This window comes from Halobacteriovoraceae bacterium, from assembly GCA_020635115.1.
Taxonomy (GTDB): Bacteria; Bdellovibrionota; Bacteriovoracia; order Bacteriovoracales; family Bacteriovoracaceae; genus JACKAK01.
The window spans coordinates 57,672-115,342 of record JACKAK010000005.1 but is presented as its reverse complement, the minus strand read 5'-3'; the positions used below and the strand labels follow the sequence as shown (position 1 = coordinate 115,342).

The 57,671-nt window shown below is 34.1% G+C and carries 55 protein-coding genes and 2 pseudogenes (2 of these 57 cut by a window edge); 25 read left to right on the top strand and 32 right to left on the bottom strand.

Going from position 1 to position 57,671, the window contains the following annotated elements; all coding sequences use genetic code 11:
- From H6622_09190 to tnpA (H6622_09180), 3 genes are all read right to left on the bottom strand, one after another.
- Positions 1-58 carry the 5' end (the start) of a hypothetical protein gene (locus tag H6622_09190; GenBank protein ID MCB9061682.1) on the bottom strand. It extends 1,103 nt beyond the left edge of the window, so 58 of the gene's 1,161 nt are visible here — the first part of the coding sequence; it begins with the start codon at positions 56-58; its stop codon lies off the left edge, out of view.
- Positions 59-60: 2 nt separating this feature from the next.
- Positions 61-324, bottom strand: a complete 264-nt coding sequence (locus H6622_09185; protein MCB9061681.1) for a hypothetical protein — start codon at positions 322-324, stop codon at positions 61-63.
- Positions 325-396: 72 nt separating this feature from the next.
- Entirely contained in the window at positions 397-819 is a 423-nt protein-coding gene (gene tnpA, locus H6622_09180) for an IS200/IS605 family transposase (protein ID MCB9061680.1), read from the bottom strand.
- A gap of 35 nt (positions 820-854) precedes the next feature.
- Here tnpA (H6622_09180) and H6622_09175 point away from each other — a divergent pair, with 35 nt between their 5' ends.
- A complete protein-coding gene (locus H6622_09175) occupies positions 855-2,264 on the top strand; it encodes a transposase (GenBank protein ID MCB9061679.1) in 1,410 nt (469 codons plus the stop codon).
- Between the two features lie 166 nt (positions 2,265-2,430).
- Here the strand turns inward: H6622_09175 and H6622_09170 are convergent, their stop codons facing one another.
- Positions 2,431-3,663 (bottom strand): methyltransferase, encoded by a 1,233-nt coding sequence (locus H6622_09170; GenBank protein ID MCB9061678.1) that lies wholly within the window; start codon positions 3,661-3,663, stop codon positions 2,431-2,433.
- A 60-nt stretch (positions 3,664-3,723) separates the two neighbouring features.
- On the opposite strand from H6622_09170, the gene murD reads away from it, so the two are divergent.
- Positions 3,724-5,001, top strand: coding sequence for a UDP-N-acetylmuramoyl-L-alanine--D-glutamate ligase (gene murD / locus H6622_09165; GenBank protein MCB9061677.1), 1,278 nt, complete (start codon positions 3,724-3,726; stop codon positions 4,999-5,001).
- Here murD and H6622_09160 read toward each other — a convergent pair.
- Complete coding sequence (locus tag H6622_09160; protein MCB9061676.1) at positions 4,991-5,131, bottom strand: hypothetical protein; 141 nt, start codon at positions 5,129-5,131, stop codon at positions 4,991-4,993. The genes murD and H6622_09160 overlap by 11 nt on opposite strands.
- Before the next feature lie 210 nt (positions 5,132-5,341).
- Between H6622_09160 and H6622_09155 the strand changes: the two genes are divergently transcribed.
- The 4 genes from H6622_09155 (at position 5,342) to H6622_09140 (ending at position 11,241) form a co-directional block, all read left to right on the top strand.
- On the top strand, positions 5,342-7,102 hold the full coding sequence (locus H6622_09155; GenBank protein ID MCB9061675.1) for a M24 family metallopeptidase: 1,761 nt from the start codon (positions 5,342-5,344) through the stop codon (positions 7,100-7,102).
- 168 nt (positions 7,103-7,270) lie between these two features.
- Positions 7,271-9,082: a hypothetical protein gene (locus H6622_09150; GenBank protein MCB9061674.1), complete on the top strand. Its 1,812-nt coding sequence runs from the start codon at positions 7,271-7,273 to the stop codon at positions 9,080-9,082.
- Positions 9,083-9,180: 98 nt separating this feature from the next.
- Entirely contained in the window at positions 9,181-10,041 is an 861-nt protein-coding gene (locus H6622_09145; GenBank protein MCB9061673.1) for a hypothetical protein, read from the top strand.
- Positions 10,042-10,122: 81 nt separating this feature from the next.
- Positions 10,123-11,241: a phosphoserine transaminase gene (locus tag H6622_09140; protein MCB9061672.1), complete on the top strand. Its 1,119-nt coding sequence runs from the start codon at positions 10,123-10,125 to the stop codon at positions 11,239-11,241.
- A gap of 1 nt (position 11,242) precedes the next feature.
- On the opposite strand, the gene H6622_09135 is transcribed toward H6622_09140, so the two are convergent.
- The 4 genes from H6622_09135 to H6622_09120 all read right to left on the bottom strand — a co-directional run bounded on the left by H6622_09135 (position 11,243) and on the right by H6622_09120 (position 16,694).
- Positions 11,243-13,399: a hypothetical protein gene (locus H6622_09135; protein MCB9061671.1), complete on the bottom strand. Its 2,157-nt coding sequence runs from the start codon at positions 13,397-13,399 to the stop codon at positions 11,243-11,245.
- Positions 13,400-13,670: 271 nt separating this feature from the next.
- Positions 13,671-14,621 (bottom strand): hypothetical protein, encoded by a 951-nt coding sequence (locus H6622_09130; GenBank protein ID MCB9061670.1) that lies wholly within the window; start codon positions 14,619-14,621, stop codon positions 13,671-13,673.
- A gap of 341 nt (positions 14,622-14,962) precedes the next feature.
- The gene (gene tgt, locus H6622_09125) at positions 14,963-16,093 is read right to left on the bottom strand and encodes a tRNA guanosine(34) transglycosylase Tgt (GenBank protein MCB9061669.1); all 1,131 of its coding nucleotides are present in this window, start codon (positions 16,091-16,093) and stop codon (positions 14,963-14,965) included.
- Positions 16,094-16,130: 37 nt separating this feature from the next.
- The gene (locus H6622_09120; GenBank protein MCB9061668.1) at positions 16,131-16,694 is read right to left on the bottom strand and encodes an FHA domain-containing protein; all 564 of its coding nucleotides are present in this window, start codon (positions 16,692-16,694) and stop codon (positions 16,131-16,133) included.
- A 157-nt stretch (positions 16,695-16,851) separates the two neighbouring features.
- Between H6622_09120 and H6622_09115 the strand changes: the two genes are divergently transcribed.
- The 3 genes from H6622_09115 (at position 16,852) to H6622_09105 (ending at position 19,900) form a co-directional block, all read left to right on the top strand.
- The gene (locus tag H6622_09115; protein MCB9061667.1) at positions 16,852-18,114 is read left to right on the top strand and encodes a hypothetical protein; all 1,263 of its coding nucleotides are present in this window, start codon (positions 16,852-16,854) and stop codon (positions 18,112-18,114) included.
- Between the two features lie 87 nt (positions 18,115-18,201).
- Positions 18,202-19,455 carry a DEAD/DEAH box helicase gene (locus tag H6622_09110; GenBank protein ID MCB9061666.1) on the top strand — a complete coding sequence of 418 codons (1,254 nt, stop codon included), beginning with the start codon at positions 18,202-18,204 and terminating at the stop codon, positions 19,453-19,455.
- The gene (locus tag H6622_09105) at positions 19,439-19,900 is read left to right on the top strand and encodes a hypothetical protein (GenBank protein MCB9061665.1); all 462 of its coding nucleotides are present in this window, start codon (positions 19,439-19,441) and stop codon (positions 19,898-19,900) included. The genes H6622_09110 and H6622_09105 overlap by 17 nt, the downstream gene beginning before the upstream one ends.
- Here H6622_09105 and H6622_09100 read toward each other — a convergent pair.
- Positions 19,883-20,224, bottom strand: a complete 342-nt coding sequence (locus H6622_09100) for a hypothetical protein (protein MCB9061664.1) — start codon at positions 20,222-20,224, stop codon at positions 19,883-19,885. The two genes, H6622_09105 and H6622_09100, sit on opposite strands and share 18 nt — an antisense overlap.
- Positions 20,225-20,330: 106 nt before the next feature.
- On the opposite strand from H6622_09100, the gene H6622_09095 reads away from it, so the two are divergent.
- A complete protein-coding gene (locus tag H6622_09095; protein MCB9061663.1) occupies positions 20,331-20,927 on the top strand; it encodes a hypothetical protein in 597 nt (198 codons plus the stop codon).
- On the opposite strand, the gene H6622_09090 is transcribed toward H6622_09095, so the two are convergent.
- From H6622_09090 to H6622_09070, 5 genes are all read right to left on the bottom strand, one after another.
- Positions 20,919-21,200 (bottom strand): hypothetical protein, encoded by a 282-nt coding sequence (locus tag H6622_09090; GenBank protein MCB9061662.1) that lies wholly within the window; start codon positions 21,198-21,200, stop codon positions 20,919-20,921. The two genes, H6622_09095 and H6622_09090, sit on opposite strands and share 9 nt — an antisense overlap.
- A 15-nt stretch (positions 21,201-21,215) precedes the next feature.
- Positions 21,216-22,406, bottom strand: coding sequence for a hypothetical protein (locus tag H6622_09085; protein ID MCB9061661.1), 1,191 nt, complete (start codon positions 22,404-22,406; stop codon positions 21,216-21,218).
- Positions 22,407-22,474: 68 nt separating this feature from the next.
- The gene (locus tag H6622_09080) at positions 22,475-22,903 is read right to left on the bottom strand and encodes a TraR/DksA C4-type zinc finger protein (protein ID MCB9061660.1); all 429 of its coding nucleotides are present in this window, start codon (positions 22,901-22,903) and stop codon (positions 22,475-22,477) included.
- A gap of 109 nt (positions 22,904-23,012) precedes the next feature.
- Positions 23,013-23,354: a hypothetical protein gene (locus tag H6622_09075; GenBank protein MCB9061659.1), complete on the bottom strand. Its 342-nt coding sequence runs from the start codon at positions 23,352-23,354 to the stop codon at positions 23,013-23,015.
- On the bottom strand, positions 23,347-23,907 hold the full coding sequence (locus H6622_09070) for a hypothetical protein (GenBank protein ID MCB9061658.1): 561 nt from the start codon (positions 23,905-23,907) through the stop codon (positions 23,347-23,349). The genes H6622_09075 and H6622_09070 overlap by 8 nt, the downstream gene beginning before the upstream one ends.
- Before the next feature lie 83 nt (positions 23,908-23,990).
- On the opposite strand from H6622_09070, the gene H6622_09065 reads away from it, so the two are divergent.
- Positions 23,991-24,674, top strand: coding sequence for a 7-carboxy-7-deazaguanine synthase QueE (locus tag H6622_09065; protein MCB9061657.1), 684 nt, complete (start codon positions 23,991-23,993; stop codon positions 24,672-24,674).
- On the opposite strand, the gene H6622_09060 is transcribed toward H6622_09065, so the two are convergent.
- Complete coding sequence (locus tag H6622_09060) at positions 24,671-26,188, bottom strand: hypothetical protein (GenBank protein ID MCB9061656.1); 1,518 nt, start codon at positions 26,186-26,188, stop codon at positions 24,671-24,673. The genes H6622_09065 and H6622_09060 overlap by 4 nt on opposite strands.
- 14 nt (positions 26,189-26,202) lie before the next feature.
- Positions 26,203-27,477 (bottom strand): FecR domain-containing protein, encoded by a 1,275-nt coding sequence (locus tag H6622_09055; protein ID MCB9061655.1) that lies wholly within the window; start codon positions 27,475-27,477, stop codon positions 26,203-26,205.
- Positions 27,478-27,666: 189 nt separating this feature from the next.
- Between H6622_09055 and H6622_09050 the strand changes: the two genes are divergently transcribed.
- Positions 27,667-28,419, top strand: a complete 753-nt coding sequence (locus H6622_09050) for a hypothetical protein (GenBank protein ID MCB9061654.1) — start codon at positions 27,667-27,669, stop codon at positions 28,417-28,419.
- Positions 28,397-29,233, top strand: a complete 837-nt coding sequence (locus tag H6622_09045; GenBank protein ID MCB9061653.1) for a hypothetical protein — start codon at positions 28,397-28,399, stop codon at positions 29,231-29,233. The genes H6622_09050 and H6622_09045 overlap by 23 nt, the downstream gene beginning before the upstream one ends.
- A gap of 48 nt (positions 29,234-29,281) precedes the next feature.
- On the opposite strand, the pseudogene tnpA (H6622_09040) reads toward H6622_09045, so the two are convergent.
- Positions 29,282-29,631: pseudogene (tnpA, locus tag H6622_09040) on the bottom strand (IS200/IS605 family transposase).
- A 58-nt stretch (positions 29,632-29,689) separates the two neighbouring features.
- On the opposite strand from tnpA (H6622_09040), the gene H6622_09035 reads away from it, so the two are divergent.
- Positions 29,690-30,913: a transposase gene (locus H6622_09035; GenBank protein ID MCB9061652.1), complete on the top strand. Its 1,224-nt coding sequence runs from the start codon at positions 29,690-29,692 to the stop codon at positions 30,911-30,913.
- Between the two features lie 183 nt (positions 30,914-31,096).
- Here H6622_09035 and H6622_09030 read toward each other — a convergent pair whose 3' ends face one another.
- From H6622_09030 to H6622_09000, 7 genes are all read right to left on the bottom strand, one after another.
- Positions 31,097-31,495: a DUF423 domain-containing protein gene (locus tag H6622_09030; protein MCB9061651.1), complete on the bottom strand. Its 399-nt coding sequence runs from the start codon at positions 31,493-31,495 to the stop codon at positions 31,097-31,099.
- Positions 31,477-31,926 carry a PaaI family thioesterase gene (locus H6622_09025; protein ID MCB9061650.1) on the bottom strand — a complete coding sequence of 150 codons (450 nt, stop codon included), beginning with the start codon at positions 31,924-31,926 and terminating at the stop codon, positions 31,477-31,479. Before H6622_09025 ends, H6622_09030 begins: the two co-directional genes overlap by 19 nt.
- Positions 31,923-32,738 (bottom strand): DUF2786 domain-containing protein, encoded by an 816-nt coding sequence (locus H6622_09020; GenBank protein ID MCB9061649.1) that lies wholly within the window; start codon positions 32,736-32,738, stop codon positions 31,923-31,925. The genes H6622_09025 and H6622_09020 overlap by 4 nt, the downstream gene beginning before the upstream one ends.
- A gap of 350 nt (positions 32,739-33,088) precedes the next feature.
- Positions 33,089-33,850 carry a succinate dehydrogenase/fumarate reductase iron-sulfur subunit gene (locus H6622_09015; GenBank protein MCB9061648.1) on the bottom strand — a complete coding sequence of 254 codons (762 nt, stop codon included), beginning with the start codon at positions 33,848-33,850 and terminating at the stop codon, positions 33,089-33,091.
- A 33-nt stretch (positions 33,851-33,883) separates the two neighbouring features.
- Positions 33,884-35,803, bottom strand: coding sequence for a fumarate reductase/succinate dehydrogenase flavoprotein subunit (locus H6622_09010; protein MCB9061647.1), 1,920 nt, complete (start codon positions 35,801-35,803; stop codon positions 33,884-33,886).
- Positions 35,800-36,477, bottom strand: coding sequence for a succinate dehydrogenase cytochrome b subunit (locus tag H6622_09005; protein MCB9061646.1), 678 nt, complete (start codon positions 36,475-36,477; stop codon positions 35,800-35,802). The genes H6622_09010 and H6622_09005 overlap by 4 nt, the downstream gene beginning before the upstream one ends.
- A gap of 140 nt (positions 36,478-36,617) precedes the next feature.
- Complete coding sequence (locus H6622_09000) at positions 36,618-37,172, bottom strand: YceI family protein (protein ID MCB9061645.1); 555 nt, start codon at positions 37,170-37,172, stop codon at positions 36,618-36,620.
- Between the two features lie 70 nt (positions 37,173-37,242).
- Between H6622_09000 and H6622_08995 the strand changes: the two genes are divergently transcribed.
- On the top strand, positions 37,243-37,485 hold the full coding sequence (locus H6622_08995; protein ID MCB9061644.1) for a hypothetical protein: 243 nt from the start codon (positions 37,243-37,245) through the stop codon (positions 37,483-37,485).
- 260 nt (positions 37,486-37,745) lie between these two features.
- Here H6622_08995 and H6622_08990 read toward each other — a convergent pair whose 3' ends face one another.
- Together H6622_08990 and H6622_08985 are read right to left on the bottom strand one after the other, a co-directional pair.
- Complete coding sequence (locus H6622_08990) at positions 37,746-38,387, bottom strand: hypothetical protein (GenBank protein MCB9061643.1); 642 nt, start codon at positions 38,385-38,387, stop codon at positions 37,746-37,748.
- A gap of 201 nt (positions 38,388-38,588) precedes the next feature.
- Positions 38,589-39,236: pseudogene (locus H6622_08985) on the bottom strand (IS1595 family transposase).
- Positions 39,237-39,774: 538 nt separating this feature from the next.
- On the opposite strand from H6622_08985, the gene H6622_08980 reads away from it, so the two are divergent.
- Positions 39,775-40,368 (top strand): hypothetical protein, encoded by a 594-nt coding sequence (locus H6622_08980; protein ID MCB9061642.1) that lies wholly within the window; start codon positions 39,775-39,777, stop codon positions 40,366-40,368.
- 76 nt (positions 40,369-40,444) lie between these two features.
- Here the strand turns inward: H6622_08980 and H6622_08975 are convergent, their stop codons facing one another.
- Positions 40,445-40,759 (bottom strand): transposase, encoded by a 315-nt coding sequence (locus tag H6622_08975; GenBank protein ID MCB9061641.1) that lies wholly within the window; start codon positions 40,757-40,759, stop codon positions 40,445-40,447.
- A gap of 61 nt (positions 40,760-40,820) precedes the next feature.
- On the opposite strand from H6622_08975, the gene H6622_08970 reads away from it, so the two are divergent.
- Positions 40,821-41,282 carry a transposase gene (locus tag H6622_08970; protein ID MCB9061640.1) on the top strand — a complete coding sequence of 154 codons (462 nt, stop codon included), beginning with the start codon at positions 40,821-40,823 and terminating at the stop codon, positions 41,280-41,282.
- Positions 41,283-41,465: 183 nt separating this feature from the next.
- Entirely contained in the window at positions 41,466-46,598 is a 5,133-nt protein-coding gene (locus tag H6622_08965; GenBank protein ID MCB9061639.1) for a hypothetical protein, read from the top strand.
- 79 nt (positions 46,599-46,677) lie between these two features.
- Here the strand turns inward: H6622_08965 and H6622_08960 are convergent, their stop codons facing one another.
- Positions 46,678-47,601: an arginase family protein gene (locus tag H6622_08960; GenBank protein MCB9061638.1), complete on the bottom strand. Its 924-nt coding sequence runs from the start codon at positions 47,599-47,601 to the stop codon at positions 46,678-46,680.
- 112 nt (positions 47,602-47,713) lie between these two features.
- On the opposite strand from H6622_08960, the gene H6622_08955 reads away from it, so the two are divergent.
- Complete coding sequence (locus H6622_08955; protein MCB9061637.1) at positions 47,714-49,300, top strand: DUF4339 domain-containing protein; 1,587 nt, start codon at positions 47,714-47,716, stop codon at positions 49,298-49,300.
- On the opposite strand, the gene H6622_08950 is transcribed toward H6622_08955, so the two are convergent.
- Complete coding sequence (locus H6622_08950) at positions 49,284-50,279, bottom strand: hypothetical protein (protein MCB9061636.1); 996 nt, start codon at positions 50,277-50,279, stop codon at positions 49,284-49,286. The two genes, H6622_08955 and H6622_08950, sit on opposite strands and share 17 nt — an antisense overlap.
- 102 nt (positions 50,280-50,381) lie before the next feature.
- Positions 50,382-51,791, bottom strand: a complete 1,410-nt coding sequence (locus H6622_08945; protein ID MCB9061635.1) for a transposase — start codon at positions 51,789-51,791, stop codon at positions 50,382-50,384.
- Positions 51,792-51,826: 35 nt separating this feature from the next.
- On the opposite strand from H6622_08945, the gene tnpA (H6622_08940) reads away from it, so the two are divergent.
- A complete protein-coding gene (gene tnpA / locus H6622_08940; GenBank protein MCB9061634.1) occupies positions 51,827-52,249 on the top strand; it encodes an IS200/IS605 family transposase in 423 nt (140 codons plus the stop codon).
- Between the two features lie 65 nt (positions 52,250-52,314).
- Here tnpA (H6622_08940) and H6622_08935 read toward each other — a convergent pair whose 3' ends face one another.
- Positions 52,315-53,163 carry an MBL fold metallo-hydrolase gene (locus tag H6622_08935; GenBank protein MCB9061633.1) on the bottom strand — a complete coding sequence of 283 codons (849 nt, stop codon included), beginning with the start codon at positions 53,161-53,163 and terminating at the stop codon, positions 52,315-52,317.
- Positions 53,164-53,276: 113 nt separating this feature from the next.
- Between H6622_08935 and H6622_08930 the strand changes: the two genes are divergently transcribed.
- The 5 genes from H6622_08930 to H6622_08910 all read left to right on the top strand — a co-directional run.
- Positions 53,277-54,617 (top strand): hypothetical protein, encoded by a 1,341-nt coding sequence (locus tag H6622_08930; protein ID MCB9061632.1) that lies wholly within the window; start codon positions 53,277-53,279, stop codon positions 54,615-54,617.
- A gap of 169 nt (positions 54,618-54,786) precedes the next feature.
- A complete protein-coding gene (sucC, locus tag H6622_08925; protein ID MCB9061631.1) occupies positions 54,787-55,947 on the top strand; it encodes an ADP-forming succinate--CoA ligase subunit beta in 1,161 nt (386 codons plus the stop codon).
- Between the two features lie 16 nt (positions 55,948-55,963).
- The gene (sucD, locus tag H6622_08920) at positions 55,964-56,839 is read left to right on the top strand and encodes a succinate--CoA ligase subunit alpha (protein ID MCB9061630.1); all 876 of its coding nucleotides are present in this window, start codon (positions 55,964-55,966) and stop codon (positions 56,837-56,839) included.
- A gap of 27 nt (positions 56,840-56,866) precedes the next feature.
- Positions 56,867-57,295 carry a nucleoside-diphosphate kinase gene (gene ndk / locus H6622_08915; protein MCB9061629.1) on the top strand — a complete coding sequence of 143 codons (429 nt, stop codon included), beginning with the start codon at positions 56,867-56,869 and terminating at the stop codon, positions 57,293-57,295.
- A 197-nt stretch (positions 57,296-57,492) separates the two neighbouring features.
- Positions 57,493-57,671, top strand: the 5' end (the start) of a protein-coding gene (locus tag H6622_08910; GenBank protein MCB9061628.1) for an L-threonylcarbamoyladenylate synthase. The gene runs 451 nt beyond the window's last position; the window shows 179 of its 630 coding nt (coding positions 1-179); it begins with the start codon at positions 57,493-57,495; the stop codon falls past the right edge of the window.

The window sequence follows — 57,671 nt, the reverse complement described above, 5'->3', positions numbered from 1 at the left end:
TAATGTCGAGTGCATTTACACAAATTGGAAGAAATAACAAAATAATTAAAATTCTCATAATTACCACACTGGAGATGAATTAAGGTCTTGATAGTTATCCGGAAGTTTTTCCCAACCATTTGGATCATCGATATATATTTTTTTAAAATGATAACTTTTAACACCAGGAGATGGAAGTCCTGCAAGAATGGGCATCAAAGCTTGGCATTCTCTGCTATGTCTTCCTCTAGAGCGACATATAATTTTTAAACTTGGAACTAAGTGGTTATAAGTTTCTCCGGCCTCTCTTCGCCCCATTGTATAATTTATCACTGTTTTGATCATTCCATACATTTTAACATATGTTAAAAAGAATTCTCCATCCAAAGCGTCGAAGCCTTGGGTGGAGATGAATTTTTAGCCTTCCGGCGAGGATTGTCCCTGTTTTTCAATATACCTTCTGATTGTTTCTATGGTGGTGCCACCTGTGGTGAGTAAACAGTAGGCCCTTGTCCATAGGGCCGGTTTCCAGTAAAACTTTTTGAAGTGATTTTGATGCTTTTTTTTGATGAGTCTTGATGTAACAGTTTTTAGGTTGTTGACGAGCCTACTCAAATCCATGGCCGGATGGGCCTGGATTAAAAGATGGATATGATCCTCTTCTCCACCGAACTCAGAAAGAACACAAGACCACTTTTCACACACATTATGACAGATGTCTTCTAGGTCTTTTAGAATTTCTTTTGTGAAACATTTTCTTCTGTATTTCGTAACTAACACCAAGTGGTATTGAAGGTTATAAACACAGTGATAATGGGATTTTAGATTGCTTTTTGACATTGACAGCAATATGCCACATTGATAATCTCCTCGCAATGACAAAAAAAGTTGCGAGCAAATTAACGGCCGAAAAAAAAGTTCTCTCTAAGAAGAAACGGGTAGAACTGGCCAAGGCGGCCAAGAAAAAACGTAGTGCGCAGAATAAAGCAAAGCTCATAAAAACTTATCGTTTTCGTTTTTATCCGACAAGTGAACAGACATCAACTCTCTCTCGCTGGATGGGAGCATGCCGGTTTGTCTATAACTGCGGACTTGAAGAACGCAACCTTGTTTTTCAAATGAGTGGCGGAGTTAAAAAATTAAAGTATGAATATCAGCAAAACCAACTTCCGGAGTGTCGATCTATGGAAGGTTTTGAGTGGTTAGAAGAAGTTCCTTCACAATCACTTCAAATGGCACTAAGAAACCTAGATCAAGCTTTTCAAAACTTTCTGGATCCAAATCTCGATGCAGGATATCCGACAAGAAAGAGAAAAGGAAAATGCACTGAATCCATTTGTTTTCCCCAAGGAAATAGAGTTATTATAACTTGCGCAAAAAAGAAATCAAAGAAATGGTCATATATCACAGGAATTCCTAAGATTACCGTAGGTAAAGGAGCTACCCCTCTAAAAATTGCTCAACACAGAAAAATTGAAGGAGAGATAAAAAGAGCAACGATTACACGCCAAACAACTGGTGAATGGTACATCTCTCTGAGTTGCTATTTAGGAAAAAAAGCTGAAATTATTCCTATCAATTCGGCCCATAAAGGTGAGTTGGTTCCCGAAAAATCTGTTGGTATTGATTTAGGCGTGGCCAAAACAATTTGTGAAGACGCTCAGAGCGATAATGAGCATAACCTTGATTTGAAAACAATCAAAAAAGTAGAAAAACAAATAGCGACCCTCCAAAGAAGGGCAGCGAAGCAAAAGAAGTTTTCACCTCGTTGGAAATACTATCAAAAAATAGTTGGAAAAAAACATCGTAAGATAACTAGAATAAGACATGACTTTCTTCATAAGGCCTCAAATGATATTTGCAAAAAACACGCAATTGTAGTGCTTGAGGATCTTAGGGTAAAAAATATGTCAAAAAGTGCCAAAGGTACACTTGAAAAACCAGGAAAAAATGTAGCACAGAAATCTGGACTAAACCGCTCTATACTTAGACAAGGTTGGGGAATGTTTAGAGATTTTGTACGCTATAAAAGCGAGTGGCAAGGAGGATTACTTGTACTTGTTCCGGCTAAAAATACTTCTAGACGATGCAGAAAATGTGGTCATACCTCAGTGGAAAATAGACAAAAGCAAGAAGTATTTTTTTGTGTAAATTGTGGCCATACAGAAAACGCAGATAAACATGCAGCAACTGTCATAAAAGCTCTGGGGCTACAGAGCTTAGGTTTTGAGAGCGAAGCTCGAAAAATCTTAGAAGCCCCCACTAAAGACGCATCAGCGGCTTAGTGGTTGGGAGTAGTCACCCTACCTTCTAGACTTGTGAAGTTTTTACTTTTTTCAATCAATTTTAGTCAACATCTTATTGATATTTTCAAGATCAAGTGAAGATATTTTTTATTTTTGAAAAAAAGTGAAAATTAAACCTATAGATTAAGAAAATATATATATTTGATCATAAAAGATGAGAGACTATTCCAATATTTCGGGGAGATAAATCAGGGTTGAAAAACTCCTTAATTTCAACATTTCTACCATTTTCACTCAAATAAATTGCCCTATCTAGAAGAATTGCAAGTTCTAAGCAGCGACCAAATTGCCATCGAATGATATTAGCACAAAACATATCTTCAAGTTTATTTTGTATATATGTACTTTTGTAAAAAGCATCAATTTCTTCTGCTTTTAGTGGGCATTCTATTTCATTTTCAATGAGTTTACTTTTCACATATTGTGAAAAAGGAAGATAGTATTCTCTTGTTTTTGCATCTCCTATACTTACAAAATCAGAACGTTTCATTTTGTAGTATAGAAATAAATGTAGGCCGTATCGATAAAATTTAACTTGTTTTTTATTTTCAAATTGTGTTCTTGTCATGGATGCGTGAGATCGAGTTGCTAAAGTAAGTGAATATTTGCATAAATTAATTGGGTCACCATCTTTTGCAAATTTTGATATAGGAAAATCTTTTTTAGCATCCATTTTAAGATAGCAACAACCAAAATTAATTACAGTTTTTGCCTGATTTAAAACTGCAGATTTTAGTAAGTGGTTGGATAGGTTTCCGCAACTATGTAAACCTAGTACAAGGGATTGATTGTCTAAAATGTATTTAGATGATTTTGAAGGGAACTTTTCTAATCTGAAATTGACATTTTTAGCATTTGGGGGAAGTGAATATTTATCAATCCTATTTTCACCAGTATTTTGTAATGAACTGTCCATGTCTATACAAAAGGCCTCTATTTGATAGTAATGGGCCAGAAATCTCGATAAATGACCTACACCCCCTCCAACGTCAATTGCTTTCAAATACTTTTTATCTTTATTTAACAATCCAATATAGGGACAAAGTGATTGCAGTTCATGTTTTTTTTTCTTATTAACTTTAACGAAAGCAAAGCGAGGAAAATCTTCCTGTATCTGCCGCTGCTTAGGAATTCCATTTGATAGTTTCTGTAATTGAATAATCAAATCTTTTAATTTACCTTTCTTTAAAACACTCTCGTCGTGAAAAGCATCAAGTCTATATTTATCATCTGAATTGAGATTTCTAATTTCTTTTACAAATTCTTGGTCATACATTTCTAAGGACGTTGGATATTCATTAAGCACTTCATGTCGCCATAAATTCTCATTTGTTAAAAGTATGTTGCGTATGTCACTAAAATATTTGTATAAATCCATCCAAAGACTCATAAAACACTGTGTGACGCATGTCAATGAAAATAGAGAGGAAGAACATAGATGCATCAGTATAAGGGAAAAAAAATTGCTATTTATGGACTAGGTGTTTCTGGAAAATCTGCACTCCAGGCCTTGTCAAGAACACAGGCCATTGTACATGTTGTAAATGCTGGTGACTTAAGTATTTGGGAAGACGATGCAAGAAAAATCAATCCTTTAGTCAAGTGTACAAGTGAAATAGATGCTGAGGAAATTTTAGGAGAAATGGATCTGATCATTCTTGCTCCAGGTATTCCAAAACAAAAAGATTCACTTCGACAGGCCATTCAAAAAAATATACCCATTATGAATGAAATTGAATTTGCATACAGACAAATGAACACACATGGAAAATTTATAGGTATTACAGGTACGAATGGAAAAACAACAACTGTCACAATGCTGAAAGAATTAATGGAAATGGCCAAATTATCTGTCTTTTGTGGTGGGAATATCGGTACTCCTCTGTGTGATTCACTAGACAATATATATGATTACTATCTACTTGAGTTATCTAGCTTTCAACTTGAAAGTTTGCAAACAATTAAATTTGAATACTCTGCTATTTTAAATATTTACCCCAATCATGGTGAAAGATATGAAACTGTTCAAGACTACGCAAAAGCTAAGTTGAATCTTTTTAAATATCTTGAAAAAAGTAAAGTTATAATTTGCGGGCGAACTGTTGAAAAATTTATTGAAGAAGACCAAAAAAAGGAATTTCAACATTTAGATCCAAGCGTTTTGAAGCAGTTCGATCTTAAAAACTTTAAATTACCTGGAGAACATAATAGGGAAAATCTCAATTTTTGTATCCAATTAGCTCTTTTGTTGAATATTTCACCTACCTTGATACAAAAATTCATTGATAGTTTTCTAGGAGTTGAACATCGAATTGAGTTCGTACCAAATAAACTAGGCAAAAAAATATTTAACGATGCTAAAAGTACAAATTGGGATGCAACTATGAGTGCTTTAAAATCCATGCCTTCAAAATCAACACTACTCATTATTGGTGGACAAAAAAGGGGACATAATGATGAAATTACTCCCTATTTAGATGAGTTAAAAAAATTGACTTCTCGGTTAATTTTGATAGGTGAGACTGCATCAATGCATAAAGAACAGATTGATGCTTTGATTGAAAATCATAATATTCTTGAGTTTGATGAGATTTACGACCTTGTAGTTAATAGCACAGAAGAAAATATACTTTTTTCTCCAGCATTTCCATCCTTTGATATGTTCAAAAATTATTCGCAAAGGGGCAAGATATTTAAAAAAATGTTTAATGATTAATGACAGATGCACTTGTTCGATTGATTTTTTGTTCCTTTTCATCCAATAATAAATAATTGTCACCAATTGTGATTTTGAAAATGAAAAGAAGAAGTGTTAGTATGACAATTTCCTTTAGGCCAATTTTCATATCCATTACCTATTAAATTATTGAAAACTAAAAAGTTTTCATAATTACTCTATCGGAACCTAAAAATTTTACTAAAGTTTTTCAAATTGCTTTTTTGTATACAGGATCAAAATAGTCGGTAAATTACAATGTTTGAAATGAATGAGGAACTCTTGTATATGAGATGTAAAACATGATATTTTGTAAGGCACATTGTGAAAAGGAAATCTTATGTCTAAAACTATGATAAACAAGAATCAAATTGCTCAAAATATTCAATCATTACAGCTTTTTATGAAAGAAAATATTCTTCATGGAATGTATATATCTAGCTTTGATCCCTGGTTAAATGAGTATGTCCCTATGGAAAATTGCCATCGATATTACATTACTGGCTTTACTGGCTCTGTGGCCGAAGTTTTTGTACCAGTCTCTGGCAGACCAAGACTTTATGTTGATGGAAGATATCATGAACAGGCCGATATTGAAGTCAATAAAGAGCTAGTTGAAGTTGTCAAATGTGAGAGTTCGACAAGTTTAATAGAAAAACTTAAACAAGATCTATTAGTTCTCTTATCTCCTGAGAATGTTCTCGGAATTGAAGGAGATAGATGTTCCCTTGATTTAGAAACTAGTTTTAGTAATTTATTTCAAATTCGAACCTTTGATAATGGAGAACTCGCGAAGTCGACATTTCATTCGAAACTGACTTTGTCCAATAAAATTGAATCAGTTCCTCTGGAATTTTCTGGAGAAAAAGTTTGTGACAAATTGATGAGATTTTGTGAGTTGAACCAAGGTCGGTTTATTACGCAATTGGATACTATTGCTTGGCTTTCTAATTGCAGAGGTTATCAATTGCCTTATCAAAGCGTTTATATCGCAAAAGCATTGGCAACGAAGGATCAGCTCTATGTTTTTATAGACGATCTTAATTTAGTTTCTTCAATAGCCAAAGATATTTCAGGAATTACTTTTATTGAATGCAAGAATAAAAAAGATCTGGAGTTAAATCTTCGCGACATAGTTCAAAAAAAGAGTCTTACAGAACTTTTTTTTCATGCATCTTCAATATCAGGATCAGATTATCGATGTTTGAAAAGCGCATGTGGAAATTTTCTTGATCTCAAACATGAAACCAGATCAAACATAATGTTTCATGCCATTAAAAATAAAACTGAGATCAAAGTAATTCGAGAAAATTTTAAACGAGCTAATGACGTTATATTTAAATCTATTCAAGAGGCCAAAGAAAGGTTTTCAAATGGTGAGAAAATAACAGAAAAAAACTTATTTGATAGAGTTAATGAAAATTACAAATCTGCAGGGGCCCTTGATTTGAGCTTTAAAACAATTGTTGGATTCGATGCTAATGGGAGTATTGTCCACTATGGAGATCCTAAAGAGGATGTTATTGCTCAAGACGGTACAATTGTACTTCTCGATTCGGGATGTTATTTTAAAGGAGGCTATGCAACGGATACAACACGTACATTTTTATTAGGACAAAGGCCCAGTGATGAACAAAAAATTGTCTATACTTTGGTTCTAAAAGGTCTAATAAGAGCAGAAAGTGCTGTTTTTCCAAAAGGTTCTCCTGGTTGCATGATTGATGCACTAGCTAGATCAACAATGTTAAAATTTGGATTTGATTATGCACATGGAACAGGGCATGGAGTCGGTATTAATGTACATGAGGGAGGTTTTAGAGTTGGAAAAAATTCACTTGTTGCACTTTCGATAGATACTATTGGTTCATTGGAGCCCGGAATCTACATCCCTGGAAAATTTGGCGTTCGTTTAGAAAATATTGTTGAAGTAGTTCAACATCCTGAATATGACCAAATGCTTTGTTTTAGACCTTTAACATACATCGGATATGATCCATACCTTGTCGATTCGAAACTACTCGAGCGAGAAGAAATCAAGTACCTAGAAAATTACGAGCATATCTGTCTTGAATTGGGAACATCTTTTGGTTTATATAATTAAAAATTATTTATCAATATAAAATATCGTAATTTCATGCGTTAAAAAAAGCATATCTCTTAAAAAATACATTTATTGGACAACAAGGCCTATGAAAACACTAGAAAGTATTAGCTTTTTCATTTACTTTGTTTTGTCTGAAATGTTTAACAAATTCCTAAAGGAATCGTAATGAATTTCAATTTTTCCAAGCAAATTTTTATGTTATTCATAAGTTTTACTTATATCAATTCCTGGAGCTATGAATTTGGCAGTAAAATTGAGGAAGTTAGTATACTTACGGATGACTCGGTGCTTTTGAAAGGTGTACGAATCAATTGGTCTTCAGGTTCAACTATAAAAGTCAATTTACAGCACGGGTTTTCATCTACTTCTTATTATTGGGCCCCAGTTCAAAACCTAGCTTACGATGAATATTTCAACTTTCATATGTTTGAAACTATTGAAAACGTTATGGAAGAAAATTATCAATTTGATAAAGATTTAAGAAGTTATATTTCTAAAAGACTCAGCTCATTTTGGCACAAATTTAATATTACTCATGGAATTAGACAACCTGCTAAAAGTCGAAGAATTATGTTTGAAGTACTCAAGAAATCTATCCTACATGAGCTCAACAAAGAAATTAAAAAAAGAAAACTTTGGGACGCTTATGAATTTATAGCAGATATTGAAATTGAAACATTTTACACACAAGTTTTAGCGTTAGAAGAAAAGTTTAGAAAGCAGAAAAGAAAAGTAAAACGTGAACAATTTAAAAAAATGGCCGTGACCCGCGCAAATGCCATCGGAGTTGATATCTATGCCTTTAATTTTGGTGGGCATGGTAATGGTTCTGCTAAATCTGACTTTATTCAAGGTGATCCTAATAAGAACCAATGGAAACATGGCTTTGATAGACTTGCCTCTCACGATGTGATGGCGATCACTCAAAAAATGATTATGGATGGTAAACTTCAACTAGGTTCTGAAGTTAACCCTTGGCTCTTTTGGATTGGACACTCAATGGGTGGGATGATGGAATCTGCAGCTACTGCTGGAGTTTCCATGTCTGGAGATGTAAGTTATATAGATCCTCTAAAAGCTAAATTCTATGAAGAAGTTTATAAAGGAATTACAAATATCGGTAGTCCCGTCCACTTTGAAAATCAGGCCATACTTAGTTTTCTTGTTAAGTTCCTTCAAAAAGAACCTCGTCTGATCAAATTCTTTCTCAGTATTATTTCTATGGCCACTGTAAAAAATTATAACCCTATTGAGCCAGATGAAAGGTTTGATATTTTAAAAAGTATCGAAAAATATTTCGATGCAAAAAGATCAGAGGGAATTAAATCATTCGCTAAAACATCTCTTGGTAGTATTATTTTCAAAAGAATAGGTGTCGTCGATCCTGCAAGGTATCCTGCAGAGAAACTTAGAAAATTTTTGGCCAGAGGGATAACTAAAGATATCCCGATAGGTTTTTTTGAAGATGCTGTTCGGTATTTTGCAAACGTAAATCCAAAAACATTTAAAGAGTATAAGGAGCTCTTAAAAACTGACCCAGAAGCCGCTGATAAAATGCTTATGAAAAAAATTGAAAATGAAGGTTCTACTTTTAAACCAAGAAATGGGGATTTTGACTATGCTAAACTTCACACCCCAGCATCAATACCAAAAATTATCGTTTCCATGGGCCATGATGGTCTTGGCTTTGATTACGACCTAAGGGCACATGTGGATTATCAAACCGCAGACGGTAAAGAGGCCAAACGACTTCTTATTAACTTTCCTGACTTCACACATGCTGATCATGGACATGCTGATCAGGCCAGAAGTGTAATTGAATATCTAGGTATTATGATTAAACAATCAGTAAGAGGACACATCACTCAAGATGACCTCAAAGTTCTTGTTAAGTTAGGTGCAGAAGTCATTATTGATAAATTTCCAAGAAAAGATAACCGCGAACAATATTGCCAGAAAATATTACTGGCCTCCTAGTATATTACATTTTTACATTATTTAGAAAAAATTAACTGACATTAAGAAATCTATAAGGTAGATGTTGAAGGACATTCTTTTTTTTTTGGGCAAAAACCATGAAGAAACGAGTGTCAAACACAAGGTGGTTCCAACAGTTAACACCCCTAATTCTAACTGTTGTCTTTTTAGCTCCTACGAACATTTTTGGATCGTCAAGCTCGGCAGCGCTTAAAACGTTTATAAGACATATAGAACATTTTGATGACTCTGATTGTGAACGTGTTTTAGTCGAAAAAAGTACAAATAGCTTTGATGACCACTTGTCACACTATGAAGAGGGGATAAAAGATCGTCCACCATCCCATCTTTATGAACAGCATAAGCTCAAAGGCTATATGTTCATTATAAACAGTAGTAATTCTGGGAAAAAACAACAATTTGATGAAATGTTTGGACCTCTCGTTCATGGTTTCTTAGAAATTGATAAACGCGAAATCGATTCTGACCCTCTATCTGTAGCTGTTCATAAGGCCTCACAGTTTAAAGACTATGAACATCCTGTATTAATTGATGACACCATAATGGAAATTGATGGCGAAGAAGTTGGTATTAATATTCGTTGGATTGTTGAAAGTGGTAAAATAAAAGACTATGTAGGCAAAAGGGCAACATGGGGTTCCACTTTGGCCTATCGAATCGGAAATAAAGTCTACACTGCTTATGGTGAAATACATGGAACTATTGTTGATCCTTTTCCACTACTCAATACCTTTCATCCAGACATTCAAGATTTAATTCAACAAGGTGCCTTTGGTTTTGATTTATTTTTTAAGGCCGATGGCGATCATTATCCCATTGGATTTAATAAAGTTCCAAAACGTTCACCAAGATGGCATGCAGCAAAGAAAATATTACGCGGTGAAGTTGAAGTACATGACACTATTGAAGAGTGGAGTGGCCCTTGGCAAAATGACTAAACTGCCAAGACATTTCTAGGTGACGTCCTTCACAAAAATATTTATACTGCCGCCAGTTTTATTGAGAAAGGATTAAAAAATATGTTTGAAAATTTGCAAGTCCCAACTGAACTTATCCCATCTGACCCTCGCTTTGGTTGTGGGCCTTCATTGATTCCAATTGAGTATGTAACTAAGCTTGCTGAAGCAGGTCCCCATCTGCTTGGAACATCTCATAGAAAAAGTGCAGTTAAAAAAATTCAAAAAGAGGCACAGGATGGATTAAAGAAGTATTTTAGTCTCAAAGATGAAACAATTGCGCTTGTCGCAAATGGTGGTGCGACGATGCTTTTTGACATGATTGCACTTGGAGCTGTTGAAAATAAAGTTGTACATTTCACTTGTGGAGAGTTTTCTCTTAAATGGGCAAAATCATCCCAAATGGTTCCATGGATCGAAACAGAAATTATTAATGTAGAAATGGGCCAGGGGATTTCACCATACAATGTTGAAGATGCCGATGTTATTTGTTGTACTCTAAACGAAACATCCACAGGTGTTCAAATAGACAAGCTGCCCAAAGTTAACGATGATCAACTCCTCATTGTTGATGCAACCAGCGGGGCGGGACAATTAGATTTTGATTTTAATCAGGCCGATATCGTCTTTTTTTCAGCTCAAAAGGTGTTTGCTTCTGAAGGCGGAACCCATATTGTTATTCTCTCAAAGAAAGCACAGGATAAAGTTTTAAATATAAGTAAAACGGAAAGGTATATTCCGGCCTATATGAATTGGGCAACACTTATAGAAAATGGAGTTAAGAATCAAGTATATAATACTCCTTCAATATCAGCACTTTTCTTTCTAAATGAACAAGTCAAAGAAATGAATAAGTGTGGATTTAAGGGGGCCGTTGAATTGGCCAATAAAAAAGCAAATCTCCTTTATGGCTGGGCAAATGAAAAAGATTATTTAAAACCATATATCGAGGATGAAAAGTTTCGATCTAAAGCAGTTGCTTGTATTGATGTTAACGACAAAATTAATGTTGAAGATCTTCTAGAACAACTCGAAAAACAAAAAATTGTCTATGGAATAGATTCCTATCGTAAACTTGGAAGAAACCAATTTAGAATTTCATTATTTCACAATATAAAATTTGAAGATCTAAAAAAACTTACTGAACTTTTAAGTTGGGCAATTGAGAAAGAGCTAAAATAGTTTACATTACAATAATTGAAACACCACCATTATTTGGATAGGCATACATTATAACTCCAGTAACGGTTCCATCTTGAAAAACACAGGTACCGTTACTGAGATAATCTCCCTCCCCCTGGTAAACTCCAAAATTGGGAGAATAGATACACGACTCATTACTTTCACAAAGTCCATTGTCGTTGCCAATATCGTCGAACATAATTTCTGTAGCATACTTTAAAAATGTAGAGGGAGTGGAATTTAAGTTTGTAAGAGTTTGATTTCCATGAACCGCACTTGGACAAATTGAATCAGCAGTGAAAACTTCATTTCCAGCAACGAAGTCAAAAGAATGGTTGAGAAGTAGTGTATCTCCTGAAGACAATCTATTATCCCAAATACGACAAAATCCATTTGAACAATGGCTTCTATTATTAGAATTTGGGAAAGCTGATCCGTCGACACCCCAAGTCCTCCAAAAATTTTCAAAATGAATATAGTCTAAAGAACTCGAAACAGCTTCCGCTCCATTTGTGTTGGTTTGGTTTTCAGTATCTGTAACACTCACTTTCCCTACAAATGAACTAGACACGTCTCTATTTGTATATAGAGTTGCAGTTGATGATTGGCCAGAATATGAATTCGATTCATCGTTTCCGGAATCGGTACAAGTTGTATCAATTAGTCCAGAAGTTGCTCCAGATATAACCGTGCAGTCTGTTCCATTGTTTCCAACAACTAACTTATTAATAAAGCTATTGTTAAATCCTTGTACTGAAATCCCAATATTCGTATTATACATTAAAGCAATATCTGAATAGATAGCATCAAAAGAATCACCCATTGCTCTTATACCAGACTCATTGTTAACTGCTAGTATATTCTGGAAGAGATTATCATGATTACCATTCCCAACTTTTATACCATACCCTAAGTTATTGATGGCCGTAATATTTAAAAGGGTATTTCTCAATGCTCCAGATGCAATTGAAAATCCAGAAGAATATCCATTTGCGACGAGTACTTCTGAGATGATATTATCGTTACCGGCAACAGATATATTAGAGTTGGTGGCATTATTATGGGCCTTCAATTTAATGATTATGTTTTCATCTCCAAAAATATAAAATCCTTGTAAAACAGTCCCACTTGTAACAGATTGGATATTATAAAATAAATTTGAATTTGTTGTGCTTTTAGTTTCAAAAATATTTGAATTTCCCAGCTTTCCGTGAAAGTTCAAATTAACAAATTTGTTACTATTTGTATTTCCGAGCAACATCATACTTTTTAAATTCCCATTTCTTTTGAAATTAGAATTTCTAATTTGTGAGAACATAAGGTCATTAAAATAGATGGTTCCCCCAGTAGTTATATCGAAATTTCCTTCAATCCATAAATGGTTGATGCCTGTACCAAAAAGAAGGCATTGAAAATCAGGTGAAGTTGAAGAAGCATCTGTTGTATTACAATTTTGCGATGATAAATTGTTTCCAAAGAGTGTAAAATCTGGGTTAATAACTATAGCTGTTTTTGAATCAAGAATTTCAAAGCCAGGCAATGTAGAATCATTGTTTAAAACAAAGATTCTGCCAATATCAGAACCATCATCTGATATAACTGTGGTTGAACCAGTGTTTTCTGGTAATGCCAGAACTTCGTTATTCCACCAAATAGAACTCTCACTACTTTTTATCACTTGTCCATCTTTTAGAAGTTGTAAAAAGTTTTCTTTCCAAACAGGATCTGAGGAAAAATCGATGAGATCTTTTAAACCTTTTGATTCCTTAAGGCCTATAGAATAAATTGTAATTTTGTTATTTCCTTCCACACATTTCCAGTTAAAGACCTCCAATGAATCTTTCGCAGAAATACTTGCACAGCTATTTATACTTGTAAGAGTCGCTTTAAATCTTTCTCCAGCATGAATACATGCCTGTAGTCCAATATCTGTTCCCGGAGCACAAGTAATTTCACTTTGTGAATAAGGGGCTAAATTTGAATCTGATATTTTTACATAATCGTTCCAATTGGAATGATTGGGGTAAACAGCACTTAGAGTAAGTTGTTCAATTTCGGTCTTGGTATTTGAAGTTTTTTTAAAATCAACTGAAACTTCAATTCTACTTTTTCCACATGAGAATATGATCAAAAGGATATTTGATAACAAAAAAAACATTTTAAATTTCTGAAAATTAATCATCAAAATATTCCATTTTGCAACATTTTCCTTAGCTTCAATTATATATTGTAAATTCAAAATACCGAAAAACAATAGGTTATGAATCTTTGTTGAATTATTTCTCTATAAAAGGTCTTTTTGAAATTATTTATGTGAAATCGCTGGTTTAAAGGTTAAGCGTTAGTGATATCTAGATGTTATGAAATCGAATTTAATATTTTCGATCTGTTTACTGCCTCAAATATTTCACGAAATTTGAATTCTTCCACTATTCTTTTACAATCTTACGAATGACTTTGTAATTTTCCTTTGCCAGTTGGAGTTTTCCATAATTATTAGAAACACATTCGCTTACTGGTTTTAAATCTGTTGCAGTATAATCAATTGGCATAAGAAAACACTGAGAATTATTTCCACTTCCCAAAAGATAGGGACAATGATCTTTAACTTCCCAGAACAGGCCATTTAAACTCGTTAAAATTGATCCGCGTTGATAAGCATCACTATATCTAATTGAACTCACATCATACCCAGAAGCAATTTTTGTATAGATTTCTTTTTCATATTCTCCATACAATTGATTCTCTTTTATCCAATCAGAACATGATTGAGAATAGTTTCCTTCCATATCAGTTTGAATTAATAAACTTTCTATATGTTTGGTTTCCGTATTGACATTGCTATCACTATTACTAACTTCTGAAATTTTTAAAGTAATATTCTTTTCCTTAGCAAGTTGGATTCTTCCAAATTTTTTGGAGTAACAATTAGAAACAGGTCGTGCGTAAACAGCACTATAGTCTTCATCAATCAATACACATTCCAGATTATATTGACTATCTATTATATAATAAGGGCAGTGACGTTTTAGCTCCCAATTTTTACCATCTAATGAAGTATTAACCTCAGTTCCATGATAGATTTTGTTATTGGCAAACTCAGTGACATCTTTATCAATGGGAACTTTCGTATAGATCATTGATTTATAATTGCCCAGAGATCCTTTTCGTTTTATCCACTCTTTGCATGACTCAATTTGGTTATCTTCTAAATTTATATTTTCACTAGAAATATTGAGTTGTTCACTCTCAACATATTCTTTTTTTGATATAATTTGGGTTCCAAATTCTCTTTGGGCATTGAGGTCATCAGTTTCTGGTGAAATTGGTATCTCTTGAATCTGCCGATTTTGCGGCAAACAACTTCCAAAAATTGACATAAGTATTATTAAGAAGGTTGGGAATGCAAAGTTTGAATAGGGTGGACATAAGTATTATTAAGAATAGATTTTTATAAATTATATTTTTCATCTCAATCACTGTCTTTATTATCGACTAATTTGATGTTTGAATGCATAAAAAAATGATAAAGATGGTAACTTATTGAAATAATGATAAATTTTAAGGCCTTATCCAAAATGGATTGCCAAGATTAAATGTTTCTCCGCCTATTCAATACTTTCAACAAACTCTTAAGCTTCTTTCAAAGAACAATTCCTAATTTCTCTATAAAATTTAATTTTGTGTGAATATAAAAGTAGATTCAAGCAAATAATATTAATTAGTCACTATAATTTTCTAAGAAAGTTTTTTTGAATTCTAAAAACCTGTCTTCTAAAATAGCTTCACGAGCTTGAACTGCTAAATTTTTGTAAAAAGCAATATTGTGTATCGTTGCCAAAATTGCTCCAAGAATTTCATTAGAATCAAACAAATGTTTAACATAAGATCTTGTGAAATTTGAACAGGTATAACAATGACAATTAGGCTCAATCGGAAAAAAATCTCGTCTATAGTTTCTGTGTTTGATTCGAATTCTTCCTCTGTTAGTAAAGAAAGTTCCTCCTCTTGCATATTTAGTCGGAATGATACAGTCACTCATATCAACTCCATTTTCCCAGATGGTGAGTAAATCTTGAGGAGTACCAACTCCCATCACATATTTGGGTTTATTTTTAGGAAGTAGTGGAGCTGTATATTTGACAATCTTTTCCATGAGCTCAGAACCTTCACCCACTGAAACACCACCAATTGCATATCCAGGGAGATCTCTTTTTATTAATTCTTCAACACACTCTTTCCTATACTCATTAAAAGTAGAACCTTGAACAATTCCAAAGAGTGATTGCTGTGGATTTGTCCACGATCTGATACACCGATCTAACCATCTGTGTGTTCTTTCAATAGAGTTTTTAGTGTATTCTTTTGTTGCCGGAAAAGGAATGCATTCATCAAAGGCCATCATAATATCAGAACCAAGATTTTGTTGAATCTCTATGGAAGTCTCGGGCGTTAGCATTACCTTTTTACCATTTTGGTCTTTGAATTCCGCTCCATCCTCAGTTATATTTTTTTTCTGAAGCGAAAATACCTGAAATCCTCCTGAATCTGTTAATATAGGTCTATGCCAATTCATAAATTTATGAAGACCTCCGGCCTTTTTTACGAGATCACTCCCAGGACTTAAATGTAAGTGATATGTATTAGATAAAAGAATCTCAATATTCATATCTATAAGAGCATCTGGCCACAGGGCCTTAACTGCACCATGTGTACCTACAGGCATAAATACAGGTGTTTTAATCGTCCCATGGGGGGTGATAATTTCGCCTGCTCTCGCCTTTGAGTTTTTATCCTCATGAATCAGATTGAACTTAAAATGTTTTTTGTTTTCTTCAATAATTTTTTGCATGTCCCTGACTAACAGAGCATACAAGAGTTGTCATTTACTATTTCTTTTTACGTGTAAAAAGTCCACCTAATACTTTGCCAAAACCTTTTTTATCTGAGTCTATTTCTGCGTCTTGCTCATCAATTTCAAAACTATCTTCCGAATTTTCAGGACTAGACTTTACCTTTTTCTTTTTAACTTTTTCTAACTTATTCTTATTTCCAGGCCCTTTAATATTGCTTTTTTCAAGCATACTAACATCTATATTTGGATCTGTTTCATCTGTGTCTGGCGTTGAAGATCCAGATCTACTTGCCGATTTCCTAATTATGATTTCAAGTTTACCTATATTTAATTTGTCTCCCTTATCCAAGACATACATTCTTCCACCTTCAAGCGGTTGTTTATCTAAATAAGTGACAGTCTTTGCTCCAATATTATATACAGTTAAAATTTCGTTATAGTATCTAAAAATACAGTGGATTGCATCTAAGTTTAGTCCTTCAATAGAAATCTCCGCTTGTGGAGAACTTCCGACTGTAAGTTTATCGTCTATTGTTACCCTCTCCGGAGGTGCTCCTTGCAACCTAATGTCTAGTGTATACATGACTGGTGTTGACATAGTACTCCTTTGCAATATTGTCTCGCGATTTCAAATTTTTCTCAAGAGTTTTAATCCTGAATACTATGATCAATTAATTGGAAAAAAATGCTCTCTAACACAAAAATTTAAACTCAAGGATAATATAAGCAAATTGCCACCAAAGGGGAGAAGAGTAATGAATTCACTTACCAAGCTGCTATTTTTTGTACTTTTGATTTTAAATGTTAGGGCCGGTGAAATCGAAGAAAACGATTTTATCAATAGATTCAAACAAGTTGAAGACAAACTCCTCACTGATGAACTCTTTAGACCTCTAGGGCATGCTTTTTATTTGGATTTTGGCGCCACTATAAATTCTGAAGTATTGGATCTTGTTGATGAAGCTGATACTGTTACAGACTTAACGAGTGCAACAAACTTTCTCAACAAATATGATAAAACTGAACATATTCTGAGGATAAATGCCAGACTTGGAACTCCTCTACCAAGTTTCACTGCTTGGGGTTGGAAAGTTGTTCCAGATCTTCGCCTTGTCGATGCAAATCTAACAGGAACTTTTGGAATCGGTACAGAACCAATTACTCTTGAACTTCTGGCCGAACTTGTTACTGATCCGGGACTTAAACAAGCGATTCTTTCTCTTGGCTCAGTCCCTCCTTCTGGTACAAACATTGGACAATACACTCCACTACAAAATTCTTTGGCCAATATCATAGGAGCTTCAGCGGCAAGTGCACTTATGACTGAACTTGCGAAAGAAAACATTTATGTACCGGCCGATAACGTCCCCAATTTAAACCTTTACCTCAAAGCACAGGCCAAATCAGGTCTTGAAATAAACCTTTCTAAAGATAAGTGGTTTGGACATTTTTCACTTTATGGCCTCTATAGGGCCGATTATTATAAGCTGATCTCTTCAGACGCTCTTGTAAATGACAAAGATATTATCGATATCAATGATAACTCTAGAATTTATTTAGCTTCCGATCTTTCAATGGGTTATGTTTGGAAAAATTATAGATTCTCTATGTCTTTTGACGATCTTGCATTTGCTGAACTCTCCGACAATCTCACTGCAACTAATGGTAATGATCTTTACTATGATCCAGATCCACTCTTTCGTTTTCAAGCATCTGGTAAATACAAGCTTAGTATCTTTCACATCATGCCATATTTAGGATTACATAAAAGAAGTGGTTATGATTTATCCGATGGCTGGTATTTTGGCGGAAATTTAGAAGGAAGATTGTGGAAAGATCGGTTACGTTCCAATCTTAGACTTGGGATGGATAGCGAACACTTTACAATTGCTCCGGGTTTCAGATTATGGTTTTTACAACTTGATGGAAACCTTAAATTACCGGTTTCAAATGAAGTAGATGGTAAAAAAGTTTCAACTCTCTACTCATTAGCTCTAAGATTTATGATCGAAGTATAAAAAGTTAGGTAAAATATCCAATGAGGGCCAAAGTTATTGACGCTTTGGCCCTTTGTCGTTTAAATGCCGAAAAAATAAGGAATTAATATGTCGGCATTCAATAAATTAAATTTATCAACTGAACTTTTAGAGTTTCTTCAAGAAAACCACTTTAAACAACCAACTCCTGTTCAAGAGCAAAGTATTCTTGCCTATTTTAAAGGGGAATCAGTTGATGCCATTTCAAGCACTGGAACAGGTAAAACTTTGGCCTTCCTTTTACCTATCTTTGAGGTTTTGAAATCAGATGAAAGACTTAACGGTGTTAACGAACTAAAAAATTCTCCAGGTGCAGTAATTTTGTGTCCCACTCGAGAGTTGGCAAAACAAATAGCTCAACTTGCTAAAGTTATTTCTCATAAATGTCGGCTGCGGGTGAGAAGCTTGTTAACCGGAGAAAATATCTCTGGAAGTATTTATGATATTCTCATCACAGTGCCAGGTAAACTACAAGCAGCTATAAAAAACAAACATGTGGAAGCAAAAAATATTAGACATTTAATTCTAGATGAGAGTGATCAGCTTGTAGAATTTGGTTTTCTTAGTGAGATTACTCATATCTACCGTAGTATAGGTGAGTGTCAAGTTGGAATGTTTTCTGCAACCACAATGGATGGCCGTGACGAGTTTAAAGCTAAAATTTTTGGGGATAAAATATTCACACAAATTGAATGCCAGCAGGCCAATATACTTAGGGATAACATAGACACTTTTAATATTTATTTATCTCAGAACCAAAAACTTCAGTTTCTAAAGGATTTAACTAAAAGAAATTCAAAAAGTAGAGGAATTGTTTTTGTCAACAAATCTGAAACAGTAATTGAGCTAAAAGAATTATTAGCACAAGATAAATTGGCCCTTCCTGTGCACTTTCTATCAGGCAAAATGGATAAAAAAGAACGTTTAAAAGTAGTAGAGGAGTTTAAGTCAGTAAAATCTGTGTTAATTTGTACAGACATTATGGCCAGAGGAATAGATATTCCAAGTATTGTCTGGGCCCTAAATTATGACTTGCCCTTTGAGGCCGCCTACTATGTTCATCGATGTGGCAGAGTTGGTCGAGCTAAAAACTCTACCGGACAAGTTTATAATTTTGTAACCCAACTTGATCAGTCAATTATATCAAGGATAAATATTGCAATCACAGGACAGAATGCTCTTAAATTGGATCTCATTAAAGGGCCCAAATTACAAAAAACACAAAAAAAGTCTACCTCTTCCAATAAAGCATTAAACTCTGTTAAAATAAAAAGGCCACTTCAAAAATTTAAAAAGAGGCCAAGATTTGCAAAAAGAAAATAGACTCATATTCCTTTACCTTCTCCTGTTTTTATTATTTCAATCCTGTTCATCAGATCCAGAGGGAATTATTGATAAACATATAATGTACCGGATGGCCACTGAAGTTGATCCTACGATTGAAATGATCCTTCCTAAAGACCAAAACGATGGAGTTAACTGTTTGAGCTATTCACCTCCATGTAAGGGTGGATTTAAGGTAAAGCTGAGAACTGTTGAAATGATCATTCTCGAGTATTCATCAATTAAGGAAGCGCAACTATCAGCTATAGGGATTGACCAATATTATTATAAAAATTGGGTGTTTGATGATACTACAGGGGAGCCTGTTCTAGAAAGTTTTGTAAAGAAAGTTTTCAATGCCAAAAGACCTGTAAAGGATGAACCGGAACTTGTAAAAAAACTTGGTGCTGAAATTTTCTCTAAAGGTTCAACACAAGGTCAGTAAAACTGCTTTAATTTTTTCAACTTTATGTAACCATTCAACTTGATTTTCTTTGCTTAGATTTTTATTCAAAACTTCTCTAAATAGTAAAACCCAACGGTTTAGCTCTGCAGATTTAATTTTAAGATAATCGTGAGATTGTTTGAGATTAAAAGTCAGACTTTTTGCCGAGAGGCCAAACTGAATGCACCAAAACTCTATGATTCTTTCAAGATGTTCATCAAAATTATGAATATGCCTAAAATGATAGCCAATCATGATATCACTTTTGGCAATATCATAAAATTCGTGGATTATTTTTTCGATAATTTCGCGATTCATGGCCATATTTCAAACACTTAAAAAACTGATAAAATAAATTCACTCAAGAAAAGCACAATATACCCGAGTAGTTAAATATACAATGTATTTAATACAGATCTGGGGAGTTTGTATGAAGAGTTTAATATTATTATTTCTTTGTCTTGCTAATATAAGTTTATATGCACAAATTAATCAATTAAACAACGGCTCATGTTGGGTCGAACAATCAGATTTAAATATAAAATATGTCGATTTTTCAACTAAAACACAGGCCGTTTTGCCAGAAGATATTCATTATCAATTTGTTGATTTTTTTAATGAAAAAATAATTGAGGCCTATTTCGAATGCTATAGTGGTGGGCATCGATTTCTCTTAACAACTTTAGATAAAAACGGGCAAGAAAATTGTGTATGGGCCAATATTAGTGAAGATGAAATTGAGATTCTTGAAAGCTTTCCATTATTACCAAATCATCGCGGACCTTGCGTAGGATATATTAAAGGTAAAAGAATAATCGGAGTAAGTGATCGTGAAAAGTTCCAAAAATTTTTTAATTCAGCAAACTTATCAGACAAATATGAAATGGAATGGATTAATTCTAATACTTTTTTAATAACTGATCTTAGAGCAGATGATTTTTCTCCATTTTCAAATTTGGATTTTATTGAATATATTGAGTTTGATGTCAATACAGGAATTCAAGGCGATGTTTTCAAATTAAAATGACTTAACGAATATAACCTCAGGAGATCGATTTCCCTTTTTAGGAATATTTTCTGATGATAAGACTCTTAAAACCCATTTCTTTTCAATTTTCAATGGTACTTTGGTATTTTCATTAATAACTATTTCAATTCCTTCATAACTATCTTTGCCTTGATAAACAAGTGATCGTAACTTTATTGGATCAATTTTCTTTGAAATGTTTTTGCCAACCAGAAAATCAAAGGCCCTAAGTGAGTTTATGATTAGAAAAAAAAATAAAAACGTTTTAAACACGAAAAAAACTCCACTTTATAATGCCCAAATATATGAAAATGAACTACGTATTTCACTATAGTTCTGATTTTTTCCTGCTATAACTTGAGAGTGATTTGAAGCATCCACTTTGATGGCCACTTGAGTAACAGGACGATATACAAAACCTATCGTTTGTTTCGTAAATTTTCCATCATCAGCGATACCGGCCTCATTATCTCCACCATCACTTTTATGTGCAATCATTTCAGGGTTCTTGTAAAAATCAAACTGAATATAAGGGGTAAATTCAGCTTGATTTAATATAAAGCTACGGCCAATGCGACCATACCACGTTAATACTTGATAGCGCGTTGATGTATCTGCACAGGTTGACATATTTCCGTTACACAAACGTTGTATCTGTTGGTTATTAAGTTTTTCAGTACTAATATTTTGTAATGTTTGACCATTCCTCAACCCACTATGGTTTGATTGGAAAAAAGCACTTTGTATCTGCCAACTCTCAAAAAGAATTTCAGTAAAACCACCAAAGACGTTATATTTATCGGATTTAAACCATTTTGGAACTCCCCCTAGATTATCCGATTTATAAGATGAACCATTTGAAAAATAGAACGAACTTCCTACTGTCACTTCCAGATCATCACGTTCAAAAGTGTAACGTAAATCACCTCCAATTGGCACTTCTCCTCCAAGTCTCTCATCATTTCCAGTAGTCAGAGAATATCGAAAAAAGCTCTCTCCAAAAGAGATTTCACCATGAAGCATAAAGTTTGTGGTTCTTGTTAAAAGTAAGTGATCCTGATCAAATAATTCAGGTGGTTCAATTCCAATATATGTTGGAACTGCATCTAATCGTTCATTATATAGTCCGAAAGGACGATAAAATTTTCCCAAGCGAATTGAAAGTTCTCCATCAATAAATTTTTTCTCAACCCATGCATTTTGAGTAGTGACCGAACTGGATGCTGAAAGGTTTAAAAAAGCAGACCAGTCCCTACCAAATATAGATTTCATCATAATATTAACATGTGGCGTATCAAATTCTTGGGGAGTACTCACTCGGATTGGAACTCCTTCACTGGTAGAACTGCCATTTTGCCTTGAAGGTTTTTTCTCTACTTTCTCAAAATAACCCTCTAAGTATCCAAAGAGATTTGTTTTCATATCGCTGGCCAGCAGACCCGAAGTGCTTAGAAAAATAATCATGATCAGCTTTAGCAATGTGAACTCCCAATAGTAAAACCCTTAAGACAGAATTGTTGGTATTTTAGAATTTTTGAGCTATGGCCCTATCTCCCCATTTCCGAAATAGTTTTGCCCAATGATTTTGATTTTCTTTGATAGAAATTATTTTTTTCTGTAAATTCAGACTCTTCTTTGCAATTGATACAAAGTTCGGCAGTAGGTCTAGCGTTTAGTCTTTCAAAACTTATCTCTGCTCCACACTCTACGCACAATCCGTAGTCTTCGCTTTCAATGAGGGCCAATGTCTTATTTATTTTTTTCAAATAAAAAATTTCTCGATTTCGAAACCTTAAGGCCTGAGAAGCTTGAATGTTAATACTTGCTTCATCAAGTGGATCCATTAATTCATTTTTATCTAGATAAAAATCATCACTGTTTCCGTTTGAAATTGATAATCTTTCTCGCTCTCTAAGTAGCTTCCCTTTCAAAATTTCAATCTGCTCATCAGAGAGATAAGAGTTTTCTCTTTCCATAGATCCTCTTTTCTTAAAAAATGTAGTTGCTGTTAACTAGAAAACTCTAACTAATTGAAATTGAAAAGATAAGTACATAAAAACTTACAAATTGTAACATTTTAGATGGTTATTTTTCGAAGTGCCCGCCGCAATATGGACACCTGGACCAGAATTGTTCATCTGAATCACGATTACAAGAACTACATATGACAGTTTTTTCAAGTGCGTCAGTATCAGTGTCTGTTGTGAATAAATTCTTTCTAACTGCAGATATTGTGAGAGAATTTGCATAGTAAATTCCAGGGGCCAAATTAGAGGGCCTAAACCTTCCTGGAGCTACTTTTTCATCAATGAGAAGTTGGATTTTATAATCTGTATAATCATTAATGCTAAATATTCTTGAACCATCAGGGTAGACAAAGTTTTTTATTCTTTTTTCTATTTCATTGGGATCTGAAAAATCACTCATTAAAAATACTCCATCTCTTCTCTAGCATCTCTATTATAGCACGAGAATTTTTATGATGGGGATTTAGTCCTTTAAAAAAATGCGGTCGAACATTTAAAATTTCATTTTTAAGAACAATTGATTTCATACCGATTTGGTCAATCGTTCTAAGTGTCCATTCGAGTAATTCTGCATTTTCAGATTTGAGATATTTTTTTAAAACTTCATAAAGTTCAGTTGGATATTTGTTTCCTTTTAATTGGCAATACTCGATGACATGTTTTGAAAGTGTATTTAAACAGTAGATCGCTGTTTCAAAAGGTAAGTTTTCTATGGAAAGAGCTATATCTAAAACTTTAGTTCCCAACTTAAAATTTCCTTTAATCTGGTAAGTGAGAACACATAAAATCTTGTTAAAAGAGTCTATCTCAGAAGTTTTGTAGGATTTTAAAGAAAATAATTTATCTAAATTTTGATTAAGATCTAGATCAAGGATTTGATTTGTTTCCATGAGCGCTCGTTCACCATTTTTTAATTTTTCCATTATTTCGATATAGGCCTGTTCAATAAGCATAAATTACTCCTTAGTTTTTTCAATCTAGCATGAATTCACTAACAAAATATGGAATTCTGTGTTAAGTAGGGCGCATGGATTGTATGCCTATAAACTCAATTTATTTAGCCACAGAAGGAGAAGGAATCTTTGTTGGTTTACCACAAGTATTTGTACGATTTCAAGGTTGTGCTGTGGGTTGTCTCAATTGTGACTCAAAAGATACTTGGGAATTTAAAAATGGAAACCTTACTCTTGAAGAAGTCATCTCTGAAATCGAAAAATATAAAATAAAAAGAGTATCAATAACAGGTGGAGACCCTCTTCATCCAAAATTATTACCTCTGGCCACCAAGTTGGCCTTGGCCCTCAAGGGAATGAAATACTATTTAAATATCGAAGCAGCAGGTACTAAAATAAGTCATGAACTTTTCGATTGCATAGATTTTGTGAGCTTTGATTTTAAAACACCTTCTACAGGAATTAGAACTCCATTAAAACATATTATGGAGATGGCCAAGCAATATGTTCATAAATTTCAAATTAAAAGTGTTATTGAGAATAATGTAGATTTTGATTTCGTAGTTAGTGCATATCAACAAGTGAAAAATGAAGTAGGTGAGATTAATTTTCCTTGGGTAATCACTCCTTCATACAACACTTTTGAAGAATTTCCTCAGAAAAGATTTCAAGAAATCTTAGAATGGAATTATAGAACCGGTTATTTATTTCGTGTGATTGGACAACAGCATAAATGGATCTATGGCCCCTTACTTAAAGAAGTCTAAAATTTTCCAGTTAAAGTAAATGTATAGACGTTTTGAGTATATTCATATGAATCTAAATCTGAAGTGTTTTTAGTCCAGTCATAGGAGAGTTCTGCTTTTGCCCACTTGGCCAGGTCGTGAGAAAAACTTGTACCGGCCTGGTATTTTTTTTCTGTGCCTCTCGTACTACTTTGATCTTTTGTGTCAGTCAATGTCACAGCACCATTTAGACCAAAATCAACAGAACCCAAGGCCTTAAGAATTATATAATCACTACGTAAAAGGTATGTATTACTATCCTCAGTTGAATCATTTGTATAAGTATTGAGTGAGTTTTTGTTTGTAATGATAATAATATGCTGATTAGAGAATACGTTTGACCATGTCAATGAAAGAGAATGATTTACTTGATCCAAAGTATCAGTATATGAATTAACAAGAGATAGATCATAAGTAAGAGTTAAGTTATTAGTTGTAGCAAAAGAAAGCTCTTCTGATAGTGATATCGCATAGGTATCAGAATAGTGCTCTAACGATTCAATCGCATTATAGTCCTTCAAAGTATATGTATATTTAACTCCAAATTCTGTTTGAGATTTTTTATTAAAAAGATTGTGTTTGTTTATATAGGCAATATAACCATCCATATCCAGACTATCATTTTGATAAACTTCTGAATCATTTCGATCAAAATAGTAATTATGACTAACACCAAAATCCAAATCCCATTGCCAATTATCGCCATGAGTAGGAGTCAAGTCTATCTGCAAATCATTTTTAAGTACAAAAGATGACTTTTTTTCAGTAGAACTGCTAGAAGCATCACTTACAGTATTCACGTTATCATCAAACTTTGTTGCCAGGTCATAACTTGCTGAGAAGAGATCAACTTTACGAGTAGAAATTCCCAATTTCTTTTTGAGTTCAAAAATCTTTTGAGTAATTGATGGAGATAACTGCGAACTCGGATCCTTATCTAGTGATTCCTCTAATCCAGGTAAGACAGTTTTTTCAAGAAATTTAACGTCATTTGATTGCGCCAAGAGTATGTTTTTTTTGTAGGATCCTATTTGCGCTAATTTAATCTCTTTTTGTTTTTCTAGAACACTATAAAATTTAAGTGCCATTTTTTTATTATTTAATCGTTCATAGGTTTCTGCTACATAAAGTGCAGACTCTGCTTTTTTAAAATCTTTTTTATATGACTTTTTAAACTGATCAATAGAAAGTTTATATTCATTTAAGGCAAAGAGGGTTTGTCCTAATTCATATTCCATACCTGTGGGTATATATCCATAACTTAAAGATTCAAGAAAATGTTTCTTGGCCATTTCATATGCTTCAAGCTTTTTATGTGATAATGCTTTCCAATATGAAATAATCCCATTGTTTTTTTCAGTACGCGGAACTGCATCCAAAATATCTAACGCATCCTGGTAGTAACCATCAAAATATTCTTTATAAGCATCAGCTAAAGAATTCGCAAAAATACCAAGTGATAAAAAAATTGAAAAAATAAATATAGAAATTTTCATAGAACTCCAAACTATTAAGGGATAATTGTCACTCTAAATCGAACTCTGTTATCAGCAGATGGTGGAGGGAGGGAGGTCTGATTTTCTACTTCCTCTTTTTGTTCATCTAGATATTGTTCAATATATTGCTCTAAAACTGGATCATATTTAGGATCAAAGTTTGGATCATAATAGGCCATTTTTTCAAACTCATTATATTCAAAACTTCCAAGGAGCAATTTCGGAGGTCTGATAAATTCATTTTTTTCAATAAGCTGAGGGTCTTTTACAATAAATTCCCCACTGTCTATTAATTCATAACCTCGAGGTGGAATATATTCACCTGTTCTAAAATCAATCTGCCCCAAGCTCTCATCTGGAACATATACATTTGCAATCGGGTCAAATTTACTTTGACCTGGAATGGGCGCAACATAATAACCATTTTCAGTGATCATCCCGCCAGGCATAACATCAAAATCTTCAGCTTTAAAGTCATGATCTTTTAAATCTTTTTCAACCAGTGCTATCTGATCATTTTGAACAAAATTACTCTTGATCAATTCTTCTTTTAAAAATTCATGATTTGTTTCAATGATAGAATCTGGAATACCTGCGATTCTATGTTCATGTTGGGCACCAACTTTAAAATCTGGAGTTGTTGTAAGAAGGGTTTCATTTTTTTGCATTGATGCAAATTGTTTTGGAGCAATGCGTACTGGCCTTACAGGTTTTTCTCGATCTACTTCAGCTTTAGAAAATTGACCTTTTTGTACCCGTACAGCAAACTCATTCTTAAAAGCACTTTCAATGGTTGTGATATTTTTCAGCAATGAAATATTTTGAACTTTAGACATTACAACTTCGCCTCTAAAAGTGAGAAGTCCAGTAATGCTGTTTTTTGGATTGAAAGTTGCCTGAAATTCTGTTCCTCTGACACCCATCGCTGCAGTCTTTGTTGTAATATAAAGTTTGGTTTTTTCTCCAGTACTCTCTTTTTCCACATTGGCCCGAATTTTTCCTTGCAAAAGATTGAGTACTCCAGGACCTTTTTTATCCATTTTTTTGATCTCAACATTGCTATTTGGCCCAACAGTAATAATGCTGCTATCAACAAGTTTTAATCTTGCAACTGAAGCTTTAGATGTACTGACGATTGCTCCTTCAGGAACTAAAGAGCCTTGTTTTAACTTTTCTTTTTTTCCTGATTTTTCATAAAAGGCCTCTCCTTTAAGTAGGACAACTGAAGCATCACTTGCAAAGATGGAGTTTGAAAAAACAATTAAGAACGATAAAAGCAAAGTATGCATATTAGACCTCCGTAAACATTCTAGAAATAAACAATCTCAATTGACAAGAGGTTATGAATATATTCTTATAGTTCTATGAATAAACGCATCCTTTTGATTTTGATATCGTTGCTATTCCTGTCTTGTGGAAGAAATGAATCTAATAACAAGTCGTTGGTTAAGTTTTCGTTTCCGAGAATAGAAGGGGTAATGTCCGCAGATGGAGGGGTTTTTATCTTTGGGAGACATCTCCAACTTAAAGATACATTTTCGACATTTTTAGACACCTCTGGAGACAAAAGGGAATTTGAGCAACTTCTTTCTTCGGGAGATTGGAATTTTAGGGCCATCCACTTTACAGATGGTAATCCATTAAATGATTTACCTACATATTGTGGCCAGATAAAAGCTCAATTGAGTGGTGGAACATATGAATTTGATATAAAGCTAACAAAAACTGATTGTAATCATCCTGTTTTTGCAGGAGAACTTGGTCTTAATGGTGCTTTTTCAACGACCAACTCTCAGCTCAAATCTTTGCATGTTTACTTTTGTAGTCAAAGCGCATTTAGTGCTGGGGACAATTCCTCTTGTCTTGAGGATATGCATTTAAAATCATTTAAAGTCGTTTATCCTCGAACACCAGTTCATGGAGTTGAACTAAATAGAAATATTATTCAAAAAATTCGGGGGTTGCCGGCGACTGATTTCTTGCATAATGGCTGTCTCGCAGGCCCTGCAGGGGGAAATGATATATATAAAGTCAAGATACCTATTCCCTATGTCAATTCACAAGAGCTTTATGGTCTAATTGCTGTTTTTGATAATCAAGTTTGTTCAGGAGCACCAATCAATATCTTTCCCATTGTTTTTGACTATGCCGATGAATTTGGAATAAAAAGAAAATTTATAACTTCATCTGAAATGAGAGTACTTGTAGATGTTGAAACAACGTTTTATTAAAATATTTTTTACGTTAATTTTTGCTGCACTTTTTTCTACATGTGGAAGGAATAATCAATTTTCAAAAGTTCGCTTTAAAATTGATACATCTTCCTTAATGGCCTCATCTATTAGCATCAATGGAGTCCAAATCTTTGGGCTACATTTAGATACTGGAGATAGATTCTCTTTCAATGTCCCTGAAATTGTCCAAGATATTGATCTTGAGTATCCACATCCACTCCCTCCAGGCAATTGGGAATTTCGTTTTATGGCCTATGAAAATATGGACTCAACTTTTGGGAGAGCTCAAATTTGGTGTGAAAAATTCACACTTTTTTTAAGCGGAGTGATGACTGTGAATGGGGTATTAGAGAGATCAAAATGTAAAAATCCGCTATTTGCCGGTGCTTTTTTATCTCCTGGATACATGGCCTATGATGAAGATGATGATCGTTTCCGAGAACTAAGAGTTATGGTTTGTAATAATGCTGAATTTACTTCATATGCCACAGCTTACGGAAATACTTGTTTAACCGCTGCTAATGGAGGTGTGGCATCATTTAAAGTTGTGATACCTTCTTATCCATTAGTACGTGCAGATATCTCACTCTCGGAATTACTGCAGTTGAGCAACTCCGTATCTCCTCCCATCCATAGTGATTGTATGGGGGATGCAATCGGTGGATCAAATTTTGATGGGAATACATTAGTTGATAATGTTCAAGTTCCCATTCCTCCGCCTGGTTCAAGTGATTTCTATGCTTTTCTATATGTTTATAAAAATCAAACAAACTGCACCGGCGTTGCGCACGTTTATCATTGGTTTGCGTAAAACACCGTACTTCAGTGCGGTGATACAAGCAAACGCCCACCGGCGAGGTCACTCAGGTCTTTCCTGATCCTGAATATACTGTTTAATAACATCTAGCGATGCTCCACCACAACTACCAGCAAAATAGCTGGGTGACCATAGGGCCTTGCCCCATAACTTTTTTTTGATTTCAGGATAATTTGCTTCTCGAACATAACGTGAAGACACACCTTTCAATGAACCAACCAAACGAGAGAGAGCTATTTTAGGTGATATAATACTCTTGGTGTAAAACATACTCTTCTATATTTAGTCACAAAGACTAAGTGTGCGTGAATAAGAAAAATACAATGCCTTCCATGTCTAATCTTCGGATTTGTGCGTTCCTTGATCGCTTTTTTTGAATTTAAATTACTCATAGACTAATTAATATTTGAGCTTTTCTAACCTGTCAATTGATGATATCCTCATGTGGAGATGAAAGCGATCAATATGGCCTATAAATTTAAAATGCTACCGACTGTTTCTCAGGAAAGACTTTTTGGGATATGGGCCGGGACATGCCGCTTTCTTTACAACTTATGCCTGGAACATAGAATATTGTCATGGAATCAATATCGAAAAGGAACCAACTATTTTGATCAGGCCAATGAGTTAAAGAATTTAAAGAAAGTTGAAGGATTTGAGTGGATAAAAGAAGCTCCTGCCCAAATACTGCAACAATCGTTGAAAGACCTAGATAAGGCCTTTAAGTCATTTTGGAGAAGTGGCTTTGGGTTTCCTAAATTTAAAAAAAGACATTTTGGTGACTCATTTCGTTTTCCTGACCCAAAACAGTTTGAGATCAGAAAAGTCAGTAATAAGAAGGCCTTTGTAAAATTGCCCAAAGCAGGAGAGGTAGCTTTTAGACTATCTAGGCAAATTGAGGGAAAAATCAAGAATGCAACGATTAAAAAAGAATCTGATGGTTGGTATATTAGTTTTTGTGTTGAAAAAGACATTGAAGTAGCAAAAAATAATAATCCAAACGTCGGGATTGATCGAGGAATAGCTGAGACGCTTGTTTTGAGCTATGAGGCAGACAGTTTAAAAGATATCCAATTAACTCTTCCAGTGAAATGTAAAGAATTAAGAGAAAGAATCAAAGCTCTTCAAAAGCGTCTAAAATTGAAAAAGAAATTTTCAGAAAAATGGAAAAGAATTCAAAATCAATTAAGAAAACTGCACTCAAAAATAGCAAGAATTAGACATGATTTTCTTCATAAAGCATCCACTTACGTTGCCAAGAACCACAGCTATGTAAGTTTAGAAGATCTGAAGATAAAAAACATGTCAAAATCAGCAAAAGGAAGCTTGGAATCTCCTGGAAAAAATGTAAAGGCCAAATCAGGTCTAAATCGAGAGATTCTCTTTCAGGGCTGGGGAATTTTTGCCCTCCAGTTAAAGTATAAAACTGAATGGGGTAGTGGATATCTTGAGCTTGTGAATCCTAGATTCACAAGTACAAGATGTAGTGAGTGTCTCTACAATGATAAAAGAAACAGGAAGGGAAAAGCCTTTAAGTGCTTAAACTGTGGCCATGTGGAAGATGCTGATAAAAATGGAAGTAAAAATATAGACAGGGAGGGGCGCTCCCGAAGAGACCGTGGAGATGTGGTGGTTGCACCAATCTTTGAAGCGGTAACCTCTAGTAGTGTATAAGCACACTAGGAATCCCCTCCGTTTACGGAGGGGCGGACGTCAACCTATTAAACCACAGTTTTCGGCGCTGTTTGGTACAGATATATGGCCTTATCTTTTTACATCTTTTGAAAATTATGACAATTTCGATATGTATATTGATTATGATTTTCCGGCACCTACAATTTCAACACCGATTTGGAATTAACTCACTTTTTCATTTGAAATTTTATACGCCAGCACAGGCCATGCGGCCAAAAATGCTGTTCCTCCGAGTGGAACCAATATAACTAAAAACTTTAATCCACTAAGTGCGTAGAGGTAACAGCAGCCACTAAACAGAAATAAACCGACAATGATCAATAGTTTTACAATTTTTATTTTTATATTTGGGAAATACACTTTTAAAAGTGAAACCATGAAATATGAAAAGGCCATATAGTAGTGATATTGATTGCCGGTATGATAGGTTTTCATCATTTTGGTCGTTAATTTTGACTCTAATCCATGTGCGCCAAATGCACCCAGTGCCACTGCTAAAAACATGAGGAGGCAAAATATGACGAAATCAAATTTGAATTTATCTATTCTGGTTTTATCCATTGTTCTATATCCTTTTTTTCCATGGGATAGAGGTTAAACGTTCCCAAACCGGTTGCAACAAGTTTGTTATCTTCTTTTTTCTTAATTTGCCCACTAACAATAACGAGAGATTTTCCTTTGTGATCAATTTGCCCTTTACCGATGAGAACATCACCCTCCTTAACAGGAGTAATAAAATTAATTTTGAACTCTACAGTCGAACAAAATTTATCTTCTGTAACAGCATGTGAAAGAGCTGTCATTCCAAGAGTAGCATCCATCATACCAGCTGTGACTGCCCCATGTGCAGTTCCAGGACTTGATAGATGAATTTTTGTAACCTCAAGGTGATAAGTGATATCTCCAGGCCCATCGATGGAAAAATCCAGACCCATATGTCGATCATATGAATTAATTTTTTTATAAAATTCTTCTAAATTTGAAATTTTCAATTTTTTTCTCCTGGCAAAAAGAGTGTTTGATTCATGTTTAGCCCATGGCGGATATTTAAGTTCCGACCTGATTCAATACCAAGATTTCTGCTTTGATTATTTACTTGGGCCGAACTTGATGTATGGCCAAGTCTTGGAAATGCAATTCGTCTCATTTGTTCGAGTCTTTTATCAATTTGTACAAGATTATAACCATGAATTTGATATTGATATTTTTGGGCCTTAAGTTTTTCACAAAAACCAAATGATAGACCTGTGAAAAAAGAATTTTTCATTACTGAACCCTTGAGATTAGAATTGTTTTTCTTATTGATTTTCCAAAGTCTTTCAAATTCATGATCTAAAAAATTTGCAATATAATCAGCACTCTCAACACTAAGTAAATCTCCTAGGACACCTAACTTACATTCCCCCTGTCCTTTTGAAAAAAAAGGTGAAACATTAAAATAGGTGAGGATTTCATAAATAGCATGTAATTTTTTATTATTTTTTTTGTATATGAGAACATCTTTAACATAAACGTTTTCTTCTTCAGAAAATTCTAATGCATTTTCCAAATTATATTTGGCAAGTAATTCGTTGGCCTTTCGGGTTGCTTCTTGTGCTTCATGTAGATTGGAACTCTTGGCGAGTTCAAATAATTTTTTGATTTGTTTTCGAACCTTTAAGTCTTTTCCATTATTTGTTGGGATTAAGTTTTTCAAATCCAACGATGCCTTTGAAATTTCTTTTGGCCAATTGAACTTTTCACAAATACATTTGAATTCTTCACCATGAGCTGTGACTCCTTCGCCATAGTTCAAGTAAGTCATAAAATGTGCTAACTCATGCCGCAAAACTTTGAGTAGAAGATTTTGATCGACTCGTTCAAAAAGAATTTGATTTATACCTATTTGAAAATACTTATAGTCGAAATACCCAAGTTGGTTTGGATTATTGAAGACAACAATACTTAAAGGATAAAGATACCCTTTGAACAATACTTTTTTACCTTTTATTTCAAGACGGCATTCACTGTACAAAATCTTTAAGGCATGTGAGTGAACATTTCTAATAAAAGCATTAATAGCATTTGAATAGATCAACATATTTGCTAGTTAGGCCATTTTTGTAGACTCAGTCAAGGTAGAATGCAAAGGCCTCTTAAAAGAGGCCTATCCTGTTATATGGATGGTGTACTTCTAGCAAAAACTGCAGATTTCAAAAATTCTCTATTCATTCTAGCAATATTGCTTATTGAAATTCCTTTAGGACAAGATGCTTCACACTCTGCTTCATTGGTACAATTTCCAAAACCTAATTCGTCCATTTTTGCCACCATGTTTTGCACTCTTTGTTCAGCTTCAACTTGACCTTGAGGAAGTAAAGCATACTGTGAAACTTTTGCAGAGACAAAAAGCATGGCAGAAGCGTTTTTACAACTTGCAACACAAGCACCACAACCAATACAAGCAGCAGCGTCCATTGAAAGTTCAGCGTTTTCTTTTCCTACAAGAATAGCATTGGCATCTTGGGCATTTCCGGTATTGACGTCTATGAACCCACCAGCGGCCATTATTGCATCAAAAGATGAACGATCTACCATGAGATCTTTTAAAACAGGAAACGCTCGCGCTCTCCAGGGTTCTATAACGACTGTATCTCCGTCTTTGAATGAGCGACAATGGAGTTGACAGGTCGTCGTTTCGGCCTGAGGGCCATGGGCCTGTCCATTTATCATGAGTGAGCACATTCCGCAGATACCTTCTCTACAATCGTGATCAAAAGCAATTGCGTCTTTATTTTCTCTCACCAATTTTTCATTCAAGACATCAAGCATTTCTAAAAAAGACATATCCGGAGAAACCCCTTCAAGTGTATAATCCTCGATTTGCCCTTTTGCGTTGGCATTTTCTTGACGCCAAATTTTTAAATGTAGCGTCATCGTTTCAGTACTATTTCCACCCATAGGGTACTCCTATTTATAACTTCTTTGAGTTAGTTTACAGTATTCAAACTTAAGTTCTTCTTTATGGCGAATTGGAGTTTGGTTTTCACCTTTCCACTCCCATGCAGCAACATGACAAAAGTTCTCATCATCCCTTTTTGCTTCGTTCTCTTCTGTTTGACTTTCTTCTCTGAAATGTCCACCACAAGACTCAGGTCTTTCAAGAGCATCTCTGGCCATCAGTTCACCAATCTCTAAGAAATCAGCAACACGACCTGCTTTTTCTAGTTCAGTATTAATGTTATTACCATTACCAGGAACATTTACTTTTTTCCAAAAGTCAGCTCTAAGGGCCCCAATTTGATCAATGGCCTTCTTAAGTCCTGTTTCATTTCTGGCCATACCGACGTACTCCCACATTATTTTCCCAAGTTCTTTGTGAAAATAATCTACAGTCTCTGGCCCTTTAATACTTAAAAGCTTTTCAAATTTATCTTTTGATTCTTTAAGTACTTTATTGAATTCTTCATGATCTGTAGTGAGTTTGTCAGGGGTATTTTTAGCTAAATAACCACCTAATGTGTATGGAATGACAAAATAACCATCAGCAAGCCCTTGCATAAGCGCAGAAGCACCAAGTCTGTTGGCGCCATGGTCTGAAAAATTGGCCTCTCCAAGAACAAATAGCCCAGGAATTGTACTCATAAGATTATAGTCAACCCATACTCCACCCATTGTATAGTGAACCGCTGGATAGATTCTCATTGGTACTTTATAAGGATCTTCATCGGTAATTCTTTGATACATATCAAAGAGATTTCCGTATTTTGCCTTAATTGTATCTTGCCCATCTCTTCTTATGGCATCGGCAAAATCTAGAAATACTGCGATTCCAGTTTGCCCGACTCCTTTACCTGCATCAACTTGAAGTTTCGCATTTCTAGAGGCAACGTCTCTTGGAACAAGGTTTCCGAATGAAGGGTAGATTCTTTCGAGATAATAGTCCCTTTCTTCCTCGGGAATCTCTCGAGCTGAACGTCTATCTCCTTGGGCCTTAGGAACCCAAACTCTTCCATCGTTTCGTAAAGATTCTGACATTAGCGTTAATTTAGATTGGTGATCTCCAGATACTGGAATACAAGTTGGATGAATTTGTGTGTAGCAAGGATTTGCAAAGTACGCACCTTTCTTATGAGCTCTCCATGCAGCGGAGCAGTTTGATGCCATTGCATTTGTTGAAAGGAAGTAGGCATTTCCATAACCGCCTGTTCCTAAAATGACTGCATCAGCTACGTGTTTAGTAAATTCACCTGTCACAATATCTCTAACAATTATTCCGCGAGCTTTCCCATCAATGAGTACGACATCCACCATTTCTTTTCGGACGTGTACTTTGAGTTTTCCTTTATTAACTTGTTTCATCATGGCCGAGTAGGCTCCGAGAAGAAGTTGCTGTCCTGTTTGACCCCTTGCATAGAAAGTTCTTGAAACTTGAGCTCCCCCAAATGATCTATTGGCCAGGGTTCCACCATATTCTCTGGCGAAAGGAACGCCTTGGGCCGCACACTGATCAATAATATTATTCGAAACTTGTGCTAAACGATAGACGTTAGCTTCTCTTGCGCGGTAGTCTCCGCCTTTAACGGTATCATAGAAAAGTCTCCAAATAGAGTCTCCATCATTTGGATAATTTTTAGCTGCATTGATCCCACCTTGGGCTGCAATGGAATGCGCTCGTCTAGCAGAGTCTTGAATGCAAAAAGCATCGACTTGATAACCTAGCTCACTGAGAGTCGCTGCGGCGGCCCCTCCGGCCAGGCCTGTTCCAACAACAATAACTTTGTATTTTCTTTTGTTGGATGGGTTAACCAATTTTGTATTGAAACGATGATTATCCCATTTTTCTCTAATATCACCTTCGGGAATCTTTGAATCTAGTGTTACGCTCACGCTTTAACTCCTTGCAAGAATGCATAGATTGGTAAGGCAGAAAAGCCAATAAAAATAATCAATGCATAAATTTTGGATAAAATTTTAAGACCGCAATTATATTTTGGATGGTTAAATCCAATGGATTGGAATGCTGACCAAAATCCATGACTGACATGAATACCTAAAGCGGCCATAGAAAAAAGATACCATAGCACATTTAAAGGATTTGCAAAGTATTCGATGACTACTTTATATAAGTCTTTCATTTCAACTCCATTGTAAATTTCTTTATAAGAGTGACCACTGAATTTAAAATGAAGAAGATGAGAGATAAGAAAAATCAAAATGATGAGTCCAGTGTAGGGCATCGTAGATGAAGCAAATGTAGCTCCTCTGCCTGTTGCGACCTTCATGTAATATTTTTGAGGTCTTGCTTTTTTGTTCTCAATAGTCAATCGGATGGCCAGCCCAATATGGGATAAAAAAATCAAGGCCAGAATTGCTTCTGCAACATAAATAAAGGGATTCGTTATTAATTTATGTGCGTAGGTATTGAAAGCTTCACCTCCTACGTAAATTAAACAATTCCCTGCAAGGTGAGTAATGAGGAAACCACATAGCAATAGGCCTGTGACTCCCATGACCTGTTTCTTCACAATGGAAGAATGTACATAACTAAAGAATAATTTCATGAAGACATGACTCCTTTTATTAAGGTCGAATTAAAGATAAACATCTATCGATTTGTAAGAATCATACATTAACTGAAATGAGGTGAAAATAATAATCTGTATTTGGTGAACTTTTGTGATTTTAAAAGTTCACCATAAATTTAACAATCAAAATCAGCTTGAAAAGAAATATTCACATCTGACCACGTTTTGCCCTCATGTTTTGCAAAACATGCCTGATTGAGGGCCTTAAGTTCTTTGTCCATTGCAAAATTTAAAACGTCTAATGTTCCTTTGGCCTCAAGAGAATTTCCTTTTAACGTATATTCCATGGGAACTTCCACAATTCTTCCATTCATAGAAACTTTTAACATAATGAGTTTATCGGTTACTTTTGAAACATCGGCCTTAATGTTCTTTGAGACTTCCATCGTCGAGAAGAAAAATTTGGCAATTTTACCATCTCTTGCCTTATTGTCTGTAAAAACATCATTCGAATCAATTTCTACACTAGCTCCCTTCAACAATTCTTGAATTGAAGACGCTGTATGTGAAACAAGTCCTAGTGCTTGTTTGTTAAATGTACCTGAGACACCAACTTTTTTTGGAGTTTTAAAAGCAGTCCATCCAATTTTGAATGTATCATTTTTAAGTTTACATGTTGCATAACTTGAAATGTTAAGAATGGATAATAGCACTAGAAAATAATATTTCATGATTTCGCTCCTCTGTTTTAAATTGCTGTGATACTAGATGATCTAGATCAACATTTCAATCTGACAAAACATGGAAAAAAAAGAATACCCGTACGAACTTTTTATACAAATAGACAATAATGAGCATTTGCTTGGTCGAGTCACTGTTTGTTCACAAATAAATAGTTTTTCAATTGATATAGATATTGTGACCAAAGAATCAAAAAAAATTTTTCAACATGTCGAGTCTTTATATAATTGTCTAGATGAATCTGAGGGAATTGATCTGGCCATACAGAAACTCTCTCATTTTTTGCAACGTTACGGCCAATGAATTGACTGTGAGATTTAGATTATTGTCAAATTGTCGACACTAAAATTTTTTATTACTTCGTAACTCCCAGTATTTAACGTTCATTGCAATGCAATTCAAAATTGGCATAATGTCTGCATATTTAAGATGTGTGTGTGCTGAAGATTGTTGAAAAGGATTTTCTTCATCTTCTAGAATGTCTCTTGAAAAAGGGAGGATATGCTGTCATCCTCCCTTTTTTTATTCTAATTGCTATATAAGGTTTCACACAAAAAATTCATTTAATAGATAAGAACTCTATTATTTTGAGTATCACTTACAATAAGCCGACATCCATCATGATACACCATATGTGGGCCCCATAATGTATTTGCAGCTGCAGTGGTGCAATTGCATTGATTATGATCCCCAAGGCCCGCTGTAGTTTGACCTAAAATCACATCCGCTGATTCAGTTCCAACTGTTGGAATTGTGTTCCAGATTAAAATACGATCATTTCCCCTGTCAGCAACAAATAACTTTCCATTATGAATAAACGCTCCCACAGGATTGTACAATTGGTTCGCTGCAGTTCCAAAGCTCCCTAAAATTACATCAGGAGATTGCCCGCTTACAGTGGGAATAGTATTATAAATCAAAATTCTATTGCCACTCGCATCCACAATGACAAGTCTAGTTCCATCTGAAGCAATTCCAAGTGGAAAGTTCAAATCTCCAGCTGAATTAGTAGTAAAAAGAGTTTGCCCAATTACGACCTTGGCATCCATCCCTGTTAGTAGTGCTGTTTTATCATAGATTAAAACGCGTTTATTGCTTGCCTCGAGAGTGCCCCAACACAGATCCACAGCGGCAGCATGTCTTAGAAGTACTTTTATCTTCCTTTTCCAGGTAAACATCAATGACGCCACGCTTATGCCACTCATCAAAGCGAATTATTTTAAAATTTGGGATTAAATTTTTAAGAAATCTTGGTAACATCATCCTTGCTGCTCCTTGAAGTAAAAATTGTGTCTTTGAAAACTAAATTTTAACTGATTTGAGCAGCATTTTTGTTTTAAAAGTGATTTACTCTGTCACTTTTATGATCAAGAATCCACTATCCACTATCCACTATCCACTATCCACTATCCACTAAGCATTGTGGTAATTGAGAGCATTGTTCTCGGTTTTGACTGTAAACAGGCCTTCAAGGCCCTTGTAAACAATCTATTCTTATCATGTCTTCTATTAAACCTGTAAACGTATTCTCCAAGGTAATTTTTTAAGTATTTAGGACTTATCCCATGATGTGTCCCAAGAATCCAAACTTTCGCATTTGAAACAAATCGATACATCCAAGGGTGAAGACTGGACAAAATCTCTTTATTTCCAAGAGTCACTTCCGCTTTAATATCAACCTTATTATGAGTAATCTCGTAAGCATTTGCTCCATCGATATGCAATGCTGAACCAGGTTCTATATTTTTTGATATAAATTTTTGAACGTTTTCCTTATTCTCAACCCCCAACATGACTTGTGCAAAACCGGCTTTAGGCTTTTCTTTTCCGTTCTCATCAACCCAATGTTTGCTTTCAACTCCAATTATGACTTCTTGATCTGTCTCATTCACTTGACTTCCAAATTGACTCCCATCAACTTCAATCTCGCCACTCAGCTTATAGAGCGCGCCTCGATCGATTAATACTACTCTGATCTTCTGAAGCATTCCCCAAGCTGTAGAGTAGCTTTTTAGATAGAGATGGTTTTGAAGCTCAAGTGCCGAGAGATTTGTCCGACATTAGGGGGTTGACAGGCAATAAAAAAGATGAAGAAGAAGTGAAAGAAGAGAAGAAAACTACGAGAAAAAACTAAGAAAAAAGTCGTAAAAAAAGCAGTTAAGAAAAAAACTTCCAGAAAAGCTGCGTAAACAATGCAAAAACCGTAAAAAATCACTCTGATTGTTTCAGTAGTTTGTATAATATTAACTGTTGGATTCTGAATATTTTTATTACACAAAGAATTAAAGACATACAGAAAACAGCATTCAAGAATCGAATGAATGAAGGCAGAGTCATGCTGTTTACAAAATGTCCACAGCGGACAAAGATGATTTTGTGAAATCACGCTGTCCAGATTGCCTTATTCAAAAGGATAGTTTCAAACTAATGGCCGTTGGAAACATTAGAAGATGATTTTACACATGACATCTGGATCATAACGGATAAAAAAGAGTTCATTCATGCTCAAAATGATCTCGAAAAGTAATTATTTCCTATAACCTTCTTGGGATTTTTATTATAATGAGTTAAGCGTATTAGAGGGGTACACCAATGAATTATTACAGAGTCATTTCACCTGACAAAGGTGAAAATATCATGATGAAAAGAAGTTCCCATAGAAGGATTCATACAACGAGCGGACAGTATATTGACCCGAAAGAACTTCAACTCCCCTTTGAAATTGAAATGCATGTAGGTGAAGACTATGGCTATGATCAATATGACCCTTTTTTTGAAGGTGAAATTCCCGTACTGACTCTTGAAGAACGTCTAAACGATTATTATCATCTACCTTCAATCATGACTCTAGAGCTGTTTAAGGCTCTCAAATCGGCCGGTGCAAATAATCTTCAGGCATTTCCAACCAAGATTATTAATGCAAAAAATGATGAAATTCTTGAAAAAGATTATCTGTTCATCAATATTGTAGGGGTTCTCTCTTGCGCGGACTTATCAGCATCAAAAAAAGCGGCCATTGGCGATAGTTTTTATATTCATGACTTAATAATTGATAAAAGTAAACAGATTAACCTTCCTATTTTTAGGTTGAAGGAATCCCACTTCGAAATAATAGTCAATGAAACAGTTTCACAAGCGATCAGGGAGGGGAACTTCTCTGGTATCGATATAGAAAAAATTAACTAACTTCTACACAATTCCTTTAAATTTTAAGCATCAACAAAGTAAGGAGTGGTATTGATTTCTGGTAAGATTGAGCTAGTTAGAATTTTGCTACTTTGTATTTGCGACTGTATTCAGTCACTTTTGTGAATTTTACTGGAATTCTCCCCAAAAAATGTATTTGATTATCCAAACTCAAATCAGCAACGAGTCGTTTTAAACGTCGATTCTCCTCTTCAAGACTTCTTAGTTTTTTAGCATCAGATACCTGCATCCCGTGATATTTTTTTTTCCATTTATGAACTGTTTGCTCGGCCATTCCATATTTGCGTCCAAGTTCTTTTGCTGGAATTCCCGATTCATATTCCTTTAAAATTTTGAAAATCACTTCTTCTGAAAATTTTTTGCCTTTCATTTTATTGCCTCCTTGTTTTATTTTAAAAACAGTGAGACTCACTCAGATAATGGACTAAATTTTGGGTTTATGGTCACTGACTCGAAGTAAATTAAAACAACTATTTACTAAAAAATCTGATCGACGGACAAAAGCTGAGAACCGGTATATTCGGGAAGTCATGAGAGATAATCAATATTTTGTTTACCTTGAACTCATTAAAGAAGGTATGCATCAGATATTTGAATCAAACTCAGCTCCTGAAGCAAGAGCAAAATTTGAAGAGATGGGGGAATGGATAAATCAAGCAGGTGTCTTCTATGAACTTAAGAAGTGGTGGAAAACCTTTAACGATGGATGGGACACTTTCAGAAACTACTTTAAATACCCTGTGACCTCATCGCTTTCCGAAGGAATAAACAACGTTATCAAAACAATAAAGAAAAGAGCTTATTGTTATAGGAATATGCAGTATTTTAAGCTTAAAATCCTCCAAGTATCTGAATTCTTGAACTCTAAGTGGGTTCCAATTAATTTTCAATAACTTCAACTTTTTTGTTAGAGAGGCTTACTTGTGTATAAAAAATATAGATTTACTCATTCAAGTGGAGAAACAACAGAGTGAATGATATTATGCATCAATGGAAAGCTAGTAAATAAATTATATGGTTTATATAATTTCAAATACTTATCGGAACTGAAAACTTATAAATCGGAGACCCTTGTAATGTTACGAGTATTTTTTAAAATCTTTTTATTTCTAATTTTAATAAGTGGTGTTTCTGCAAACACAAAAGACAATCCGAATCCTAAGTACTCTCGTAAGGCAACTGATGTTTTACTTTCAGTAAAACATCAGTTTCCCCAGCTTTTGCGTGAGTCTTCTACATATAAAGTCGACTTATTGAATCTTATAAATTTGGAAAGTGAACTATTATTAGAGCTATCTAGAAAGAAAGAATTTGAAAATTATTTAACAGAAAGACCAGAGCTTGTAGATATAAAGTTAACATCAAAGAGTAATTCACAAATTTTGACACGGATTATAGATACTAATGCATTTTCTGTATTGAGAAATACTTTTTTAAATTTGCTTAATGAATATAATAGCGAAGATACTTTTCCAGAAGATTTAATATCAACAATTCAAAAAGAACTATTAGAGATTCAAATGAGTAGAAGCTCAACTCTTTTAGGTGCCTTGTACTCAGTTGCTTCAAAAGAACTTAAAACAGAAGTTAGTCAGATTCAAAACAATTTAGTTAAGTTTGAAAAACTAATCGAATCAATAGAGGAGAAAGATTATATCAAATTGGATTTTCAGAGGATTGGATTTGAAAGAAAATTATCAAAAGAAGAGCTCCATAATGATTTTAATATAAGGTATGAAAGGGAGTTGTCACTTTCAACTAAGGTAGATTTTCTTTATTTTACACAGGCCCATAAAGCACACCCAGGAAAAAATAATTTTGAGCATCTAAAAAAATTGATTGAGCAAATTTCTGAAGCAGAATTGGATTTTTTAAAAGATAAAGAAGAGTATACAAAAAGAGAAAAAGCCTTATTAAATGTTTTCAGTTTGGAAGATAAAGAAAAGAAGCTCTTGAAGGGATACATTGGGAAATATTTCGATAGAATTTCAGAAAAAAAAATAGAGAAATTTGAAAATTACAGAGATATTAGATTAAGAGAAGTGCCTCCAACACTGGCACTTTTTAGAGGTATAGGGGCAAAAGATTGTTCTAGTAATTATTCCCCTCTATTTAGTTATTCTTTATTTGAAAGAACATTCTTTGTAGAAGATAACAAAGATAGATTTATTGGTTATGTAACGACGACCCTATTGGATAGTGATCATGGTAAGACTCTTTTCGTCCATACAATTACAGGGAATAAAATGAAAGCTGTAGATGTGAATATGATTCTTGATTTTTTTGTAAGGAATGTCCAATTTTTCGGAGCACAAAGTGTCGTTATCCCTGATCTTGAGTTGATTGACCAAAAAATTAACTTTTACACCCTTTCATCGATTTTTAAAGAACACTTATCCAAGTCAATAGAAATTCAAGTAAAGTCACTTGATCGTGAATTTCGGGAACTACTCATTACTGATAGTCGTTTTGATCAGAGCAGATTGTATGATCCAACTGTTACGCGAGCTTTTGAAATTAGACATGATGTTATTTCACAAGAAGGACTATATGATTTTGAAGTAAAAAAAGGGAGTGCTTTCAAAGTACATGAAAAATGGAATAAGCAAGATGAAAAAATACTTTTACTGACATTATTAGATTTAGCTGAATATGAGGATGATGTTAGAAAATTATCAAAAGTTTCAGGTTTCGATTTCAGGAAATTAGAAAAAGCACATAACGTTTTAAAAAATGAAGAACATTTGAATACAAAAAAGTTCATGCAAGATATATCAACTATCTTTAAAGAGCTAGGTATAAAAGAAGAAATATATGGAGAGAACTCTTTTTTATTAAGTGAGGGACTTCTGAATGCTCAAGATGCTTTTAATGAACAAAATATTGAAATGAGCATGGAGCATGTGAAATTAATTCTTAAAGGAAAGGAAATTACTGATGGCTTTAAATATGCAATTGAAAATAATATGCAAGCTATTATGGAGCATCCTACTTTTGTGCGAGAAATTGACAAAATTTATCTATTGGATATAGACAACTTAGATTTTATAAATGAACTTTTTGAATTTCTTGATCAAGATAAAATGATTTCTATACTACAAAGGCAGTTAGAAGAATTATTACATCAGTTAAACTCGAAACAATTTAATTCAGAGATGTTGTCGTTGATTATTGAGTTTGTAGATAATTTGAAAAAGGACAGTGACTATTATCTATTGCTGATTCAAGGAATAATGCAGCAAGATTCATTTGGATCTAAACATATTCAAGAATTAGGAGGTGATATTATATTTACTTTTGAAGAATGGACTGATTATCAAAAAATAATATGGAATGAACTATTTAATCATGAGAAATTCAAGCCGGATATCATGAAGGGATTTGTGTCTTCGTTTATGAGTTTTGGCGACAGATGGAGTAAAGTTACAAAAAATAGATGGAGACAATTAATCGGTCGTGAGGAATTCGATTCAAAGGCAATAATATCCACAGTAGAAGTATTTCTAAAAATTCAAAGTGTATGGAGTAAAGATCAAAAAAATGCCTGGAGAGAACTAGTTGGTTTAAACAAATTTGATTCAGAAACAATGCGTGCATTAGGTAAATATTTTATTAAAATAAAAGGTGAGTGGAGCACTGATCAACTCATCGCATGGGAAGAAATTATTGAAAAGTCTAGTTTAGAACAATCTATAGTTAGTACGTGGGAATACGATTTTAGATCTATTAGAAGAGAGTGGAGTGAAAGTCAAAAAGCAGCGCTTGTTAGTCTTGTGATTTCTGAAAAACTCTCAACTGATATAATTTGGGAATTAGCACAAGCTTTTGCAAATATCAAGGGAGAGTGGAACGAGGATCTTAAAAAAGCACTTGTAGCTCTAGTTATTCCAGATAAACTTTCTACATATTCAATTCGAAGGTTAGCAGAAGCTTTTGCAAATATCAAGGGAGAGTGGAACGAGGATCTTAAAAAAGCACTTTTAGCTCTAGTTATTCCAGATAAACTTTCTACAGATTCAATTGAAAAGTTAGCAGAAGCTTTTGCAAATATCAAGGGAGAGTGGAACGAGGATCTTAAAAATACACTTGCAAGCCTAGTCATTCCAAATAAACTTTCTACAAATTCAGTTAAAAAACTAGAAGAAGCTTTTACAAATATCAAGGGGGAATGGAATATAAACCTAAAAAGAGCACTTGTTAAATTAGTAGACGCAGGAGAGTTAGATTATAACTCCCTTCGTACATTAAGTAGGGCCTTCTTGAATGTGAATGGATATTGGGGGTATAATCTAGAGAGAGCATTCACCAAACTGATAATTCCTGAAAAAATTGAAGAACATTTATTTGAAGATCTCGCTCATGTTTTAATTAATACGAAAGGCAAATGGTTGGGAGATCTCAATAAAGCATGGGAAAAACTAATAAATATTGAATTGTTGCAAAAGGAAAAGATATTAACTTCATTATTTTCAAAAGTAGAAGGAGATTGGAGTGTGGATCTCAAAAATAAATTTGCGGGTCTAGTGGCATCAAGAGAACATGATCCTGAATCTTTGTATTTTCTAATAAGAGGCTTTGAAAATATAAAAGGGGACTGGACAGATGATCTTAAAAAAGCGCTGGTGAGTCTTGCAAAACCAGAAGAGCTAGACTCTGGCGAAGTTATAACCCTGCTGAAGATCTTTGCAGAGATACAAGGTGAATGGAACGAAGATTTGAAAAAAGCTTTAGTTCGTATTGTGAAATCTGAAAAAGTAAAAGATCATTTTCAGGAGGCTTTATTACAAGCATTCATGAATACCAAAGGTGATTGGAGTGAAGAGTTAATGGGTGCATGGCGAAAAATATATAATGAATTTGGTGAGGACGGTGTTTATAACATTTCACACGCCATGAGTAAAATGAAAGGAGATTTGAGAGATGAACATATAAAGATCCTCATTAGTTTTGTTAATCGTGAAAAGCTTAGCTCTTTAGATATTGTATATATAGGTAGAGCTTTTCTAAACCTAAAGAGAAAGTGGAATGAAGATGTCAAAACTGCCTGGGACAAATTAATAAAACATAAAAATATAGATTCAAATAAACTTGGTAATATATTGCTTAATTTTTCTTTTATAAAAGGAAAGTGGAGTGAAGATCAAAAAAGCGCTTGGGATAAAATAATAAAGTATAAAAAAATTGATAGACAAACTTTCAGGGAATTGTTCAATGATATTATAAGAAACAGCTTTAAGTATGAAGAGGATTATAAAAAAGCATTTGTTCGTATCCCAATTACAAAAGAACAAAACAAAAATATGACTCCTATGATTGGGGCAGTCATATTGAATTTAAAAGATACTTGGGACAGTGAAACTAAAGTTGTCTGGGAAACTTTGATTAATCATAAAAATTTTACCGGAGAAATAATTGGTTATTGGTCAAAATATTTCGCTAGCTATATTGGGAATAAAGATAAAAAGCTAGCTTTGAGACAATTATTAAATCATACAAAACTTGATGAAAAAGGAATTATTCTTATCGCTGAAAGTTTTGCTAACTCATATTTTAAAGATAGAGATTCCAGTAAAGAAATTTGGGATGAATTGCTTGCACATAACAAGTTCAATTCAAAAGTAATTAGTAGCTTTAGATGGAACAAAATTAAATATATCTTGGAAAGATTTAGTAATTTTAAAAAGTTTGATTTAAAAATAATTAGAGGTGCAGGCAGTATGTTACTTTACAGGAATTATGAATGGGACGAAGATCATAAAAATACATGGAATGAATTGATCAATCATAAAAGTTTTGACTCCGATGCTATTAGAAACTTAGGAAAAGTAATTGCAAAACTAGATTTTACTGAAAATATAAATTTAGAAAAAGCTCTTATCAGTCTTGTTATTCCGGATAAACTTAATAGACAAGCAATCATAAGCTTAAAAAGAGCATTTTTGAACATAGGAAGTAAATACAAATGGAGTGATGATCTGATTAATTCATATTTGCAACTAAAAATAGCTGAGAATCGTAAGAATGTTACTTTTAAAGAAATCAAAGAAAAAAAGCTAAGAAATAAATTGTTAGATCGATATAGATCATACTCACAATATGATTCAAAAAATAAATGTAAAACAGGTGTATTGTTTTTGATTAATAATTCTTTCAAGAAAATAATCAAAAGCATAAAAAATATAAAAATGAATCTATTTAAACGTAGCTGATATTTTTAACTATACGTTCTTCATGATAAATATTACTTTTTCGTAATGAATTTATATGAATTTTCAGATGGATGTTTTTTTATGTATTTAAATTATTCATGAGTTTCCAAATAAGTTGAGCAATAAATTTGGAACCGCTATTTGTGAGATCGTCATAAATAGGGTTGTACTCATAGATACCTATCACTTTTTGATTTTTAACAGTTTTAAAATAAAATTCAGTGAAATCATTAACAAATCGTTTGGATAGTCCGTGTGGATTGGTGGCACTTACTCCAGGCATAGAATGAACATCAAGCACATCACAATCGATACTAAGAACAATGAGCTCATCTTCTTCGTGCTTAAAAATATCACAAAGTATAGGAGTATCAAGAGTTGAGTAAGCTACAGTTTCTTTTTGCAACTGAGAAAGAGAGATAATTTTCATATTTCCGTTTTTAAGTTCAGATAAAGTTTCTACACTATTATTGTAAAGATTAATCCCCATTTGAACGATCTCAAAATCACATTTTGAATTCTGATCAAACTGCCTAAAGGGAGTACCAGAATGGGGGAGTTCATCTATTCTTGTATCACAATGAGCATCTAAATTAATAACTTTTATTTTTTTGTACTTATTTTCAAAAGACTTCAAAAGGGGATAGATATGATCATGCCCTCCACCAAGTTGAATAATGTTTTCTTTATCTGATATAATTTGTTTTATGTTTTGAGTTTCTTCTTCTTGTGATTTTATAAAATCTAATATCTCGTTCTTATCACTTGAAACCTCATGAACCGAAAAAGTAGCAGAATTTTTTGTAGGGGGAAGCTTTTCAAATGAATTCAAAATAGATAACGGGGCAAAATTTGCCCCCCGTCTTCCTCCATTTCTCCAAACCCCATTGTCAGTAGATGAAGTTAGAAACTTAAAATGACTCGATAGTTCAACCCTTTGTTTTGAAAACTGGTCTAATTTTCTACGATTTAATTGATTGATTATTTCTTGAGTGTCATACACGGGTTAGTTCCTTGCAAAGATTTTTATTTCATTCTGCCCACAACGATTCAAAAGGTAAATCTCTAATTGAGTTTGCCTGAGTTAAGAGTTAGAATAACCTTGAGGTAGACCAATGAATCAGCAGCAAGAGTCGATTTATCAAAAAAAACAATGGTTCGTCTTTGACCATGACCACCATATAGGCCCTTTTGGGATTAATGAAATAATTGAACTATATAAGGCAAATCGTGTTGATTCAGACGATCTAGTATGGCGCAAAGGGCAGGAAGACTGGTTAAAAATGCGAGATTGTGATGAACTCTATGTGCAATTAGAACCCTTGGATAGTGCAATTCGTGACATTGAGAAAAGAAATATAAAAAATATCTATACCAGAGCACAGGTTGATATTTCTCAAGACGCTCAAGAAATCTATGATTTTATCCAATCAGATTCACATTTAGAACCTCCACCACATCCTGACATTCTTGAGCAAGAACTTGATGATTTTTTTAATTCTGATAAAGAAGAACAGATTGAAAAAGAACCTGATATACAAAACATCACTCTACCTGAAATTAATGAACAATTTTTTCATCCAGTGAAAGAAGAAACGATTTCTTCTGATGAAATCTTTGCTAAAAACAATGAGATCCCTCTAGAAATTCAATTGCCAACTGATCAAATTATTGAAGAAGAAAAAGTTGAAGTTTTAAAGGAATCTTCTTTTTTATATTTTTCTCGTTTTGTATTGGGATGTACCACTATAATCTTATTTTGTGGAATTATTCTTTATTTTCTTATTATGAATAAGGCAACTGTGCCAGAAGGTTTAAATGGGATTGGTCAAGTCGATTATATGAAAATGAAAAAAATTATCAATGATAAGGGTGAGGATCTTCAGGTTCACTTTGCTCTCAATACCCAATCTGAAGGAATATGGATGGCACTAAATAGGCCAGGTCCCATGAGTTTAAGAGTGATATTACATTCAATTCGAAAAAAGTCTCTCTCTCAATCTCCAGTAGTTGTTGAATCACTAGGTCTACTTCAAAATGGAAGAGTTGAATTTGATGAACTCACTTTTCATGAAGGAACACAGATAGTTCCTGGTTATTATCAAGCTGAAATCATTGCTAGGGATTTAGGAATACTTGGCAAGTGGAATGAACTCATCAAAGAAAAAAATACAGTTCATAAAATTGAAACCACAGCTTTTCTTTCACCATTTTCAAAAAGTGAGTTCAATGTCAAATTGGCCAAATTTTGGGATGATATTATTCTGAAAGAAAAAGGTCCTTTGCAAGATATCTTACAAAAATATCAAACTCTCAGCTCTTTAGTAGAACAAATGTATACAAAATATAAATTTGAATTAAAAAAAGTAAAAGCCCCCTCAGAAGTTATACGTTTTAAAGCGTATTATCTCAATCAGATTAGACCTGTTTTGCAAAATATTACCTTAAGCAATGCTAAGATAAAAATTTCACTTCAAAATGTGAGAGCTGATACTGCTACTGAATATCAAAATCTTGTGGATATTGGAAGAGAATTTGGTGAACTAGCAATGGATATGATTGTCAAGACTGAGAGAAATAGCAAATTTGATGAGAAGAATAAAACAAAGCTTTTATCAGAATTTAGAATTAAATATGAGAATATCACCTCACAAATTACAAATAATCATATTCGGTTAAAAAAAGTCATTGAGGCCATTTAATTATTTTATCACTTTGTCCAGTTGCTTGAGCAAACCATAAAATCTCATTTTTAATGATGGCCAGATCAATTTCATAGAGATGGGTTAATTTAAATCCATAATCGCTTCTATTTAATGAAGAATACTTAGTATTTAGTTCATGTGCTTTTTTTTGTGAGAATGTTGAATAGTTCACCAAATTTTTACTGTGAATTACATGAAGAAGACCAATTTCATTGGCATCAAAATTCAAAATATTACTATGTTCAATAAGAATATGATTAACAAGCAATTCCTCCAGATTTTTCTCTCTATAAAGCTCATGTTCTAATAAGTCCATTTGCAACATCAAATCGATATATTCAGAGGAATCAATATTTAATTCACTCAACGCTTCTTGCATATAAGCGTGGGCCAGAATTTGAACATTTGTTTTTTGATTTGAATCCCTTCCTAGATTAAATTCACTTTTGTTACGGTCCAGAAATTTTAAATGATGAATGAATTCATGGAGAAGAACTGATTTTGTAAACTTCTGATCTAAAATAATGATAGGCCTATTTCCCAAAGGTCTTTGATGAGAATGAAAAACTTCTTTTTCTGAAACCGCAATATGGTTTGGCGGTAAATATTGTCCTAAATCTTCGCCTAATAAATTATTTTGTTCAAAAAAGTGATAGGCCTGCGAAATGATTTTTGACTTATCTTCAGTTAAAAATTTTAGGAAAGGATTATTACTATCAAATGTTTTAGATTTTGAACCTTTGAAAATGAATTCGATGTCATACTGGTGATGAAGGTACTTGATCATATTTTTTTTTGAGAGAGAACTTATAAATTGGAGCTCCTGCAAATCATATGAAAAAAAGGTTTTTGGCCATTGATGTCCAAATTCACTCTGAAGTGAAATATTGAAAGAAGTATTCAAAAGAAAATTTTCACACGCGCATATTGGAACAGAGATTAAAAATAAAAATTTTGCGATTGCTAAAAGTTTCAAGTTAACTCCTCATTTAGCAATGATGAAACGACTTTCTACCAAAAATTAATCAATAACAAAATATTATTATTTAATATTATTTGATGTGACTACTCCCAACCACTAAGCCGCTGATGCGTCTTTAGTGGGGGCTTCTAAGATTTTTCGAGCTTCGCTCTCAAAACCTAAGCTCTGTAGCCCCAGAGCTTTTATGACAGTTGCTGCATGTTTATCTGCGTTTTCTGTATGGCCACAATTTACACAAAAAAATACTTCTTGCTTTTGTCTATTTTCCACTGAGGTATGACCACATTTTCTGCATCGTCTAGAAGTATTTTTAGCCGGAACAAGTACAAGTAATCCTCCTTGCCACTCGCTTTTATAGCGTACAAAATCTCTAAACATTCCCCAACCTTGTCTAAGTATAGAGCGGTTTAGTCCAGATTTCTGTGCTACATTTTTTCCTGGTTTTTCAAGTGTACCTTTGGCACTTTTTGACATATTTTTTACCCTAAGATCCTCAAGCACTACAATTGCGTGTTTTTTGCAAATATCATTTGAGGCCTTATGAAGAAAGTCATGTCTTATTCTAGTTATCTTACGATGTTTTTTTCCAACTATTTTTTGATAGTATTTCCAACGAGGTGAAAACTTCTTTTGCTTCGCTGCCCTTCTTTGGAGGGTCGCTATTTGTTTTTCTACTTTTTTGATTGTTTTCAAATCAAGGTTATGCTCATTATCGCTCTGAGCGTCTTCACAAATTGTTTTGGCCACGCCTAAATCAATACCAACAGATTTTTCGGGAACCAACTCACCTTTATGGGCCGAATTGATAGGAATAATTTCAGCTTTTTTTCCTAAATAGCAACTCAGAGAGATGTACCATTCACCAGTTGTTTGGCGTGTAATCGTTGCTCTTTTTATCTCTCCTTCAATTTTTCTGTGTTGAGCAATTTTTAGAGGGGTAGCTCCTTTACCTACGGTAATCTTAGGAATTCCTGTGATATATGACCATTTCTTTGATTTCTTTTTTGCGCAAGTTATAATAACTCTATTTCCTTGGGGAAAACAAATGGATTCAGTGCATTTTCCTTTTCTCTTTCTTGTCGGATATCCTGCATCGAGATTTGGATCCAGAAAGTTTTGAAAAGCTTGATCTAGGTTTCTTAGTGCCATTTGAAGTGATTGTGAAGGAACTTCTTCTAACCACTCAAAACCTTCCATAGATCGACACTCCGGAAGTTGGTTTTGCTGATATTCATACTTTAATTTTTTAACTCCGCCACTCATTTGAAAAACAAGGTTGCGTTCTTCAAGTCCGCAGTTATAGACAAACCGGCATGCTCCCATCCAGCGAGAGAGAGTTGATGTCTGTTCACTTGTCGGATAAAAACGAAAACGATAAGTTTTTATGAGCTTTGCTTTATTCTGCGCACTACGTTTTTTCTTGGCCGCCTTGGCCAGTTCTACCCGTTTCTTCTTAGAGAGAACTTTTTTTTCGGCCGTTAATTTGCTCGCAACTTTTTTTGTCATTGCGAGGAGATTATCAATGTGGCATATTGCTGTCAATGTCAAAAAGCAATCTAAAATCCCATTATCACTGTGTTTATAACCTTCAATACCACTTGGTGTTAGTTACGAAATACAGAAGAAAATGTTTCACAAAAGAAATTCTAAAAGACCTAGAAGACATCTGTCATAATGTGTGTGAAAAGTGGTCTTGTGTTCTTTCTGAGTTCGGTGGAGAAGAGGATCATATCCATCTTTTAATCCAGGCCCATCCGGCCATGGATTTGAGTAGGCTCGTCAACAACCTAAAAACTGTTACATCAAGACTCATCAAAAAAAAGCATCAAAATCACTTCAAAAAGTTTTACTGGAAACCGGCCCTATGGACAAGGGCCTACTGTTTACTCACCACAGGTGGCACCACCATAGAAACAATCAGAAGGTATATTGAAAAACAGGGACAATCCTCGCCGGAAGGCTAAAAATTCATCTCCACCCAAGGCTTCGACGCTTTGGATGGAGAATTCTTTTTAACATATGTTAAAATCTAACTCTCAGAATAAAGTTCTTGAGCAATATATTGCCCATTTTGGTTCTTACCAATAGAACATCCCCAATAAAACGGATCATGTTCAAAAATTATTTTTAAATTCTCTTTTTGACAAAAATCCAAAAAAACTTTTTTGTATTCAGTGGTGATTCCTGGATTTATATCATATCCCATAACCCAGGGAATATGAATATGAGCAGAAGTAGGAATAAGATCTGCTAGGTAAATATATTGATCATTATATGGATGCATTAACCAAGGAGTATGTCCAAATGAACATTTAAATTTTAGACCAATTTCAGATATAAGCTCTCCTTCTTCTTGATTAACGAAGTGAATTTGATTTCTTTTTTTGTAGTACTCAATAATTTGTTCATATTCATTTGAATGAAAACTCCCTGAGTCTCTATCAGTTGGAGAAAGTGAATATTCATAATGTTTTTGATGGATGTGAAGTGTTGCATTTTCAAATACTGGAAGTCGTTCATTTCCCTCAATTTTTAAAATACCTCCAACATGGTCAAAGTGAAGATGACTTATCACAAGATCAGTCACTTCATCAGGAGTTTTTCCAATTCGTTTAAGAAGACCTTCTAACGGTTTTTCTTGTATTCTTATATCAAATTGTTGATTAAATTTTTCTCCATGATAATCACCAATACCAGTGTCGGTAATGATTAATTTATCTGTCGTCTCAATAACCCACAATCTTAATGCAAGATCTATTCTATTGGCCTTATCTGGAGGACATTTTTTTTCCCAGAGAGGTTTGGGAATAATTCCAAACATTGCACCACCGTCAAGTTTAAAATTTCCACTATTCAAAATATGGTTTTTGATAATCATACTCACTCCTTGGTCTTGAATACTAACCATTTTTGTAAGAAGTTGTCATATTTTTTAACATACATTGAGAAGTTAATTGGGCATAATATTGGGAATTAAAGATCGGAGTTTTCATGATGAAGTTTTTTTGTATTTTATTTGGAGTATTTTCCCTATCTCTTTGTGCCAACAATATAACAAGGGATAGTCTTGCTTTAGAAATTTTTCAATATCCTTATCTCGAACTTCCAGGACATGCTCAATTATTTATGGATTCATTTGATGAAAATAACGATACTCTCTATAACATAGATGAGGTTTTAAAGTTTAAAAAAGTTTTTCACGATATTTCCAAAAAAATAAAAAATGAAGGAAGCTCTGCTTTAGAACTTATAGATCTTTATTCACAAAATAATGAAATAGATCCAATTGAAATTAAATGGGCCTTATCAAATTTTGTACCTCAATTTCTTAACCAGAAGCTTAAGAATATATTGAACCCTAACTTGTTAGCAAAGACATTGGAACTTTTAGAAAGTGGTCAGTTTTCTGTTCATAATGTATTTAGTTTAAATTCTTTTGATTTGTTGGCCAAAGATTTTTCTTTTTATGGGAAATTAGAAAAACTGCACCAAGTGCTCTTCAATTTCAATGAATTGATGCAGTATAAACCTACTCAAGAATCTTTTGTGAAGGTTTTTGAATTTTTTACCCAATACAAAATATTTCCCTATTTTAAGGGAGAAAATCGCAATCTTACCCTCTATCTGCATCAAATTTCTAAAATGTCTCTGGGGCCCAAAGGTTTATATCGTTATTATCTCATGCAAGATATATCTGTAATTGTAAAAAATGGTCAATTCGTTTTTCAACAACCAAAAAATCAAGAATCATTTATTTTAAAACATCCACAATCCTATCGAGTTAATTCGATACCTTTTTTAAAAAAAACTAAAAAGCGTATTCAAATGGCCTTTGAAAGTGGAAACTCCAAAAACATTTTACGGTATTTGATCCAATCAGATGATATTTTTTCTCAACCTCAATTACTAGCGCCTATGCTCGAGGATTTAACCCGTGAAGTTATTTTCTTTTTAGATATAGATACGCAGATCATGTTTTTATTTGATGAATTTAAGGACTTATACTTAAATGGTATGAGGTCCAATATTGATTTTGAAAAAAATATTTTCAAAATTTCTTCACGCGCGCTTGAAGATCATTTTAAATTTTTTGGACATAAGGATACACTTCAATTGACCCTCTACCTATTAATAAAAAATCTCATCTATTTTACACAAAAATATTCAACGACTTATGAAGAGAACTTTGAAGTATTCAATTCTTTAAATCTTACAAATTTAGTTTTTGGCACATACGGAAATTTTTACTATACCGACCAACCGATTGAACATGATGCAAACAATTTGGCAAAAGAATTGAGCGAAGTGTTGATACTAAATTTAAAGGAATAATATAGAATCAATTGAATTCTTATTCACTTTTTTGGGCGTTGCTCCTAGCTACACAATTTCAAGACGTTTATGATGAGGGAGCACTAACGCATTTAGAATATTAGTAAATTTCATATGAAAGTATCATTATAAATTTATTGATAGAAAACACTATTGAGGAGCAAGCTCTATGAATGTTCATGAGTACCAGGCCAAAGAGCTGATGAGAAAATTTGGCATTTCAGTTTTAAACGGAGGAGTAGCACATTCGGTTGATGAGGCCGTGAAAGTCGCACAAAATCTTGGTGGGAAAGTTTGGGTTGTCAAAGCTCAAATTCATGCAGGAGGAAGAGGTAAAGCTGGTGGAGTAAAACTGGCCAAATCGATTGATGAAGTAAAAACGCATGCCACAGATATTCTGGGAAAAACATTGGTTACTCACCAAACTGGACCTGAAGGTAAAGAAGTACAAAAACTTCTGATAGAAGAGGGATGTGAAATTGAACACGAATATTACGTCGGCCTAGTTCTTGATAGGAGAACTGGACTGATTACATTTATGGCATCCACTGAAGGCGGTGTAGAAATTGAAACTGTTGCAAGTGAGACTCCTGAGAAAATAATTAAAGTTCCAGTTCATCCAGCAACTGGATATACTCCGTTTATTGGTAGAAAACTTGGCTATGCTTTGGGACTTAAAGGGGAGACGCTGAAAGCTGCCTCAAAATTCTTTGCAGGTCTGTATAAACTTTATGTTGAATCGGATTGTACCATTGCGGAGATTAATCCAATGGTCACGACTAAATCAGGAACCGTAATAGCGTTAGATGCAAAACTTAACTTTGATGAAAATGCTCTGTTTCGACATCCAGATATTGAAGAATACAGAGATCCTTCAGAGGAATCTGAAAAAGAGTTAGAGGCCAATAAGTATGGTTTATCTTACATTTCACTAGATGGTAATATCGGATGTCTTGTCAATGGTGCTGGTCTAGCAATGGGAACAATGGATATTATCAAACTACATGGTGGATCTCCGGCCAACTTTCTTGATGTAGGTGGTTCTGCAACAAAGGAAACTGTTGAAGAGGCCTTCAAAATTATTCTTTCAGATGACAAAGTAAAGGCGATATTGGTTAACATTTTTGGTGGTATTATGAAATGTGACATAATCGCAGAAGGTGTCTTGGCCGCAGCTAAATCACTAGGTCTTAAAGTCCCATTAGTTGTCAGACTTGAAGGCACAAACGTAGCTTTAGGCAAAAAAATCTTAAACGAATCCGACCTTGATATTATCGCGGCCGATGATCTTGAAGATGCTGCTAAAAAAGTTGTAGCGGCGATTAACTAGTTAAAGGGAGAGAATAATGGCAATCTTAGTAAATAGAGATACGAGACTTATTACTGTTGGTTTCACTGGTAAACAGGGAACTTTCCACTCTCTTCAATCTAGAGATTATGGTACAAATTTCGTTGGAGGTGTGACACCTGGTAAAGGTGGAACTGTTCATGAAGGTTTTCCTGTTTTTAATACTATCCAAGAGGCGGTTGATAAAACAGATGCTAATGCCGCAATGATATTTGTACCTCCAGCATTTGCAGCTGATTCAGTTTTAGAGTGTATCGATGCAAAAATACCTCTCATCATTTGTATTACAGAAGGAATCCCAATTTGCGATATGATCAAAGTAAAGGCCGCCCTTGCAAGTTCTTCTTCGCGTCTTATCGGGCCTAACTGTCCTGGAATTATCACTCCGGGTGAATGTAAAATTGGAATTATGCCAGGGCACATTCATATGCCAGGTAAAGTTGGTGTTGTTTCAAGATCAGGGACTCTTACTTATGAAGCAGTTTACCAATTAACTCAAAGAGAGATTGGCCAATCAACTTGTGTTGGAATTGGGGGGGACCCTGTTGCCGGGACAAATTTTATTGATACTCTGGAATTATTCGAAAATGATCCAGACACTGAAGCCGTTATAATGATCGGAGAAATTGGCGGGACTGCTGAAACTGATGCAGCAAGATGGATTCAGAAAAATATGACCAAACCCGTTGTTTCTTTCATTGCTGGGGCATCTGCCCCAAAGGGTAAGAGAATGGGCCATGCTGGGGCCATTATTTCAGGTGGAGAGGAAACAGCTGATGCTAAGTTTAAGATATTAGAAGAGTGCGGTGTGACAATTGCACGATCTCCAGCAGAACTTGGCAAGAAGATGGAAGAAGTGTTAAAGAACAGATAATAATTAATAGAATCAGGAGTTATAGTAATGGCAGTAGAAAGAACATTAAGTATTATTAAGCCAAATGCAGTTGAAGACAATAATATAGGTAGTATTATCGGTCGATTTGAGAAAGAAGGATTGAAAATTGCAGCAGCAAAATTGATTAAATTATCTAAAGAGAAGGCCGAAGGGTTTTATATAGAGCATAAAGAGCGTCCTTTTTTCGGATCTCTTGTCAATTTTATGACTTCAGGCCCAGTTGTCTTGATGGTTCTTGAAGGTGAAAGTGCAGTTGAGCGCAATCGTGAAATTATGGGTGCTACTAATCCAGCAGAGGCCACAGAGGGTACTTTAAGAAAACTCTATGCTAAGTCCATTGAAGCTAATGCTGTTCATGGATCGGATTCTCAGGCATCTGCTGAAAGAGAGATAGCCTATTTCTTTGATAATAACGAAGTTTATTCTAGAGATTAAAATAAGAACAGGGACCTCTCTCAGAGGCCCCTATTTTCCATTATTTTTGAAGCTGTAAATTCCAATTCACTTCATCTTTTAGAGAAAGAATGATAGAAATCAAAGCTTAGACCTTCAAGAAACTAAACACTAAAAACTTTAATAAAAAAGGAAATAAACTCTTGTTTAATTTTTCAGACAAAAGTTTAGAAAAGTAGATGATTGAATATATCATACCCGAAAATCCTGACGATCGTGTTTTCGACCGGGCCTCTGCCTTATTAAATAATGGATCTGTAATTGCTATTCCAACCGATACAAATTGGCTTGCTGTTGCAAGTATAAAAAGCCCAAAAGGTGTTGATAAACTTTATAAAATTAAAAGTGAAGGGCAATC

What these genes read in the sequence shown, in the direction of transcription:
- H6622_09160 (MCB9061676.1), bottom strand. Translation starts at nt 5,131, where the DNA reads ATGAAAATTGGCCTAAAGGAAATTGTCATACTAACACTTCTTCTTTTC.
- H6622_09100 (MCB9061664.1), bottom strand. Translation starts at nt 20,224, where the DNA reads ATGGCCATGAATCGCGAAATTATCGAAAAAATAATCCACGAATTTTAT.
- H6622_09140 (MCB9061672.1), top strand. Translation starts at nt 10,123, where the DNA reads ATGTTTGAAAATTTGCAAGTCCCAACTGAACTTATCCCATCTGACCCT.
- H6622_09000 (MCB9061645.1), bottom strand. Translation starts at nt 37,172, where the DNA reads ATGAAATATTATTTTCTAGTGCTATTATCCATTCTTAACATTTCAAGT.
- H6622_09170 (MCB9061678.1), bottom strand. Translation starts at nt 3,663, where the DNA reads ATGGATTTATACAAATATTTTAGTGACATACGCAACATACTTTTAACA.
- H6622_09005 (MCB9061646.1), bottom strand. Translation starts at nt 36,477, where the DNA reads ATGAAATTATTCTTTAGTTATGTACATTCTTCCATTGTGAAGAAACAG.
- H6622_08975 (MCB9061641.1), bottom strand. Translation starts at nt 40,759, where the DNA reads ATGAAAGGCAAAAAATTTTCAGAAGAAGTGATTTTCAAAATTTTAAAG.
- H6622_09120 (MCB9061668.1), bottom strand. Translation starts at nt 16,694, where the DNA reads ATGTCAACACCAGTCATGTATACACTAGACATTAGGTTGCAAGGAGCA.
- tnpA (MCB9061634.1), top strand. Translation starts at nt 51,827, where the DNA reads ATGTCAAAAAGCAATCTAAAATCCCATTATCACTGTGTTTATAACCTT.
- H6622_08930 (MCB9061632.1), top strand. Translation starts at nt 53,277, where the DNA reads ATGATGAAGTTTTTTTGTATTTTATTTGGAGTATTTTCCCTATCTCTT.
- H6622_09175 (MCB9061679.1), top strand. Translation starts at nt 855, where the DNA reads ATGACAAAAAAAGTTGCGAGCAAATTAACGGCCGAAAAAAAAGTTCTC.
- H6622_08995 (MCB9061644.1), top strand. Translation starts at nt 37,243, where the DNA reads ATGGAAAAAAAAGAATACCCGTACGAACTTTTTATACAAATAGACAAT.
- H6622_09070 (MCB9061658.1), bottom strand. Translation starts at nt 23,907, where the DNA reads ATGCTTATTGAACAGGCCTATATCGAAATAATGGAAAAATTAAAAAAT.
- H6622_09145 (MCB9061673.1), top strand. Translation starts at nt 9,181, where the DNA reads ATGAAGAAACGAGTGTCAAACACAAGGTGGTTCCAACAGTTAACACCC.
- tnpA (MCB9061680.1), bottom strand. Translation starts at nt 819, where the DNA reads ATGTCAAAAAGCAATCTAAAATCCCATTATCACTGTGTTTATAACCTT.
- H6622_09065 (MCB9061657.1), top strand. Translation starts at nt 23,991, where the DNA reads ATGCCTATAAACTCAATTTATTTAGCCACAGAAGGAGAAGGAATCTTT.
- sucC (MCB9061631.1), top strand. Translation starts at nt 54,787, where the DNA reads ATGAATGTTCATGAGTACCAGGCCAAAGAGCTGATGAGAAAATTTGGC.
- H6622_08990 (MCB9061643.1), bottom strand. Translation starts at nt 38,387, where the DNA reads ATGAGTGGCATAAGCGTGGCGTCATTGATGTTTACCTGGAAAAGGAAG.
- H6622_09155 (MCB9061675.1), top strand. Translation starts at nt 5,342, where the DNA reads ATGTCTAAAACTATGATAAACAAGAATCAAATTGCTCAAAATATTCAA.
- H6622_09035 (MCB9061652.1), top strand. Translation starts at nt 29,690, where the DNA reads ATGAAAGCGATCAATATGGCCTATAAATTTAAAATGCTACCGACTGTT.
- sucD (MCB9061630.1), top strand. Translation starts at nt 55,964, where the DNA reads ATGGCAATCTTAGTAAATAGAGATACGAGACTTATTACTGTTGGTTTC.
- H6622_09110 (MCB9061666.1), top strand. Translation starts at nt 18,202, where the DNA reads ATGTCGGCATTCAATAAATTAAATTTATCAACTGAACTTTTAGAGTTT.
- H6622_08965 (MCB9061639.1), top strand. Translation starts at nt 41,466, where the DNA reads ATGTTACGAGTATTTTTTAAAATCTTTTTATTTCTAATTTTAATAAGT.
- H6622_08935 (MCB9061633.1), bottom strand. Translation starts at nt 53,163, where the DNA reads ATGATTATCAAAAACCATATTTTGAATAGTGGAAATTTTAAACTTGAC.
- H6622_09045 (MCB9061653.1), top strand. Translation starts at nt 28,397, where the DNA reads ATGTTGAAACAACGTTTTATTAAAATATTTTTTACGTTAATTTTTGCT.
- H6622_09075 (MCB9061659.1), bottom strand. Translation starts at nt 23,354, where the DNA reads ATGAGTGATTTTTCAGATCCCAATGAAATAGAAAAAAGAATAAAAAAC.
- H6622_09015 (MCB9061648.1), bottom strand. Translation starts at nt 33,850, where the DNA reads ATGACGCTACATTTAAAAATTTGGCGTCAAGAAAATGCCAACGCAAAA.
- H6622_09050 (MCB9061654.1), top strand. Translation starts at nt 27,667, where the DNA reads ATGTCCGCAGATGGAGGGGTTTTTATCTTTGGGAGACATCTCCAACTT.
- H6622_09055 (MCB9061655.1), bottom strand. Translation starts at nt 27,477, where the DNA reads ATGCATACTTTGCTTTTATCGTTCTTAATTGTTTTTTCAAACTCCATC.
- H6622_09030 (MCB9061651.1), bottom strand. Translation starts at nt 31,495, where the DNA reads ATGGATAAAACCAGAATAGATAAATTCAAATTTGATTTCGTCATATTT.
- ndk (MCB9061629.1), top strand. Translation starts at nt 56,867, where the DNA reads ATGGCAGTAGAAAGAACATTAAGTATTATTAAGCCAAATGCAGTTGAA.
- H6622_09080 (MCB9061660.1), bottom strand. Translation starts at nt 22,903, where the DNA reads ATGGAAAGAGAAAACTCTTATCTCTCTGATGAGCAGATTGAAATTTTG.
- H6622_09185 (MCB9061681.1), bottom strand. Translation starts at nt 324, where the DNA reads ATGATCAAAACAGTGATAAATTATACAATGGGGCGAAGAGAGGCCGGA.
- H6622_09135 (MCB9061671.1), bottom strand. Translation starts at nt 13,399, where the DNA reads ATGTTTTTTTTGTTATCAAATATCCTTTTGATCATATTCTCATGTGGA.
- H6622_09130 (MCB9061670.1), bottom strand. Translation starts at nt 14,621, where the DNA reads ATGTCAATTTTTGGAAGTTGTTTGCCGCAAAATCGGCAGATTCAAGAG.
- H6622_09060 (MCB9061656.1), bottom strand. Translation starts at nt 26,188, where the DNA reads ATGAAAATTTCTATATTTATTTTTTCAATTTTTTTATCACTTGGTATT.
- H6622_08945 (MCB9061635.1), bottom strand. Translation starts at nt 51,791, where the DNA reads ATGACAAAAAAAGTTGCGAGCAAATTAACGGCCGAAAAAAAAGTTCTC.
- H6622_09115 (MCB9061667.1), top strand. Translation starts at nt 16,852, where the DNA reads ATGAATTCACTTACCAAGCTGCTATTTTTTGTACTTTTGATTTTAAAT.
- tgt (MCB9061669.1), bottom strand. Translation starts at nt 16,093, where the DNA reads ATGCAAAAAATTATTGAAGAAAACAAAAAACATTTTAAGTTCAATCTG.
- H6622_09020 (MCB9061649.1), bottom strand. Translation starts at nt 32,738, where the DNA reads ATGACTTACTTGAACTATGGCGAAGGAGTCACAGCTCATGGTGAAGAA.
- H6622_08955 (MCB9061637.1), top strand. Translation starts at nt 47,714, where the DNA reads ATGAATCAGCAGCAAGAGTCGATTTATCAAAAAAAACAATGGTTCGTC.
- H6622_09095 (MCB9061663.1), top strand. Translation starts at nt 20,331, where the DNA reads ATGAAGAGTTTAATATTATTATTTCTTTGTCTTGCTAATATAAGTTTA.
- H6622_08980 (MCB9061642.1), top strand. Translation starts at nt 39,775, where the DNA reads ATGAATTATTACAGAGTCATTTCACCTGACAAAGGTGAAAATATCATG.
- H6622_09150 (MCB9061674.1), top strand. Translation starts at nt 7,271, where the DNA reads ATGAATTTCAATTTTTCCAAGCAAATTTTTATGTTATTCATAAGTTTT.
- murD (MCB9061677.1), top strand. Translation starts at nt 3,724, where the DNA reads ATGCATCAGTATAAGGGAAAAAAAATTGCTATTTATGGACTAGGTGTT.